49 protein-coding genes, 1 tRNA gene, 1 pseudogene and 2 riboswitches (1 of these 53 running past the window's edge) are annotated in these 52,705 nt (G+C 34.2%); of the genes and pseudogenes, 10 read left to right on the forward strand and 41 right to left on the reverse strand.

The genetic code is table 11. The features are described 5' to 3' along the window. From cshA to ACNDLV_RS04870, 9 genes are all read right to left on the reverse strand, one after another. A protein-coding gene (cshA, locus tag ACNDLV_RS04830) for a degradosome RNA helicase CshA (protein WP_006585887.1) crosses the window boundary here: on the reverse strand, positions 1-868 show its 5' portion. The gene continues 587 nt to the left of window position 1, outside the view; 868 of the gene's 1,455 nt are visible here — the first part of the coding sequence; it begins with the start codon at positions 866-868; its stop codon lies beyond the left edge, outside the window. Positions 869-878: 10 nt separating this feature from the next. Continuing rightward, positions 879-2,246 carry a UDP-N-acetylmuramoyl-tripeptide--D-alanyl-D-alanine ligase gene (locus tag ACNDLV_RS04835; protein ID WP_006585888.1) on the reverse strand — a complete coding sequence of 456 codons (1,368 nt, stop codon included), beginning with the start codon at positions 2,244-2,246 and terminating at the stop codon, positions 879-881. Positions 2,247-2,343: 97 nt separating this feature from the next. Then, on the reverse strand, positions 2,344-2,601 hold the full coding sequence (locus ACNDLV_RS04840; RefSeq protein ID WP_006585238.1) for a type B 50S ribosomal protein L31: 258 nt from the start codon (positions 2,599-2,601) through the stop codon (positions 2,344-2,346). A 126-nt stretch (positions 2,602-2,727) separates the two neighbouring features. Beyond that, a complete protein-coding gene (locus ACNDLV_RS04845; RefSeq protein ID WP_006587642.1) occupies positions 2,728-3,753 on the reverse strand; it encodes a C40 family peptidase in 1,026 nt (341 codons plus the stop codon). Between the two features lie 1,301 nt (positions 3,754-5,054). Further along, on the reverse strand, positions 5,055-5,549 hold the full coding sequence (locus tag ACNDLV_RS04850; RefSeq protein WP_022091078.1) for a DUF4145 domain-containing protein: 495 nt from the start codon (positions 5,547-5,549) through the stop codon (positions 5,055-5,057). Further along, positions 5,542-5,991: an 8-oxo-dGTP diphosphatase gene (locus ACNDLV_RS04855; protein WP_006585891.1), complete on the reverse strand. Its 450-nt coding sequence runs from the start codon at positions 5,989-5,991 to the stop codon at positions 5,542-5,544. The genes ACNDLV_RS04850 and ACNDLV_RS04855 overlap by 8 nt, the downstream gene beginning before the upstream one ends. Positions 5,992-6,064: 73 nt before the next feature. Then, on the reverse strand, positions 6,065-7,300 hold the full coding sequence (locus tag ACNDLV_RS04860; RefSeq protein ID WP_006585892.1) for an ABC transporter permease: 1,236 nt from the start codon (positions 7,298-7,300) through the stop codon (positions 6,065-6,067). Further along, a complete protein-coding gene (locus ACNDLV_RS04865) occupies positions 7,297-8,202 on the reverse strand; it encodes an ABC transporter ATP-binding protein (protein ID WP_006585893.1) in 906 nt (301 codons plus the stop codon). Before ACNDLV_RS04865 ends, ACNDLV_RS04860 begins: the two co-directional genes overlap by 4 nt. Positions 8,203-8,397: 195 nt before the next feature. Further along, entirely contained in the window at positions 8,398-8,526 is a 129-nt protein-coding gene (locus tag ACNDLV_RS04870) for a hypothetical protein (RefSeq protein ID WP_006587641.1), read from the reverse strand. A gap of 135 nt (positions 8,527-8,661) precedes the next feature. Between ACNDLV_RS04870 and ACNDLV_RS04875 the strand changes: the two genes are divergently transcribed. Next, positions 8,662-9,771: an endonuclease/exonuclease/phosphatase family protein gene (locus ACNDLV_RS04875; RefSeq protein ID WP_006585895.1), complete on the forward strand. Its 1,110-nt coding sequence runs from the start codon at positions 8,662-8,664 to the stop codon at positions 9,769-9,771. Between the two features lie 135 nt (positions 9,772-9,906). On the opposite strand, the gene ACNDLV_RS04880 is transcribed toward ACNDLV_RS04875, so the two are convergent. Both ACNDLV_RS04880 and ACNDLV_RS04885 read right to left on the reverse strand, forming a co-directional pair. Then, positions 9,907-12,219, reverse strand: a complete 2,313-nt coding sequence (locus tag ACNDLV_RS04880; RefSeq protein ID WP_006585896.1) for a glycoside hydrolase family 68 protein — start codon at positions 12,217-12,219, stop codon at positions 9,907-9,909. A gap of 194 nt (positions 12,220-12,413) precedes the next feature. Next, positions 12,414-12,560, reverse strand: coding sequence for a hypothetical protein (locus ACNDLV_RS04885; RefSeq protein ID WP_022091079.1), 147 nt, complete (start codon positions 12,558-12,560; stop codon positions 12,414-12,416). 216 nt (positions 12,561-12,776) lie between these two features. Between ACNDLV_RS04885 and ACNDLV_RS04890 the strand changes: the two genes are divergently transcribed. Beyond that, positions 12,777-14,747, forward strand: coding sequence for a YfdI family membrane protein (locus ACNDLV_RS04890; RefSeq protein WP_006585898.1), 1,971 nt, complete (start codon positions 12,777-12,779; stop codon positions 14,745-14,747). A gap of 38 nt (positions 14,748-14,785) precedes the next feature. Continuing rightward, on the forward strand, positions 14,786-15,742 hold the full coding sequence (locus ACNDLV_RS04895; RefSeq protein WP_006587639.1) for a nucleoside hydrolase: 957 nt from the start codon (positions 14,786-14,788) through the stop codon (positions 15,740-15,742). Positions 15,743-15,848: 106 nt separating this feature from the next. Here the strand turns inward: ACNDLV_RS04895 and ACNDLV_RS04900 are convergent, their stop codons facing one another. The 3 genes from ACNDLV_RS04900 to ACNDLV_RS04910 form a co-directional block, all read right to left on the reverse strand. Beyond that, positions 15,849-16,676, reverse strand: a complete 828-nt coding sequence (locus ACNDLV_RS04900; protein WP_006588927.1) for an LPXTG cell wall anchor domain-containing protein — start codon at positions 16,674-16,676, stop codon at positions 15,849-15,851. 153 nt (positions 16,677-16,829) lie between these two features. After that, the gene (locus tag ACNDLV_RS04905) at positions 16,830-18,368 is read right to left on the reverse strand and encodes an SEC10/PgrA surface exclusion domain-containing protein (protein WP_006587638.1); all 1,539 of its coding nucleotides are present in this window, start codon (positions 18,366-18,368) and stop codon (positions 16,830-16,832) included. Between the two features lie 148 nt (positions 18,369-18,516). Next, positions 18,517-18,948, reverse strand: coding sequence for a MerR family transcriptional regulator (locus ACNDLV_RS04910; RefSeq protein ID WP_006585901.1), 432 nt, complete (start codon positions 18,946-18,948; stop codon positions 18,517-18,519). A gap of 169 nt (positions 18,949-19,117) precedes the next feature. On the opposite strand from ACNDLV_RS04910, the gene ACNDLV_RS04915 reads away from it, so the two are divergent. Together ACNDLV_RS04915 and ACNDLV_RS04920 are read left to right on the forward strand one after the other, a co-directional pair. Further along, positions 19,118-20,593 (forward strand): MDR family MFS transporter, encoded by a 1,476-nt coding sequence (locus tag ACNDLV_RS04915; protein WP_006585902.1) that lies wholly within the window; start codon positions 19,118-19,120, stop codon positions 20,591-20,593. Further along, entirely contained in the window at positions 20,593-21,138 is a 546-nt protein-coding gene (locus tag ACNDLV_RS04920; protein ID WP_006585903.1) for a DUF4811 domain-containing protein, read from the forward strand. Before ACNDLV_RS04915 ends, ACNDLV_RS04920 begins: the two co-directional genes overlap by 1 nt. 46 nt (positions 21,139-21,184) lie before the next feature. Here the strand turns inward: ACNDLV_RS04920 and ACNDLV_RS04925 are convergent, their stop codons facing one another. The 5 genes from ACNDLV_RS04925 to guaA form a co-directional block, all read right to left on the reverse strand. Then, the gene (locus ACNDLV_RS04925; protein WP_006585904.1) at positions 21,185-21,646 is read right to left on the reverse strand and encodes a YbaK/EbsC family protein; all 462 of its coding nucleotides are present in this window, start codon (positions 21,644-21,646) and stop codon (positions 21,185-21,187) included. A gap of 61 nt (positions 21,647-21,707) precedes the next feature. Continuing rightward, on the reverse strand, positions 21,708-21,950 hold the full coding sequence (locus ACNDLV_RS04930) for a hypothetical protein (RefSeq protein WP_006585905.1): 243 nt from the start codon (positions 21,948-21,950) through the stop codon (positions 21,708-21,710). Between the two features lie 19 nt (positions 21,951-21,969). Continuing rightward, positions 21,970-22,599: a L,D-transpeptidase gene (locus ACNDLV_RS04935; RefSeq protein ID WP_006587636.1), complete on the reverse strand. Its 630-nt coding sequence runs from the start codon at positions 22,597-22,599 to the stop codon at positions 21,970-21,972. Positions 22,600-22,644: 45 nt separating this feature from the next. Beyond that, on the reverse strand, positions 22,645-23,394 hold the full coding sequence (locus ACNDLV_RS04940) for a DUF4931 domain-containing protein (protein ID WP_048588268.1): 750 nt from the start codon (positions 23,392-23,394) through the stop codon (positions 22,645-22,647). Between the two features lie 110 nt (positions 23,395-23,504). Further along, a complete protein-coding gene (gene guaA / locus ACNDLV_RS04945; protein ID WP_006585908.1) occupies positions 23,505-25,055 on the reverse strand; it encodes a glutamine-hydrolyzing GMP synthase in 1,551 nt (516 codons plus the stop codon). A gap of 178 nt (positions 25,056-25,233) precedes the next feature. Then, a riboswitch (purine riboswitch) is annotated at positions 25,234-25,331 on the forward strand. A gap of 60 nt (positions 25,332-25,391) precedes the next feature. Here guaA and ACNDLV_RS04950 point away from each other — a divergent pair. The 3 genes and pseudogenes from ACNDLV_RS04950 to ACNDLV_RS04960 all read left to right on the forward strand — a co-directional run bounded on the left by ACNDLV_RS04950 (position 25,392) and on the right by ACNDLV_RS04960 (position 28,788). Then, a pseudogene (locus tag ACNDLV_RS04950) lies at positions 25,392-25,971 on the forward strand (xanthine phosphoribosyltransferase). Between the two features lie 2 nt (positions 25,972-25,973). After that, the gene (locus tag ACNDLV_RS04955; RefSeq protein ID WP_006585910.1) at positions 25,974-27,257 is read left to right on the forward strand and encodes a nucleobase:cation symporter-2 family protein; all 1,284 of its coding nucleotides are present in this window, start codon (positions 25,974-25,976) and stop codon (positions 27,255-27,257) included. A gap of 106 nt (positions 27,258-27,363) precedes the next feature. Continuing rightward, a complete protein-coding gene (locus tag ACNDLV_RS04960; RefSeq protein ID WP_006587634.1) occupies positions 27,364-28,788 on the forward strand; it encodes a C69 family dipeptidase in 1,425 nt (474 codons plus the stop codon). A 66-nt stretch (positions 28,789-28,854) separates the two neighbouring features. Here ACNDLV_RS04960 and murA read toward each other — a convergent pair whose 3' ends face one another. From murA to ACNDLV_RS04980, 4 genes are all read right to left on the reverse strand, one after another. Then, positions 28,855-30,120 carry a UDP-N-acetylglucosamine 1-carboxyvinyltransferase gene (gene murA, locus ACNDLV_RS04965; protein WP_006585912.1) on the reverse strand — a complete coding sequence of 422 codons (1,266 nt, stop codon included), beginning with the start codon at positions 30,118-30,120 and terminating at the stop codon, positions 28,855-28,857. A gap of 120 nt (positions 30,121-30,240) precedes the next feature. Beyond that, positions 30,241-31,860: a CTP synthase gene (pyrG, locus tag ACNDLV_RS04970; protein WP_022091080.1), complete on the reverse strand. Its 1,620-nt coding sequence runs from the start codon at positions 31,858-31,860 to the stop codon at positions 30,241-30,243. Positions 31,861-32,002: 142 nt separating this feature from the next. Further along, positions 32,003-32,551, reverse strand: a complete 549-nt coding sequence (gene rpoE / locus ACNDLV_RS04975) for a DNA-directed RNA polymerase subunit delta (RefSeq protein ID WP_006585914.1) — start codon at positions 32,549-32,551, stop codon at positions 32,003-32,005. 47 nt (positions 32,552-32,598) lie between these two features. Next, entirely contained in the window at positions 32,599-33,006 is a 408-nt protein-coding gene (locus ACNDLV_RS04980) for a DUF1934 family protein (RefSeq protein WP_022091081.1), read from the reverse strand. A 115-nt stretch (positions 33,007-33,121) separates the two neighbouring features. Between ACNDLV_RS04980 and ACNDLV_RS04985 the strand changes: the two genes are divergently transcribed. Further along, positions 33,122-34,498, forward strand: coding sequence for an HD domain-containing protein (locus ACNDLV_RS04985; protein ID WP_006587630.1), 1,377 nt, complete (start codon positions 33,122-33,124; stop codon positions 34,496-34,498). A gap of 27 nt (positions 34,499-34,525) precedes the next feature. On the opposite strand, the gene ACNDLV_RS04990 is transcribed toward ACNDLV_RS04985, so the two are convergent. From ACNDLV_RS04990 to trpS, 13 genes are all read right to left on the reverse strand, one after another. Continuing rightward, the gene (locus tag ACNDLV_RS04990) at positions 34,526-35,491 is read right to left on the reverse strand and encodes a ribose-phosphate diphosphokinase (RefSeq protein WP_006587629.1); all 966 of its coding nucleotides are present in this window, start codon (positions 35,489-35,491) and stop codon (positions 34,526-34,528) included. 82 nt (positions 35,492-35,573) lie between these two features. Next, the gene (locus ACNDLV_RS04995) at positions 35,574-36,911 is read right to left on the reverse strand and encodes a CitMHS family transporter (RefSeq protein ID WP_006585918.1); all 1,338 of its coding nucleotides are present in this window, start codon (positions 36,909-36,911) and stop codon (positions 35,574-35,576) included. Positions 36,912-36,926: 15 nt separating this feature from the next. After that, positions 36,927-38,312, reverse strand: coding sequence for a bifunctional UDP-N-acetylglucosamine diphosphorylase/glucosamine-1-phosphate N-acetyltransferase GlmU (gene glmU, locus ACNDLV_RS05000; protein ID WP_006585919.1), 1,386 nt, complete (start codon positions 38,310-38,312; stop codon positions 36,927-36,929). A 44-nt stretch (positions 38,313-38,356) separates the two neighbouring features. After that, positions 38,357-39,184 carry a pur operon repressor gene (gene purR, locus ACNDLV_RS05005; RefSeq protein WP_006585920.1) on the reverse strand — a complete coding sequence of 276 codons (828 nt, stop codon included), beginning with the start codon at positions 39,182-39,184 and terminating at the stop codon, positions 38,357-38,359. 124 nt (positions 39,185-39,308) lie between these two features. Beyond that, positions 39,309-39,542, reverse strand: coding sequence for a Veg family protein (locus tag ACNDLV_RS05010; protein ID WP_006585921.1), 234 nt, complete (start codon positions 39,540-39,542; stop codon positions 39,309-39,311). A 69-nt stretch (positions 39,543-39,611) separates the two neighbouring features. After that, the gene (rsmA, locus tag ACNDLV_RS05015) at positions 39,612-40,493 is read right to left on the reverse strand and encodes a 16S rRNA (adenine(1518)-N(6)/adenine(1519)-N(6))-dimethyltransferase RsmA (RefSeq protein ID WP_006585922.1); all 882 of its coding nucleotides are present in this window, start codon (positions 40,491-40,493) and stop codon (positions 39,612-39,614) included. Further along, positions 40,483-41,046: a ribonuclease M5 gene (rnmV, locus tag ACNDLV_RS05020; protein ID WP_006585923.1), complete on the reverse strand. Its 564-nt coding sequence runs from the start codon at positions 41,044-41,046 to the stop codon at positions 40,483-40,485. The genes rsmA and rnmV overlap by 11 nt, the downstream gene beginning before the upstream one ends. Beyond that, a complete protein-coding gene (locus ACNDLV_RS05025) occupies positions 41,033-41,803 on the reverse strand; it encodes a TatD family hydrolase (RefSeq protein WP_006585924.1) in 771 nt (256 codons plus the stop codon). Before ACNDLV_RS05025 ends, rnmV begins: the two co-directional genes overlap by 14 nt. Continuing rightward, positions 41,803-43,791 carry a methionine--tRNA ligase gene (gene metG / locus ACNDLV_RS05030; protein ID WP_006585925.1) on the reverse strand — a complete coding sequence of 663 codons (1,989 nt, stop codon included), beginning with the start codon at positions 43,789-43,791 and terminating at the stop codon, positions 41,803-41,805. Before metG ends, ACNDLV_RS05025 begins: the two co-directional genes overlap by 1 nt. A gap of 90 nt (positions 43,792-43,881) precedes the next feature. Then, positions 43,882-46,566 (reverse strand): magnesium-translocating P-type ATPase, encoded by a 2,685-nt coding sequence (gene mgtA / locus ACNDLV_RS05035; RefSeq protein ID WP_022091082.1) that lies wholly within the window; start codon positions 46,564-46,566, stop codon positions 43,882-43,884. Between the two features lie 71 nt (positions 46,567-46,637). Then, a riboswitch (M-box (ykoK) riboswitch) is annotated at positions 46,638-46,801 on the reverse strand. Between the two features lie 54 nt (positions 46,802-46,855). Next, entirely contained in the window at positions 46,856-47,392 is a 537-nt protein-coding gene (locus tag ACNDLV_RS05040; protein WP_006585927.1) for a hypothetical protein, read from the reverse strand. After that, positions 47,382-47,864, reverse strand: a complete 483-nt coding sequence (locus ACNDLV_RS05045) for a ComE operon protein 2 (RefSeq protein WP_006585928.1) — start codon at positions 47,862-47,864, stop codon at positions 47,382-47,384. Before ACNDLV_RS05045 ends, ACNDLV_RS05040 begins: the two co-directional genes overlap by 11 nt. Before the next feature lie 13 nt (positions 47,865-47,877). Continuing rightward, a complete protein-coding gene (gene trpS, locus ACNDLV_RS05050) occupies positions 47,878-48,900 on the reverse strand; it encodes a tryptophan--tRNA ligase (protein ID WP_006585929.1) in 1,023 nt (340 codons plus the stop codon). Between the two features lie 113 nt (positions 48,901-49,013). Here trpS and ACNDLV_RS05055 point away from each other — a divergent pair. Further along, positions 49,014-49,084, forward strand: a tRNA-Gly gene (locus ACNDLV_RS05055). Positions 49,085-49,118: 34 nt separating this feature from the next. On the opposite strand, the gene ACNDLV_RS05060 is transcribed toward ACNDLV_RS05055, so the two are convergent. The 5 genes from ACNDLV_RS05060 to ACNDLV_RS05080 form a co-directional block, all read right to left on the reverse strand. After that, positions 49,119-49,781: a CPBP family glutamic-type intramembrane protease gene (locus ACNDLV_RS05060; protein ID WP_006587625.1), complete on the reverse strand. Its 663-nt coding sequence runs from the start codon at positions 49,779-49,781 to the stop codon at positions 49,119-49,121. Positions 49,782-49,855: 74 nt separating this feature from the next. Further along, the gene (locus ACNDLV_RS05065) at positions 49,856-50,212 is read right to left on the reverse strand and encodes a hypothetical protein (protein ID WP_022091084.1); all 357 of its coding nucleotides are present in this window, start codon (positions 50,210-50,212) and stop codon (positions 49,856-49,858) included. Continuing rightward, the gene (locus ACNDLV_RS05070; RefSeq protein WP_006585932.1) at positions 50,205-51,515 is read right to left on the reverse strand and encodes a Y-family DNA polymerase; all 1,311 of its coding nucleotides are present in this window, start codon (positions 51,513-51,515) and stop codon (positions 50,205-50,207) included. The genes ACNDLV_RS05065 and ACNDLV_RS05070 overlap by 8 nt, the downstream gene beginning before the upstream one ends. 102 nt (positions 51,516-51,617) lie before the next feature. Beyond that, complete coding sequence (gene greA / locus ACNDLV_RS05075) at positions 51,618-52,079, reverse strand: transcription elongation factor GreA (RefSeq protein ID WP_006585933.1); 462 nt, start codon at positions 52,077-52,079, stop codon at positions 51,618-51,620. Next, positions 52,079-52,651 carry a hypothetical protein gene (locus ACNDLV_RS05080; RefSeq protein WP_006585934.1) on the reverse strand — a complete coding sequence of 191 codons (573 nt, stop codon included), beginning with the start codon at positions 52,649-52,651 and terminating at the stop codon, positions 52,079-52,081. Before ACNDLV_RS05080 ends, greA begins: the two co-directional genes overlap by 1 nt. Between the last annotated feature and the right edge of the window lie 54 nt (positions 52,652-52,705).

Below are 52,705 nucleotides of genomic sequence, written 5' to 3' on the forward strand. Positions count from 1 at the left end.
ATTTTCCATTCTTAAATCGTTTTAATACACTCATTCTTTTGGCTTGTGACAAATCTCCGTGGATACCAGCCGCATTATAGCCACGAGCAACTAAACCTCGAGTTAATTCATCTACTCTTCTTTTAGTTCGTCCAAAAACAACCGCCAAATCAGGAGCTTGAACGTCGATTAAACGACACATAATATCAAATTTTTCTGCTTCTTTTGCCCGAACAAAATATTGATCAATCAAATCAGCAGTTAATTCTTTAGACTTGATTTGAACAATTTCTGGCTCCTTCATAAACTTTTCACCAATTCTCAAAATTGGCTTAGGCATTGTTGCACTGAATAAAAGTGTATGTTCACGATTTTGGGCAAAATCCAAAATGCTTTCAATATCTTGGATAAAGCCCATATCTAGCATTTCATCAGCTTCATCCAAAACAACTGTTTTAATTTTATCTAATTTAACTGTTTTTCTCTTTAAGTGATCTAAAATTCGCCCAGGAGTCCCCACTAAAATAGCGGGAGTTTGCTTCAAAGCACGAATTTGGCGACTAATATCAGCACCACCATAAACAACTTGAACTTTCGCCTTTTCATCACGTCCTAGGCGATATAATTCTTCCTGAGTTTGAATTGCTAATTCTCGAGTTGGCTCAATAACCAAAGCTTGAATAAAATGTTCTTTATTGTTAATTTTTTGCAAAATTGGCAAACCAAAAGCAGCAGTTTTACCAGTTCCCGTTTGAGCTTGCCCGATTACATCTTTGCCAGCTAAAGCTAATGGAATTGTCTTTTCTTGAATTGGAGTTGCCTCTTCAAAACCACTACGTTTAATTGCTTTTAACAAAGCATCATTTAAGCCTAATTCTGTAAATTTCACTAAAACTCTCCTAAAGTAATCTTTCTAAAACTTTATCTAAATGCATGCCGTGAGAAGCTTTGAGCATGACAATATCATTGGAATGAATATCATTTTTAAGATCATCAATCATTCGTTCCATCTTATCTTGTGGATAATAATGTAATGAAGCTGGTGCATATTTATCCTTAATTGCTTCTTCCAAATTCTTCATTTCAGGTCCATACAAGTAAACTTCATTAATTACCAATGGATCAAGTTTTTCAGCAAGAGAAGCATGAAGAGCTGCAGAAGCCGAACCTAATTCAAGCATATCACCTAAAACAGCAATTCTTCTTCCGCCTTCAGGAACTTCTACTTGTCCAAAACTTGTCAAAACCGCCTTAGCTGCTGTGGGATTAGAATTATAGATGTCATCCATAATATCTTCACCAACATCCCCTTTGCGCCACTGCATTCTATTAGCAGTTGGTGTAAAGTTTGATAAACTAGCAGCAATTTCATCATCAGTTTCTCCAAAATGATGTCCAACACAAATCGCAGCCATTGCATTTGAAACATTGTGTTTACCAATCATCGGAATCGAAAATTTTTGCTCTGAGGAACTAGTTACAAAAGATGCATGATGCATATAGCTCTTAAATTCTAACGCATAAATTGTATCTTGATCATTAAATCCAAAAGTAGATTTAGCCTGACTAATCTTTTCTGCTCTTTGTCTTAATAAGGGCTCATCACCATTGTAAATAAACTCACCGTCTTCTTTTAAGAAATCAGTAATTTCCATTTTTGCATCGGCAATTTTATCACGTGAACCAAAAAACTCAATATGAGCTTCCCCAATCATCGTAATCACACAAACATCCGGTTTAACCAATGAACTAAGATGATGCAATTGACCTGCCCGGTCCATCCCCATTTCAAGCACTAAAATTTCAGTAGTTGGCTTCATTTCTAAAATCGTCATTGGCACACCAATTTCATTATTAAAATTGGCTTGAGTCTTATGCACATTAAAACGCTTAGACAAGACAGCTGCAACCATATCTTTAGTTGTTGTCTTACCATTTGAACCAGTAATACCAACAACAGCTGGATTTACCTTATTAAGATAATATTTTGCTAACTCTTGCATTGCTGCTAAAGTATCATCTACTTCAACCACTGGGAAGTTATCAGGCTTATTAGGGTGGCCTTTTTCCCATAAAGTGGCTACTGCACCATTAGCGATGGCAGAATTAATAAAATCATGTCCATCACGTTCCCCCTTTAAAGGTACAAACAATGCATTTTCATTAATTTTTCGAGAATCAAAAGCAACTGAACTAATAACAGGATCACTATTACCTTCAATTGTTGTATCAAGCGCCTTGGCGATTTCCGCAAGTTGCATTTTCATACTAAAAACCTCTAAATTTATAAATATAATGTCTTATAAAGTCGAATTTGCAAGAAAAAAGCAGTCCGGTAAGGACTGCTTAATTGCAAGGATACAATTATTTGTTTTCCTTTGATGAAAGACCGTACTTCTTGTTGAATTTTTCGATTCGGCCATCTGCTTGAGCAAACTTTTGCTTACCAGTGTAGAATGGGTGTGAATCTGATGAAATTTCAACACGTACTAATGGATAAGTCTTACCTTCAAATTCAATTGTTTCTGATGGATTCAAAGTAGAACCTGCTAAGAACTTAGCACCAGTTGCTGAATCCATGAAAACAACTTGTTGATAATCTGGATGAATTCCTTGTTTCATGTTCTCTATTCTCCTTTGCCATAGTCAATCTTGCAGACCATAGATTATATACGACTAAGTTATAGTACCATCAATTGTGGATAAATGCAATTATTATCCCGAATATAGGATTATTTTTCTGAAAATTTAGATGAATGGACGCTTAACACCAGCAATAATTGAACGGTTGTAATCTCTTAAAGTACTAATTCCCACTCTTGGTGGCCAGCTTTCAATAACTTGTCCATTACCAATGTAGAGAGCAACATGCCAAATAGTTCTTGTACCTGGTTCATAGTAAAATACTAAGTCCCCTCTTTGAATATCAGACAAAGGAACAGTCATTAATTTAGGATCGGCCCAAAGAACACGAGAGTTCCATTCATTTCCTGGATGAGCATGTTGAGTTGATGAAATTGATGTTGGATTTAATCCACCAGCATAAAGAGCTTGCAAAACTAAGCCTGAGCAGTCAACTCCATAATCTGGGCTAGATGAAGCTCCAACTATATATGGCTTGCCTAAATACTTATATGCTTGATTAATCATTGCATTAATATGATCTTCTCGACTAGCATTTTTCCCTGCTCCAAGTGGGGCAACGTAACTGTCAATACCATACCAAGTTTCTTTAATAAAGCCAAGTTTTAACCAAGTAGCTAAATCAACAATTCCAGTTGGATTTAATCCGTGACTTGCTTGGAAATTCTTAACGGCATTTACAGTAGCCCAGTTATAGTTAGCATAACCAGCATAAGTTCCTAAGCGACGCATTACAAGCCAAGTCTTCACACCTTCATAGTTGTAACCCAAATTATAACCTGGAGCATAAATAGATGGTTGAATTTGGTTATATTGCACTTGATAGTAGCCAGATTTATTTTGGAAACCAGCGGTAAATTCTGCTGGGATCCACTGTTTATCGCCACCAAGTTTATACATTTCACGGCCGTTAATTGTAGCCTTAGCAAAATAACGCCAACTTGATCCATTGGTTACGTATTGATTTTGATAGTTACCTTGAGAATCAAGTAAGTTAACCCCACCCAATCCTTGGTAGTTTACATAAAGAATACCAGTTGTACGTGAATAATTAGGCAAGTCAGCATCTTTATCTATAGTGACAAACTCTGCGGGAATCCATTGCTTATCACTACCAATTCTATACATCAAGCGACCATTAATCTTACCTTTAGCGTTATAACGCCAACCTGTACCATTTGCTACATGTTGGCTTTGATAGTTACCTTGACTATCTAACAAGGCAACTCCACCTAAACCAGAATAATTTACATCCAAAATACCATTAGCACTTGTAAACTCGGTAAGAGCACTAGTAGTAGTTTCTTTTGAACTACTTTCTGTCTGCTTAGAATCTGTTTTTTGACTACTTGAAGCTTCCGATGGCTTTGCATCGCTAGCTTTAGAACTTGAATTAGATTCTGTTTTAGTAACTTCAACATCTTTTACATCTGTAAATTCTGCGGGAATCCATTGCTTTTGGCTACCTAATCGATACATCGTTCTACCGTTAATAGTTGCTTTGGCAAAATAACGCCAGCCCGTACCATTAGTTAAGTATTGTTTTTGATAATTACCCTGACTATCCAGCAAAGCAACTCCACCTAAACCTTTATAAACAACATGCAATACACCAGATACTGATTTTTCATCACTTGGCGCAGTACTAGTTTGTGAGGTTTGTGGTTTATTTACTGCTGCTGGCTTGTTTTCTGAAGCACTTTTTCCGTTAAGATTTGTAAACTCTGCTGGAATCCATTGTTTTTGACTTCCCAAACGGTACATCTTTCTACCATTGATAGTTGCTTCAGCAAAATAACGCCAACCTGTACCATTTGCTACATATTGATTTTGATAATTACCTTGTCCATCCAATAAGGCAACATTTCCTAATCCCTTATATACAACATACAGTACACCTGAAGTAGCTTTTTCATCACTTGGTGCGGAAACAGTTTGTGAAGTTTGTGAAGTTTGTGGAGCTTGTGGTTTACTTTCAACCTGTGTTGAAGTAGTAGTACTTTGTGAACTACTTTGACCATTTAAACTGGTGAATTCTGCGGGAATCCATTGTTTATCGCTTCCTAAGCGATACATCGTTCTGCCATTGATAGTAGCTTTTTCAAAGTATCTCCAAGTGGTATTCTTACCCAAAACTTGTGCTTGATAATTACCATCGGAATCTAATAATGTTACTCCACCTAAGCCATTATATTTAACTGTAAGTACTCCTGTTTCAGCAACATTATTAGTTGCTGCCATTACCTTTTCACTTTGTGTAAACAAAGCAAAAGAAGCCAAAACGGCAGCGCAAGTTGCCATCTTTTTTAAATTCATTTTCCTTCCCCCAAAAAATAAGTTTTAACTTATTATCTTATATACTTTTTTCATTTGAATTTTGCTCTTATTTTTTTAATTAGTCAAGTTTCTATAATCATTAAACTTTATTTATACTAATTTGGTTGTCCCAATTTAAGCAAAAACAATCCGAAAATAACAATAAGAAGAATTAAGAAGATTTTTTCTATAAAAAAATTCTGCTGGGGCTTAATTTGTCGCTGGTAAGTTTTTAAAACTTTAAAATAATCATAAAAGCATTTCTTTGCCACTTCTTCATTTGCATTTAGCTCATGAACTGCTTTATTACCTGCAGCTTTAATCTCATATAAAGTATTAATGTTTTCACGACTTACACCACTGTGCCGTAACAAATTAATATTCTGATTAAAATTCAAGTCAGGCTTTATTTTCTTTTGCTTAAGCCAGTACTTGGTAAGTCTCTCTGCTTCTGTTCTTAAATCTGCTAAAGCATGCTGATAGTCCCCTTTTTTAGCTAATTGTAAGCTTTTAAGCAAAACTTTTCGTTGATTATTAATAAATTTTGATCCGCTAAGAGTTCGATAATATGTCATCAATTCTGAAAACTCAGGATAACTAACTTTATTCATTTTTATAATTCCATTGTCCATTTTCTAAATACCAATGGTTCTCACTTAATTTATCATTTTCAAAAATTTCTAGCATACTGGCAAAACCATCAGCCAATTGGTATTTTTTCAAATCTTGTCGTTCAATCCAGAAAACTTTCCCTTCTCGACTTGACCGCAAAACACCTGAGAACTGATTAGTTTTGTATAAAAAGACAATCGTTCTAATATCATCATCGAAAAATTGCTTAATACCACACATTTCTAGATTTTGGATATCTAGCCCTGTTTCTTCTTTTATTTCACGAATTGTAGAAGCGATAATTGATTCACCACGTTCAACATGACCACCTGGAAATGTTATACCTGGCCAATCCTTTTTCACCCTATTTTCCACCAAAATTTTACTACCATCATACACCATACACATGTTAGTTAAGATAACTCTTTCACTGCGATCCATCTTTTCACCTTCTTAATTTTATTAAGTATAGTTTAACAAAAAAGACTTAGTGAGATTCACTAAGTCCTTACTTCTATCCTTTTAAACGTTTAATTTTCTTCAGAATGTTGCCATCATCAGTTTGTAAAATAAGCTTCGGGTAAGCCTTTCTGACAAAGTAAATTGCCAACGCTAAGGTCAGAATTGAGACAATTGTTGCAATAACCAATTCTGGAGTACCAGCTACTCTTTCAGCAACTCTACCCGGCAAAATAAATCCTGAAAGAAGTGGTAAACAGCTTACTACTTGTGCAAATATACTATCCCCTTTACTTAAACTTGGAGCTGCAATTAAGGCAATAATTACAATATAAATTATTGGAGCTAAAATCTTTTGTAAGTCTTCCACTCTATTAGCTAAAGCTCCACAAAAGGCTGCTAAAACAATTGATAAAATAACTGATAACAACAATAACACTAAATTCCAGCTAATAAGATTTGATACTACTTGGGAAATTAATTCATGATTACTCTTGAAGAAGCCAGCAAACATTTCGATTTTAGGTCCAACTATAATTGCTAGCCCTAAAAGGGCAACATAAGCTAATACATGAACCAAGAACACTCCCAAGACCCCTAAGACTTTTCCAACAAAGTAATCACCACCACGCATACTGGAGAAGATGATTTCCATAATCTTAGAACCTTTTTCAGTAGCAATTTCTTGAGCCATAGTTGAAATATAAGTAAGTAAAATAAAATAAGTAATCCAGATAAAGACATTGGCGGCAATTGATTTAGCTGATTTAGCCGTTAAATCTGCTCGAGTAGCCTTTTTCTCCGAACCATTGTGTCCACTTATTTTTTCACTAATTTTAACACTTTGACTTAAAGTTTTAAGTTGTTTAGTAGTCAAGCCGGCTGCTTGAACATTGAGATTTTGTTGCAACTTTTGCAAACTTTCCATCAAACTAGACTTATCATTACTATCCATCGCTTCTTTACCAAGCCATGAAGCGGTAATTTGCCCTGAACTTGAAACATTTACTTTAACATATCCCTTAATATCTTCATCTGCTAAAGCTTTCTTAGCTGCAGATTCAGATTTCACTTCGAAGTTACTAAGATCTTTGACAGCTGGAGCATAATTTTTACTAATAACAATAGCATTATCAATCTTGTTATCACTGCCGCTTAATTTTTGAGTTGCAAAAATAACAGCAAAAATAATGCCCATAAAAATAACTGGAGCAAGGACTGACAAAATAAAGGTAATTCCTTTGGTCTGTCTAATAAAAGTTTCTTTTGTAACTAACCAAATCTTTTTCATTTTGTCGCCTCCATCTTAAATATTTGATCCAAAGTTGGTGCTTCTTGACTAAAAGTTGGAATATATTCCCCCTGAGTTAGTAGTTTGAAAATTTCAGAGCCATATTTTTCATCCACTAGCTTAATTGACCAAATGCCATCATGGCGTTGCATGTATGATTCACATCCCGGCAAACTAGCAACTTGTTCTTTATTTAAGCCCGCTTTTTTAATATATAAATATTCTTTAGGATAACTATCCCTAATTTCTTGAATAGTACCATTTAAGACAAGCTGTCCTTGATTAAGCATCACAACTTTATCGCAAAGACGTTCAACATTATCCATATTGTGATCAGAAAAAATTACAGTAGCGCCACGCTTAGCCTGCTCTAAAATAATTTCTTTCATTAAATCAACATTTACAGGATCAAGGCCACTAAAAGGCTCATCCAAAATCAAAATCTGTGGCTGATGAATCATTGTCGCAATCATTTGAACTTTTTGTTGATTTCCTTTAGATAAAGACTTAATCTTGTCACTCATCTTACCAACAACCTGCAATTTATCCATCCATTTCGGCAAAGCCACTTTAATATCGTTATTGCTCATACCTTTAAGACTAGCTAAATATCGTACCTGTTCTAGAACCGTTAATTTAGGCATTAAGCTTCGTTCTTCAGGTAAATAGCCGACAATATTGTAGTCTTCATTTGAAAAATTCTTACCGTTAAGTGTGATTTTTCCCTCATAATTTAAAAAATGCAAAATTGAGTGAAAGAGCGTTGTCTTACCAGAGCCATTTTTCCCAATTAAACCAGTAATTTGACCTGGCTTACAATCAAAGCTAATCCCCTTTAAGACTTCCTTAGTTCGGTAGCTTTTCTTAACATTATCAATCACTAAATGAGTTTGCTGAACCATATTTTCCCCTTCCTTCTATATTCATCTCCCATAATTAAGTAAACGTAGTGTGAAAAAAGCGAGATAATAGCTTTCCCCTAACTCACCGTCAACTCTTTAATTTAAGTCTACCAATAATAAGGTTATAAGTGTTAATGATATCCCTTAATAAAATAGACAGTTTCTACTCATAGAAACTGCCTGTTTTAAATATATTTACTTTTTCTTTTTACTATCTGAAATCAATTCACTTATTGATTTACCCTTCCCATTAATACGAACATCACATGCATCTTCTGCTGTTATTGATGGCTTTTTATTGGGTATTTTCTTTGCATCTATCATATTTTTTCTCCCTTCATTTACTTCTCCAAATATTATTTTATCACTAATATTAGAGTAATCGCTGTTCTTAACTAGTTGTAGATACTTTTTTCTGAAACACTTTATAGGTATAATAGCTCCAATAAGGAGAATACTATGAAAAAAGGAATTAAATATACTTTTCGAGTTATTTTGGCAATTTTAGGTATTATTTTTATTACTTTAATCGGCTACGCAATTTATATGCAAGCTAATTATTATCGCATTCCTGATCACCAAATAATTCACATAAAAAACAATCAATCTTCAGTGTTATCCACAGGGAAAACTTATACTGTAACCACCTACAATGTAGGTTTCGGAGCTTATAATCCTAAGTACAGTTTTTTCATGGACACAGGTGAAATGAAAAATGGTACTAAAACACGCGGAAAATATGGAACTGCAGTCTCTAAAGCTAGTGAATTAGCTGATACTAAAGGCGCAATTGCCACAATCAAAAAGCAAAATCCCGACTTTGCCTTTTTCCAAGAAATTGATACCAACTCAACTCGTTCTTTTGGTGTAAATCAAGTTAAAATGGCAGAAAGTACTTTTAACAATATGGGCAGTAGCTTTGCCCAGAATTTTCACAGTGCTTATATTGCCTTGCCACTGAATAATCCACACGGTTTTGCAAGAAGCGGAATTTTAGCTTTAAGCAAATACCACATTACTAGTAGCGAGCGCCGACAATACTTTGTCAGTTCAAATCTAATCGAAAAGTTTGTTGATTTAGACCGCTGCTTCAATGTTATGCGCTTGCCAGTCAAAAATGGCAAGGAGCTTGTTTTAATTAATAGTCATATGTCAGCTTATGATAAAGGTGGCTTATCTAAGAAAAAGCAACTCGCCTTGCTCAATCAAGTCATGAAAGCTGAAATCAAAAAAGGTAATTATGTCATCTGTGGTGGTGACTTTAATCATGCATTTGGTGCAAAATATGTTGCTCACTTTAAGTCACAGCAAAAGCAGCATGATTGGCTAGCTGTCTTGAGTCAAAAGGACCTTGCAAGTAGTGGAATGAAGATGGTTACAGCTAAAAATGCGGACGAAGTACCTACTTGTCGAGGAAGTGATATTCCATACAAAAAAGGCGTAACTTATACTACCATCGTTGATGGGTTCTTAGTTTCACCTAATGTGAAAGCTGTTAGTTACAATATAGATACTCAATTTGCTTATTCGGACCACAATCCAGTTAAATTGAGCTTTAGTTTGAAGTAAAAAATAGTAGCATACTACTGCAGAGCGTCGTAGCGTTATTAAGCACTTCATTTTTAATAAATGGTACTATTTTGTTAACCAGATAATAAAAACACATGCTTTCTATAACAGAAAAAGCATGTGTTTATTTATATATTAATCGTTCTTTCTCTTGAAGCCTAAAGCCATACCTGCGCTAGCAAGTAACATACCTAAAGCTGACAAAATGTTAGTAACAACATTACCAGTTTGTGGAAGAAGTGATGATTTAGTAGGAGTTGGATTATTGTAGCGGTCCACTCTTCTTGGAGTTTCGGGTGTCTTTGGTGTTTCTGGTGTATCATCTTGGAACAATGGATCACCAGGCATACCATATTTACTCTTTGGTGTGCTTGGAATTTCTGGATATTCAGGCACAGAAGGAACATCATAATTAGATTTGTAACCAATCTCATCCCAGTTAACCACTTTATCACGTTCGCCTGGAAGTGCTGCAGTTTCTTCTGTACCCATCATTGCAGGATTTTCGCTACCATCATCCCAAATCCAGTCACCTTGGTTAGTCATCTTAGCTAAGATTGTTGTAGTATTATCATCATTTACTTGCAAAATAAAACTTGGTGCCCAAGTTGATTCATATTCATCTCCAGCTACATGACTACGATTAGTAATGTATGAAGTAATGAGCAACCAATTTGAATGTCCTTCAACTGGTACTGCATAGTATGAATAAGTTGCTGTACGCCAGTTTGCAGGAACTGATGCTGTTAGCACAACACCAGATTCATTTAGTGGCACATACTTTCCATTTAAGCTATCAGAAACATATCCAACCATGGCAACATTGTCTCCAACTGCATCATTTGCTGCCATCCAGGCATGATCATTAGATCCCCTATTTAATCTAGTTGCTGCAAATAAATAATACTTGCCATTCAATTTCACAACATCTGGACGTTCAATTTCATCACTTACCATTGTTGCAGTAAGAAGTGGACTGTATACTTCTGCAACTTGTGGATTGGTTTCGTCATCAGTTAATCTCAAAATACCAATTGCTGCATTTGCCCAACTAGCTCTTGACTTGATATCACGGTTTTCCAATACATCTAACAATGACTTAATATTAAATGCATCATCACCACCGTAATTACTCCAATTGTAAATTTGATCTAATCCTTGATAGCCTTCTGTACCAGTACTTGCCTCAAATACTAAGTATCGATGCCCATCTTCACCTTCAATAACGTGAGCATCACGCATAGCAATGTTATCAGCACCTTTATTGGTTTCAATCCATTGCTTGTAAGTTTGATAGTGATAACCATCACCTTCAAATACAACGTGATCATTTGCTAACTTTTCAATCTTTACCTCACCATTATTATCTGAAAGCAGCAATGTTACACTGGCTAATTTTTGATGATTAGTACCTTGTGAACCATCTACCTGAGTATAGAATAATTGAATTGAGCCATCAGTATTAACTACAGCTGAACCTGACCATTGTTGAAGTAGAGGGCTAGCATTGTAGCCAAATATTGGGCCAGCATTCTTCCAATTTGCCAAGTTATTATCACCATATTTGTTATAAAGTAAATAAATATGGTTGTCATTAGCTTCTGGTACACCCATCATTGCCACAACTAATTGATATCCATTCCAATTAGCCACATAACCAGTTTTTACATCTTGTACTGGCCATGAATCCCAGACATCAAGATGTTCCAATTTACCGGTTTGAGCATCAATAGTATATGCTGCAGGCATATTTTGAATTTCTTTTGCATTAAAGTAAGGAATTGCATATCGTCCATCTTTAGAAATGAGTGCATCAGCTATCTTCTTAAAATCACTATAAGTCATTTGAGCGTTGCCAGCTGCATTCTTTCTAGTGTAATCTACTTTGTTTAAAGCTTCCTTTTGATAATCACTCAAAGTCTTTGGATCAATGCCAGCTGCCTTAACTGCAGCAGCTGCTTCTGGCTTCAAACCATCAGCATCGTAAGTTGACTTATCCCCAGCGGTAATTTCTCTTGTGGCTGGAGCAAACTCACCATTATTGGTATCACCTGAAGCAGATTTTGTAGAATCAGAATTGGTCTTAGCTGTATCACTATCTTTATCACTAGTTTGAGTACTGCTTGTTACTGATGAAGTTGATGCAGCAGCACTTTTATCCAATGCAGCCATAGTTGTCAATGCAATTTTGGATTGAGCCAAAACTTTTTGAGCACTAGCTGCTTCTTCAGCAGTTTCAGCATTTGCAACTGCTGATTGTGCCTTTTCAACATTATCTTGAACAGCAGCAGTATTATCTACTGTTGTATTTGAAGTGGTATTTTTGTCATTATTATCATTAGCTTTGTCTGCAGCTTTAACAACACTATTGTTCATGGAAACAGACAATACTGTTGTAGCTGCAAAAGTGGCCAACCCTAAAGCGGCTTTTTTCATCTTTTTAACCATTTTAATCCTCCAACGAAAGTAAACATTCTCTATCACAAAATTCTACAATTTGAAATATATTTATCTACTATTTACACTTTTTTACATAAAAAATAATTATAGTTTATAAACATATGTTTATGCAATTACATAAAAAATAAAGACTTTTATATTCGAAGTTGAATTACAAATAGATTTAAAGATTATATATTGATTTAATCTTTTCCTTCTTCGCCTATACCAAATGATGCCAAAATTGCATCAATTCCTATGACTAAATATCCCCCAAAATTTATTTTTCTTTTTTTAGATTTGGAAAATTTATTTTTATATTCTTTCCTTGAAATTCTTTTGTTATCCATCTTTTGTCCTTCTTTTGTATATACTATCCCCTACTGTTATATATTATATCACTTGCTATTTTTATATTAGATATCGCATAAATGAATTGCATAAGAAATAAAATCATTAACATCTTTTCCCCTTACCAACTTTTTATTAAATTCAGTAATTTCAGCTGACAAAACAAAACTTTTTACTTAAATTGATAGTAAAGCCAAGATTTCAGGAGTAGTATCGTGAGAAAATTCAAAGTATTTAATTTTTTTGTCTATTTGCTGACTTTTTGCCTAGCCATAGGTATATTTTCCAATATAGCTAATTATGCAGGGTTAGCTATTAGTTTATTAGCTATTTTTATTGGACTTATTAGCTATTTTTTCAATACATATATTGAAAAGCTGTCTTTTCATACTGTTAACATAATCATTACTATAAGTTTGATTACTATGATAATTATTCAATTAGCAGTTTTGAAATTTCTTCCAGTATCGATTTATCATGATCCATACCGTGTATTAAGTCAGGCAGATCAGCTAGCAGCTGGCAATTTCCACTGGACTACCACCTACTTTTGGCGCTATCCCAACAATGTTCCAATCACTTATTTTCTTTATCTTTGGTTAAATTTAACCAAGACTTTATTTTCGACCAATTTAGCTCTTTGGATTTTAAGTTTTTTAATTCTAAATAGCTTTATATTACTTACGTTAAAACTAGCTTGGCAGCTCAGTAAGCGGAAAAGTTTAATAATTGGATTAACAGCTTTCTTCGTACTTACCCCTTTTTCTTACACCTATTATCTACAAGTTTTTTATACAGACTTACCGAATTTTTTATTATTATTGCTAATTTTTGACTACCTATTTAAATGGGATAGCTTTAATAAGTCCCAACAAGTTATAACTAGCATAAGCATCTTTTTATTAGCTTGTATCGCATACTTATTAAAACCTAATATTATTATTCTTATCCCTGCCATATTAATACTATGGTTGCTTTTGCTAATTAAAAAGCAGTTAAAAAAGCAATTACTTATCCCCTCAACTATAATCATACTAGGACTTACATTAGGGTTGACCGCTACCAATGGAATCTATCAATTAAGCAATTTTAAAGAAAACAAAAGCTTTGAGTTTCCAAAAACCAGTTGGATTGCAATGGGATTAAACGAAAAGTATCGTGGCACTTATGCTAGCGAAGATGTAACAAAAGAAGTCAAATTAAAAAATGAAGCACAACGCCAAACTTATGATAAAGCCTTAATTGCGGCACGAATTAAAAAATTAGGATTTAGCGGATTAATAAAATTATGGATTCAAAAACTGGCTATTTTACTAAATGTAGGCGATATTCAAAATTGGTATAATGGTGGCTACCGTAACGCTCCAGGTTGGTATCAAAAACATGCGCAATTTTTTGCAAAAGTATCAATAATAACTTATTCAGCTAGTTGCATCAGTATATTTGCAGCAGTCATAGCACGTCTATTCAGATATAAATTAAATCTAAAAAAATATAAAGATCAAATCTTGTTACTAAGCATATTAACAATTCTAGGCTATCTCGCCTTCCATACCTTGCTTTGGGAAAGTGAACCTCGTTATGGACAAGTGATTTTACCCATGTTGTTTATATTGCTAACATTACCAATAAAAAAGAAGCATCATCAATCTAAGCAAGTAGGCATTATTGCTCTTTGTCTTGCGATTATTACTCCAATTTTCTTTAGCTATTACTATGCTAAAACTAATAAAAATGACCAAATTATCGCAGCACAAAGGAGTCAGCTATCCGTCCAATATCATGCGAAATCTAGCACCATCCAATCCCTTCTCAAACAAAGAGTTCGTTTAAACGCTGAAGCCAATTATTTTTCTGTTCAAATCCACAAACAAACTGAATTAAAAGTCTACCTAAAAAACTTATCTACTAATTCTTACTATGCACTTAAACACAAAGATGATATTTTTTACTTAAATAGAAAAATCAAGGCTGGAAATTATGAAATAATTGCTGTTAATCCTGCTCCAACTAAACAAGCAGTAAATATCATAAAAACTTACAATTATTATTTAGCCCCTTATCCTTTATATATTGATGGAAAAAAAGACTTCCATAGTTCATTTATTTATACTTTTGTTTATGATTATAAAAACGGAAATTATGATTGGTTAAAACTCAATAAAGAAAAAAGATTTGGAAAATAGTATTATTATACTAGATGTTTTTTAGAAAGGACTTCACCATGAAAAAAGTAATTTTATCCCTTGATACTGGAATTGATGATGCAATGGCACTTGCCTACACAATTGCCAAAGATGAGCTTGATTTAATCGGTGTCGTTGGCACTTACGGTAATGTTTATACTGAACAAGGGGCCAAAAATGCTCTGGCTTTATTAGAAATGTTAGGTAAGACCGATATCCCTGTTTACTTAGGAAATGACCATGCAATTGACCAAGATCACTTCGACCGTATGGAAGTTAGTGCTGACATCCACGGCGAAAATGGAATTGGTCAAGTGATCATTCCAGCAGCAACACGCCAAGTTGAAACAACTAGTGGGATTGACTTTATCATTGAATCCACCCAAAAATATGGCAAAGACTTGCTAGTAATTGCTACTGGTCCTATGACTGACTTGGCTTTAGTTTTACAAAAATACCCTGCTTTCAAAGATGAAATTGGTCAGGTTGTCATCATGGGTGGGGCTCTCACAGTTCGCGGTAATGTTAGCCCATATGCCGAAGCTAACATCAACCAAGATCCACTTGCTGCGAAAATCTTATTTGAAAGTGGTACGCCAGTAATCATGATAGGGCTAGATGTCACAATGAAAACACCAATTGGCCTAACTGACACACAGAAATGGCGTGACACACAAACTTTTGTCGGTGAAAAATATGCTGATATTGTCGATTACTACATTCACATTTATGATAAATATTCTCCATATTTACATGGTGGTAGTCTTCACGATCCAGCGGCAGTATGTGCAGCAATTCATCCTGAGTGGTTTACCTTCTTACCTATGCACTTAACTTGTGAAACTGAAGGTCCTAGCCGCGGTAGAACCATTGGTAGACTAGAAGATTTGCGCAAAGAAAAACCTAACGTTAAAGTCGCAATTGATATAGAAGCTGACAAGGTTAGCCACGATATTTGTAGTAGCTTAGAAAATTGGTTTAAAGAATCCAAATAATAGTTAATTTCTTAAATCATCTATAATAAAAAAGCGTTGATATCCTCGGTGTTATAAACCTCGATATATCAACGCTTTTACTTCACATGAAAATAATTTTTATAACTTAAATTTTTCTTTGTTTAAAGTTAACCATTACTCCCCAAAGACTTAATAGCACGCCTAAACTTGTTAAAATCCATGAATCATTACCAGTTTGAGGCAAAGTTTTATTGGATTCAACTCTAGTCTTTTCAGGCATCATAGTCCTATTCTTAATTTTACTAATTACTTGTTCAGGCATCTGTTGCTTATTAATAAATTCAGCACTATTATTTTCAATCTTTTGTGGCTCTAGCAACGCCTTTAGAGCGGATAATGCTGCTTTAGCAGAAGCTAATTCTTTCTTAGCTTCTGCTAATTTATTTTGAGCTAGCTCATCATTATTTGCAGATATCGTTAGAAGATTTATTGATTCTTCATAAACTTTGTTGGCTTTTTCTAATTCATCTTGTACTTGTGCAAGATTATCTTGTGCTTTCTTTAAATTCTCCGGTGCTTGTTGATACGAAAGTAAATCAGCAGTATCTAATTCTAATTTCTGCTTAGCTTCATTTAAAATGGAAGTTTTTTCTTCTAAAGTCTTTTTAGCTATATCATTATTTGTTTGTTTTTGCTTTAAATCAGTATTTAGTGAAATTAATTCATTATTTACTTCATCTAAATTACTTTTTGCAGTTTGTAAATCAGCTAATTTTTGTTTATTATCAGCTGAAGCTTCTGCTAATTGATTTTCTAAATTAGTTATTATTTCTTCTTTACTCTTAATATTAGATTGGAGTTTTTCGATTGTATTTTTAATATTATTCTCTTGCTCAATGTATTGGGCAAGACTAGATTGAATGTTCTTTATAGTATTAGCTTTATCATTAACAGCTTGTTGAGCCTTGTTCACTACTTGTTGATCTGCATTGAGCTTATTATTTAGTTGTTCAGCATTTGCCTTAGCAGCTTCATAACTTGTTTGCTTAGTAACTTCTTCTGCTTCTAAATTAGCTAATTCTGATGCGACATCTGTTGGCTCATTATAAGTTTGGCCTGTCTTTTTTTATTGTGCGAATTCTCCATCTTCACTAGGTTCAACAATGTCATTAAAGTGGAATATTCCGAATTTATCAATCGAAATTGCAGCATCTTCTGACTTATATATGCGAAGACTTAAAACATCTGTCATATGTCCATAGCCTTGGTCATTATCATCGAATACCCACATTGCAATTGCTTGACGAATCCCCATCTTTAAATCAGCTAAAGACACTCTAGTTCCTTTCAAATCTGAAGAATTAGTGGTCATAGCGATACTTTCTCCCTCAGTCCAAAAGCCAAATTCTTTAGGTATTTTATCCTGAATAATATTCTCAAGATGGCCAAAGCCTTGATTGGCATCATTATAAGCTTTTATAGTAGCCAATTCCACTTCAATGCTTGCATCTGACACGAGAATCGGTTTTTCACCCAAACTTATACGAAGTGGATTTAATAAAGAAGCTGCATAAAGTGACATTTGCTTAATCGCTTCTTTATCAATCAAGCCATTATTAATAGTGTAATATGTATTTTCATCTGCTTTGGTTGGTTTGTACCCTTGGAAATTGGCTTCATAGTATTTTTTAGCCACTTCAGCTAAATCGGGGTATGAAGACCAAAATCCCCAATTATCTCGATTTTCTTCTTTATACTTTTTTACTAAATTAATAAAGTCGGTGCCATAAATAAGCTTATCTTGATTTTCTTCAGTTGATTTAAGCGTTGCTATTTTCTGCTTAAGTTGATTCAGACTATTTTCATTTGCTGTTAAATCCTCATTAGCCTTATTTGCCATTTCTTGACTATTCTTTAATTGTTCATTAGCTTGATCCAATTGCGCTTGCTTTTGAGTTAGTTCTGCTTTCCCTTGTTTTAATTGCTCATTACTATTATCAATAGCAACACGAGTTTTTATTAATTTGTTATTTTCTTCATCTAAAGAACTTTGGGCTTGTGTCAAGTTCTTATTTGCCTGATCTAAGTCTGTTTGTATTTTACCAACATTTGTGTTATCTACTATTTTTTGGGTATTATCAACTTTTACTTGTGCATCTTTAACCTTTTGCTCTTGATTAGTAACCTTTGATTGTGCTTCATTTAAAGAATCCAAAGCTAAATCAGCTGTCTTTTTAGCTTCGTCTACTTGTGACTGAGCTTGGTCAATTGCCACTTTATCTTCATCAACTGCCTTTTGAGCCTGCTTTTCACCAATTTCCTTATTATTTACTTTATTTTGAGCTTCCTTAACTAAATTTTCGGCTTTAGTTTGATTTTCCTTTGCTTTCTTGAGGGTATCAAAAGCTTGATCTTTTTTCTGCTCGGCTAAAACTTTGTTTCGACTTGCTGAATTCGCCTCCAATTGAGCGTCATTTACATTACTTTCAGCTTTAGTAACTCTTTGCTCAGTACTTTCAAGCGAGCTAGTGCTATTATTATTAATTTGCTTAGTATTTTCTTTATTATCAGCTTTTACTTGATGACTATTAGTTGTTAACGCAATTGTTGTTGTTGCTAATAAAGCAGCTGTGCCCACTACTGTATCTTTAAATTTATTATTCATTGCTTTTCCTCCCATAGAATAACTCTATATTTTTATTCTATACTCTTCTTTTCCTAATTCCATTTAATATATAAGTGCTCATCAAAAATACCATAGCAATTATTACAATGATAATAATTACTATGGTATTAATTTATTGTTTGCTATTTCATCTTAATTCATATCTAACGCCATTTTTATCAACAACACCAAAAAGCTCTTTACCCTCACATTTAGCGCCTAGGTCAATTTCACCATATGAATGCTCTTTATCAGTAACATTAATTGTAAAGTTACCACCTTGATTAAAAATAAAATCTCGGAATACTTTCTTCTTTTGTTCATCTTCAATGGTCTTTTCATATGCTTTTGTTAATGTGTAGCCTTCATCCAAAAACTCTTTTATTTGCGCACACCTACCAACCATAAAAAAACTATACCTTCTAACGCCTTTTTCATTATCTGCAATTGGTTTGATATAGCCTTTTTCTTCCCAATAACGTAGTTGCCGCTGACTTACTCCAATACCATCACTAAGATCACCAATACTCAATTGAATTTTATTGATAATTCCCAGCATATTTTTATGTGCGCTAATCATATAATCACCATCTTTTCATATCTGCAATTTATTATATCCTAATTTTAAAATATATTTTTGCTTTTGTAAAATTATTTGACATTAATATCAAAATATCTTACAATCTTTATCGCTAAATAATTTGACATATAAGTTATAATTTTTATCAAACTATGAAAAGAGGCTAATTATGATATCAACTGATATTAACGGTAATAAATACAATCGAACTTTACTAATGACCGTTTTAATCACTGGTTCGTTTGTCACAATTTTGACAGCCACACTTTTAGCCACTGCTTATCCATCGATGATGAAATCATTCAATATTGATGCAAGTACTGTTCAATGGCTAACAACAGGCTTTACTTTAGTTAACGGAATTATGATTCCGGTTAGTGCATATTTAATCAATAAATTATCCACGAAACTTATGTATATTAGTGCTTTGATTGTTTATCTTATCGGGACAATTTTAGCTTACTGGTCGCCTAATTTTCAGGTGCTACTTGCTGGTAGATTGATTCAAGCCGTGGGTGCTGGTGTTTCAATGCCAATGATGCAATCCATTATCTTAATGATCTATCCACCTGAAAAACGTGGTGCTGCTATGGGAACAATGGGATTAGCCATCGGTATGGCACCTGCAATCGGGCCAACATTATCCGGTTATATTGTTGATCATTTTACTTGGCGTGACTTATTTGGAATGATTATTCCTATCATTTCTATTGTTATTATTGCTGCTTTCTTCTTAATGAAGGATGTCCTACCTAATACTAATCCTAAACTTGATTTTTGGTCTGTCATAACTTCCATTGCAGGTTTTGGTATTATGCTTTATGGTTTTGCGGAAGTAGGATCCAAAGGTTGGGGAGATACATCTGTTATTGCTTCATTAATTATTGGTGCTGTAATCGTTGCTATTTTTGCTATTCGCCAATTTAAGCTTGATGAGCCATTCTTAAACCTTAATGTTTTCAAAACAGGTCAATATACTTTAGGCACACTTATCAGTAGTTTATCTTACATGGGAATGCTTGCCGCTGAGATGATTTTGCCATTATATATCCAAAATGTTTTAGGCAAAACTGCTCTTCAATCTGGTTTAATTTTACTTCCAGGTGCTATTGCTATGGGAGTTATGTCACCAATCACTGGTAGATTATTCGATAAATATGGTGCTAAACAAATTGTTATTACTGGTACTATTTTACTAATTTTTGGCTCTAGTGCTTTCTTATTCATCGGTCCTAACACTCCTACCATCTATATCACTGTCTTCTATGCCGTCAGAATGTTTGGGATTGCAATGATGATGATGACAGTAACAACTGCTGGTATGAATGCTTTGCCACTTGACTTAATGACACATGGTACTGCAGTTAACAATACCGTTCGTCAAGTTGCAGGATCAATTGGAACAGCTATTTTGACATCCGTTTTAACTAACGTAGCAAGTTCTAATACACCAGCCAAAAGTTTACTTAGTCAAAACCCATTAGCTTATAAGGATCAAGCTATCAATGCAGTTGTTTTAGGCTATAAATCCGCATTTATCGTTGCAATTATCTTTGCTATTTTAATTTTATTTGCAGCTGTCTTTCTACAAAAAGGTAACAGCGCTAGATCTGAAGAAATAACTGATGGTAAGGAGGCAAAGTAATGGCTATTTTATTTTTGATTATTGGTTTAGTAATTTATTTCATTTTCAATGTAATTCCTATTACTAAATTTCATTATCTTATTGCTTACTTAGGGCTAGCCTTAGCTTTAGTAAGTGGTATTGGTATCATGGCTAATGAAAATGTTCATTTTGGGATGAGTGAAAAAACCACTACTAAAGTACAAACAATTAAGCCAACCACTAGTGTGGGGCAAGTCAACTTACTAGTATATAAGCAAGTCGGCAGTCAGGGGCCAAAAATTTACGTCTACAATAGCCAAAAACAACATACACAAGCGAATATTAAAACTAGTAGCTCAGTTAAAACCGGTTATCAAGCAGCTAAGTTAGTTACAAAAGAAACTCGCTATGAATTTAAAAATAAATTTTATAAGTTGCTCTTTGGCTTTTTAGGTAAAGAAAATGAACTAAAGAAGCGGACTAATATCTTCGAAATTCCAAGTTCCTGGAAAGTTTTATCAACTAAGGAAGTTGCCAATTTGAAGAAGCAAATGATTGCACAAGCTCAAGCTCAGAACAAATAATTTAAATAAGATAAAAAGACTAGGAAATAAAATTTCTTAGTCTTTTTTACATCCAAATCAAATTTCTTTGTTGTTTTACTAAACATTTGACTAAATCTTCAACATCTAAAATTAATGTTTCAATGTTACTCCCTGCATGAATCCCTACATTGCCAAGACTTTTAACTTCTTCACTTATGATAATTGAATATTTATTTGAAAAATCTAATGGACTAACCAAGCCTGCTTTAGTTTTTAAAGCTATTAAATCTTCCTTACTAGCAAAATTCAACTTACTTCGACTAGTTCTTACAAGCTTAGCTAAAGCACTAATATTAACTCTTTCTTCAGCCTTGCATACCAACAAGAAAAAAGTTTGATTCTTTTCATCTTTAAAGACTAAACTCTTGAGCAATTCGCAATCCAAGGCTAAATCAAGCGCATCCTCCATCTTCCAAACAGGAACGTGTTCAATCAATCGATAATTTATTTTCAACTTATTTAACAAAGTTTCAATATCTTTTTTCATTTTTATATTCCCTGTTTTTCAATTATCAAAAAGGATTCAAAGCACTTAAACTTTGAATACTTTATTTTTCTAATTTCCAAAAACGCACACCAAATAAAACTACATTCAATAAGACAAAAATAATAAAAAATTCGCGCCATCCCACAAGATGTAATTGTTTAAAGAACAGACAGATGAAATTATAAAGTAAAATACCCGCAATAAATAAGCGATTTGCCTTAACTAAATGATTTAACCAGAAATAATTTTCTAGCCAGCATTCAAACTGGTAATGCTTGGCAAGTAACAGTTTTATTAGCTTCACTAATCTATCCCCACTAAAATTAGCTATTGGTAATTACGACTTTTGTTCCTTCTTTAATATTTTCATAGAACCATTTAGCATCCGAAACAGATAATCTAATACATCCATGAGAATTGGCTTTTTTACCTAATTTTTCAGCTTCAGATTCAACATAATGCCCCTGAGAATCAGTTGGAACAGTATGGAACAGATAAATCCCGTGGTCCTTCCAAGAAACCCAGTATTTTGCACCTTCGCCACTTCCTTGGTTATAGAAAAAATCCCCACGTTCTGCTTGAATATAAAAAGTTCCTTCAGGCGTTGCACGGTCACCACCAGAACCAGTAGAACAATACATAGTGTACAAAACCTTTGAACCATTCATCAAATAAGTTCTTTGTTTCGCTTTGGAAACTTTTATCCACATTTTTGGATAATCAGTAACATTAGGGTAGGGTTTATTTTCAGATGGCTTTTGCCAGTCAATTTTTATTTCTTTTGTCTTTTTTTCTTTATGTTTTGTTACTTTCAATGATGATGAGTTAACTTCTTTAGTCTTTGCTTGATCTAACACTGCTGTATTTGCTAGAGCTATTGCTAAAACTATTGCTACTAAAGAAGCCAGTGAAGTTTTATTAAGCTTAATCACAATCAACTCCTCGAAAATCAATCAATTCATTATTATTGTAACATTTTTTGTTCGTATTTCTAATTATTAACTATAGTTCAAAAAATCTGCCTTAATTCTTTCTAAATTAGCTTCACTATTTCTCTGTGATTGTCGATAGCCAACATAATATGGTGGTGTCACAAATCTAGGAACTAACTTACAAATTATTTTTTCATCAATATAATAAAAGAACAAGTTATATGATTTACATCTTCCTCGATAGAAAGCCTCACTCATACAAAAACTAACTAAGTCTTTAATATTATCTGCAAATAAGTCTAACTTATCCATATTAGAAATAATTACATTGAATTCTGTATATCCCATAATTGGTTGTAATGACATATTTACTTCAAAGTTTTGGTCCTTTTTTATTGATAATCCAATAAAATTTTCTGGATAAACTTCAGAATAAATATCTGCTTTTTTAAAACCCACAATTTGTAAATGAGGATGGCTTAAACTACCACCTGACAAGGGCCCAAAATTTTTAAACATCGCCACACTTCGATATTGCTTAGAAGCACTTAATTTTAACCATTTATCTACTGCGTAACGAATTAAAGACCGATTATATTCATAAGAATAGCTAGCAATATCTCCCAAATGTTCATTTGATTCTATGATTAAAGTTAAATAAGTATCCTGCAGTGTTTGATATTTATTCTCTAGCCAGATAAATTGATTTTGCTTTTCAATAATTCCTGTTAAATTTTCAATATCACAAAAGGGACAACAGTCACTATTAGATGGCTTTCCCTTGGCTATTTGGGTATTAAAGACTAATGGAGTCACTTACATTTCGCATCCTTAATTTATATTTATAATTGTATATTCTTAATTTTATATACCTATTTTTAGAGATTGTAAATAAAAACTCGTTAGCCTTGCTAACGAGTTATATTTTATTCCCATTCAATTGTTGCAGGTGGCTTAGAAGTTATATCATAAACTACCCGGTTAACGTGATCAACTTCATCAACCATTCTAGTTGATACTTTTTGTAAGACATCCCATGGTAATTTTGAAAAGTCAGCAGTCATACCATCAATTGAGCTAACTGCACGAATACCAATAGTGTAATCGTAAGTTCGACCATCACCCATTACACCAACTGAGCGAATTCCTGGTAAAACAGTAAAGTATTGCCAAACTTCTTCTTCAAGACCAGCATTTTTGATTTCTTCACGTAAAATCGCATCAGTTTCACGGACAATCTCAAGTTTTTCTTCAGTAATTTCACCAATCACTCTGATTCCAAGACCTGGTCCTGGGAATGGTTGACGCCAAACAAGTTCATGAGGAATACCTAATTTTTCCCCAAGTTCACGAACTTCATCTTTGAATAACTTCCTTAGTGGTTCAACTAATTCAAAGCCCAAGTCTTTTGGTAAGCCTCCAACATTATGATGTGACTTAATAGTTTGCGCAGTCTTAGTACCACTTTCAATTACATCTGTGTAAAGAGTACCTTGTGCCAAGAACTTTACACCATCAAGTTTCTTAGCTTCCTCATTGAAGACTTCAATAAATTCCTTACCAATAATTTTCCGTTTTTGTTCTGGCTCAGTAACACCCTTCAATTTATCTAAGAAACGCTTTTGAGCATCAACCTTAATAATGTTAACACCTAAGTCACGATTTAAGGCTTCCATAACTTGCTTGGCTTCATCTTTTCTAAGCAAGCCATGATCAACAAAAATCGCAGTCAATTGATTGCCAATTGCTTTATGAAGTAAAGTAGCAGTAACACTAGAATCTACCCCACCAGATAAACCTAAAATTACTTTACCATCACCAACTTGCTTGCGAATGCGTTCGACTTCTAAATCAATAAAGTCGTCCATCGTCCAGTTATTACGCGCTCCGCAGACACCAAAGGCAAAGTTCTTCAAAATATCTAATCCATATTCTGAATTACGTACTTCTGCATGGAACTGAATTCCATAAAACTTCTTAGCGACATTAGCCATTGCGCTGATTGGACAATTAGGACTAGATGCTAAAGTTTCAAAGCCATCTGGTACACTTGTTACCAAATCACCATGACTCATCCAAACAGTTTGTTTCGCAGGTAATTTGTCAAATAATTTTGTAGCATCTGCAACATTTATATCTGCTCGACCATATTCAGAGTGGTCAGCTTTTTCAACTTTTCCACCCAAATCATGAGCCATTAACTGCATCCCATAACAAATTCCTAAAATTGGGATACCCAGTTCAAAAATTGCTGGGTCAACTTTTAAACTACCTTCATCATAAACACTATTTGGTCCACCAGAGAAAATAATTCCCTTGGGATTCATTTCTTTAATTTTTTCAATGGATAAGTCATTTGGCAATAATTCTGAATAAATACCAAAGTCACGTAATCGGCGGGTAATTAGCTGATTATATTGGCTACCAAAGTCTAAAACAATGATTTTATCAAAGTCAGTTAAATTTTTTACAGACACCCTACTTCTCCTTTTTTGAACTTATAAATTAAACTGACTATACTAATAATTTTTAATTTGGTCAACCAAAAAGCTAATATTATTTTGACCATTTTAATAAATTATCTGTATTTTAACCACTTAAATACAAAAATATAATGACTTTTGATTGTACTAAATATTTTTCTTTGATAGAATACAAACGAATAATAATTTAATCTATATATCGTTGCAATATGGGCAACAGTTTCTACCTGAAACCTTAAATTTCAGACTATAGATAATGAGCACATTAGAGGCCTCTTTTCCATAGTCATGGTAGAAGAGGCCTTTTTTATGCAACAGAGAGGAGTTCTCGTGAAGTTATTAGAAGAGCGTATTAAGAAAGATGGACAAGTTCTTGAGGGGGATGTACTAAAAATCAACTCATTCCTAAATCATCAAGTAGATCCTAAATTAATGATGGAAATCGGCCAAGAATTTGCTCGTTTATTTAAAGACAGTGACATTACAAAAGTTTTAACATGTGAAGCTTCTGGAATTGCACCAAGCATTATGGCTGCATACACTTTAAATGTTCCTATGGTCTTTGCTCGCAAGAAAAAGCCATCTACTCTTAATGATGCTGTCTACTTAGCAGATGTGTTTTCCTACACTAAAAAAAGTTAATAACAAGATTTGTGTTGAAAAGAAATTCCTTAGTTCAACTGATAAAGTCCTAATTCTTGATGACTTTGTTGCCCACGGTGAAGCTGTTAAGGGAATGGTTTCAATTGTCCAACAAGCCGGTGCAAAAATTGTCGGTGTTGGTGCCGTTGTTGCTAAAGATTTCCAAGGTGGTAGCGACTGGATTAAAAAGCAAGGTTTACGTTTTGAAGCTCTAGCTAATATTGCTAGTTTTGAAGGCGGAGAAGTTCACTTTGTAGGAGAAGAATAACCATGAAAGAAGTATCTCATAAAAAAGCAGCTGTCTTAGGCTTGCAACATTTACTTGCAATGTATTCAGGAGCTGTCGCAGTTCCTTTACTAATTGGAACAGCTTTAAAGTTCAACTCTACCCAAATGACCTATCTAGTTTCAATTGATATTTTTATGTGTGGACTGGCAACCTTACTACAACTTTTCCGAAATCGCTATTTAGGAATTGGCTTACCTGTTGTTTTAGGATGTGCGATTCAAGCAGTTGCACCACTTCAAATGATTGGACAAAAATTTACCATCAATACCATGTACGGTGCAATTATCGTAGCCGGTATTTTCGTATTTTGTATTGCTGGCTGGTTTTCGAAAATCAAAAAGCTCTTTCCACCTGTTGTCACCGGTAGTCTAATTACCGTCATTGGTTTAACCTTAATTCCAGTTGCCTTCCAAAATATGGGTGGAGGGACTGCTACTGCCAAAGATTTCGGTGATAGTAAGCACTTAATTACTGCTTTTGCAACAATTTTAGTAATTATTTTAGTTGAATTGCTAGCTAAAGGCTTTTTAAAATCAATTGCTGTCTTAATTGGGTTAATTGTTGGAACTGTTTTAGCATCTTTTATGGGAATGGTATCACTTACTCCTGTTTTACAGGCTTCTTGGTTTCACTTACCGCAATTTTTCTATTTTGGTAAACCAGAATTTGAATGGTCATCTTGCGTAACCATGATAATCATTGCACTAGTATCTATGGTTGAATCAACTGGAGTTTTCTTTGCTACTAGTGACTTACTCAAAAAAGAAGTTAATGAAGATGATCTTAAACGCGGTTATCGTGCAGAAGGATTAGCACAAATCTTTGGAGGTATTTTTAACACCTTCCCTTATACCACTTTTTCTCAAAACGTTGGGTTACTACAATTATCTGGTATCAAAACTCGTCGTCCGATTTTCTGGGCAGCTGGTCTTTTGATGGGACTAGGATTACTCCCTAAAATTGGTGCGATTGTAACTATTATTCCGACTTCTGTTTTAGGTGGAGCAATGCTAGTAATGTTCACCATGATTGCAGTTCAAGGAATTAAAATGCTTCTTAAAGTTGATTTAGGTGATAATCGCAACATCCTAGTTATTGCCCTATCAATTGGTTTGGGTGTAGGTGTAACTTCTTATCCAGGAATTTTTCAGCACTTACCACAAACCGTTCAGCTATTCTTAGGTAACGGTATTGTTGTTGCCAGCCTTAGCGCAACTCTTTTGAATCTAATTTTCAAAGGTAAAGATGGATTAAATTCCAAATAATAACTATACATTTTTTAAAGCTTGAGTATTTAACTCAAGCTTTTCTTTTATCCTAGAGCTTTTTCTCCTACAATGGAATTAAGTTAAAAAAAAGAAGGAAATGCATATGAAAGAACAAACTGAATGTACCACTATTCTAGTTGGTAAAAAAGCAAGTATTGATGGCTCAACCATGATTGCTCGAAGTGAAGATGGTGGTAGAACTATTATTCCAGAAAGTTTTAAAGTCGTTAACCCAGAGCAGCAACCTAAGCATTACCAAAGCGTCATTAGTAAGCAAGTAATCGATGATGAAGATTTAGCATTAACACCACTTCGTTACACAAGCGCTCCTGATGCTTCTGGCAAAAATGGCATTTGGGCTGCAGCTGGTATTAACGCTGAAAACATTGCCATGACTGCTACTGAAACAATTACTACTAACTCAAGAATCCAAGGGATTGATCCACTTTTGACCACTGAAGAAGGCGGATTAGGTGAAGAAGATTTCGTCACTTTAACCCTACCTTACATCCATTCCGCTAGAGATGGAGTTAAGCGGGTTGGTTACTTACTTGAAAAATATGGCACATATGAAATGAACGGTATGGCCTTTTCTGATAAGGATGAAATTTGGTACCTTGAAACTATTGGTGGCCATCACTGGGCTGCTCGTCGCATACCTGATGATGCCTATGTAATTGCACCTAATCGTTTAAATATCGATGAATTTAAGTTTGATAACCCAGATTTTGTATGTTCAAGTGATTTAAAGGATTTAATCGAAAGTTATAACTTAAATCCTGACTTTGAAGGTTACAATTTACGTCATATTTTTGGTTCATCTACTATTAAAGATGCCCACTACAATAACCCACGTGCTTGGTATATCCACAACTTCTTTAATCCAGAATTTGGTGGTAAGCCAAGTGATCAAGACCAACCATTTATTTGCCATGCTAACCGTAAAATTAGTTTAGAAGACATTAAATGGGCCGAAAGTTCTCACTACCAAGACACACCTTATGATGCATATGGCGATCAAGGAACTACTGAACAAAAGAAAACTTTCCGTCCAATTGGTATTAACCGTAATTTTGAAACTCACGTCTTGCAAATTAGAAACAACGTCCCTGCTGAAATTGCTGGTGTTCAATGGTTAGCCTTTGGACCTAATACCTTTAATACTTTTGTGCCTTTCTACACCAATATCACTACCACTCCAGCTAGCTGGCAAACAACTGCAAAATTTGATTTAACTAAAATTTTCTGGTTAAACAAGTTAGCTGCTCAATTAGGTGATACTAATTATCGAGTATATGGTGAATTAGAAGCTGACTTTGAACAAAAGAGTTTAGCTGCTTGCCATAAGATTCAACATGACACTGACCTTGCAGTTAAAGGTTTAACCGGCAAAGACTTACAAACTAAGCTTGAAGCTGCAAATGATAAAATGGCAGAAGTTGTTTACAATAATACAGTAGAATTACTTGGTCAAATGGTCGATGAAGGCCATGGTTTAATGACCTTGAAGTACGACTTACTTGATTAAGATTACTTGCAAATACTAAAAAAGAGCCCACTAATATGTGAGCTCTTTTCTATGCTATTAAAAATATTATGCATCTTGAATAGTTACATCAGCACCTAGCTTACGTAACTTTTCTTCAACGCGATCATATCCTCTTAAAATATTATCTGCATTGTCAATTACAGTTTCACCATCAGCCATTAAACCGGCAATCATGAGTGAAGCTCCAGCGCGAATTTCATCAGCGTGTACACGCGTTCCATGTAATTCATTAGTTGGATGAACTAAGATAATGTTATCCTCAACCTTAATATTGGCACCCATTTTTTGTAATTCTGGAATGTGTCTAGTCCGCTTAGGATAAATATTATCAATAACTACACCTTCACCCGTCTTAGCAGTTAAAAGAAGAGGCGTAATAGGTTGTTGCAAATCTGTGGCAAAGCCAGGATATGGATCAGTTCTCACTTGTATCATCTTTAAATCGCCAGCTGGATATACATAAAGTGAATCCTCATCAGCGTCAATAACTACACCCATTTCTTCTACTTTAGCTAAATATGAATCTAGGTGTTCTTCGATAATATTGTGAATTCGAATGCCATTTCCAATACATGCAGCTAGAGAAATATATGTCCCTGCTTCAATACGATCTGGAATTATCGTATGTGGAATTTTAGCTTCAATGCGCCGAACTCCATCTATTCTAATAGTTTCAGTACCTGCACCACGAATAACAGCACCCATATTATTTAAAAAAGTGGCCAAATCAATAATTTCAGGTTCTTTCGCTGCATTATTAATTACAGTCTGACCTTGTGCGGTTACACTGGCCATAATGATATTCATCGTAGCGCCCACTGATGGCATCGCTAAGTTAATTTGATTGCCATGAAGCCCTTCTTCTGGTGCTTTAATGATAATTTGGTCATTTTCATTTTTAACAATAGCACCTAAAGCTTCAAAGCCTTTAATATGTTGATCAATTGGGCGTGGACCAATGTCATCGCCACCTGGAAAGCCTACTACTGCCTTGCCAAATCTTCCAAGTAAAGCACCCATAAAGTAATATGAGGCTCTTAAACTCTTAATCTTACCTGCGGGAAGTGGACTCATCTTAATTTCTGTTGGATCAATAAATAAAGTGGTTTCTTTAAAATCGCACTTAACATCCATTTCTTTCAATAAGTCCATTAAATTATCTACATCTGCGATACGCGGTACACATTCTAGAGTTACTGGGGTATGTGACAAGATTGCTGCTGGAATAAGAGCTACAGTTGAATTCTTTGCTCCACCAATCCAAACTTCACCTGTTAGTGGCTTTCCGCCATGAATAATCATCTGCTTCATTGGGGAAAACAATCCTTTTCTTTTTGTCAATGTATCATTGTAAATGTTATAAGAAAAACGATTAAAAAACAAGAGGAATGTGTTAAACCTCTTGTTTTTTAAGAATTTTGTATTTTACAATTAAAACTTATCTTCTTCCAAGCCACTAGCTGCGCCAATAAACGCCTTGAAAAGGCCCTCTGGTTTATGAGGACGAGATAAGAATTCTGGGTGGTATTGTGCCGCAATAAAGAATTTTTTATCAGGGATTTCAACGATTTCAACTAAATGATTATCTGGAGAAACTCCACTAAAGATCATACCATGCTTTTCAAACTCTTCACGGTACTTATTATTAAATTCGTAACGGTGACGGTGACGGTCTTGAATTACTTCTTGTTCATCATATGCTTTATAAGTCTTAGTACCCTTCTTGAGGCGAGCAGGATATAGACCTAAACGCAAAGTACCACCAATTGTATCTTGGCCTTCTTGATCAGCCATTAAATCAATAATATTATTCTTAGTTTCAGGATCTGCTTCTGTTGTATTAGCATCTTTATAGCCTAAAACATCACGAGCAAATTCCACAGTTGCCATTTGCATTCCAAGACAGATTCCAAGGAAAGGAATATCATTTTCACGTGCATACTTGATAGCTGTAATCATTCCTTCAAGCCCACGTAAACCAAATCCACCTGGCACAATTAATCCATCAGAATCTTTCATAAAGTCAGCAATATTATCTTCAGTAATATCTTCTGCTTGAACTTTATTGATTTCGATTTCACTATTGTAAAGGTAACCTGCATGTTTTAAAGCTTCTGTAACTGAAATATAAGCATCTTCTAGTTCTACATATTTACCCACTAAAGTAATCTTAGTCTTGTATTTAAGGCTAGTAGAACGCTTTTCTAGCTTAACCCATTCTTCCATATCAGCTTCACTCTTAGGAGAAGTTAATTTGAAGTGATCACAAACCAGTTGATCCATACCTTGCTTTTGGAAGTTCAAAGGTATGTCAAATAATGATGGTGCATCAATTGATTCCATAATTGCTTCAACTGGGACATCTGTAAAGTTAGCAATCTTATTTTTAAGTTCTTGTCCTACTTCTTTTTCAGCACGCAAAACCAACATATTAGGTTGAATACCAATACTTCTTAAAGTAGCAACTGAGTGTTGAGTTGGCTTAGTTTTCATTTCATGAGCAGCATGAAGATATGGTACTAAAGTTACGTGAATATACATAACATTATCAGCACCAACTTCACGTTTCATTTGACGAATTGCTTCCATGAATGGTGTTGATTCAATATCACCAACTGTACCACCAATTTCTGAAATAACTACATCAGAATCAGTTGTTTGACCAGCTCTCATGATTTTTTCTTTAATCATGTTAGTGATATGTGGAATTACTTGAACAGTAGCACCTTGGTAATCGCCCCGACGTTCTTTTTTCAAAACTTCAGAATAAATCTTACCAGTTGTTACATTCGAATACTTGCTAGTCCGCACATCAACAAATCTTTCATAGTGACCTAAATCCAAATCAGCTTCAGTACCATCATCAGTAACAAAAACTTCACCATGTTGATATGGATTCATAGTACCTGGATCAATGTTGATATATGGATCGAATTTTTGCATAGTGACTTTCAAGCCACGATTTTTCAATAAACGTCCTAAAGACGAAGCGACAATACCCTTACCTAATGAAGAAACAACACCACCGGTTACGAATACATATTTAGTCATCAAGTAGCTCTCCTTATAAAACTTTAAGTAAAAAACAAAAAAGCTCCCTTCTACGAAGGGGGCTAATAAATATCATTAGTAAGTGCCCATTAAGGGGCCCAGATAAAATAATAAAGACTTACTGGCAAAGAGTCAAGTCTAATTACTCATCATCTTCGTCATCTTCATCATCTAATTCTGATAATTGACCTTCAATACCATCTGGTAATTCATCATCGTCATCTGCATCATCAAAATCATCGTCATCTGTAGCATCAAAGTCATCTGCATTATCGTCATCTTCTGTATCCAAATCATCATCTTCTGGATCATCAGAATCGTAGTCGATAATATCATCATCATCACTGCTTGCAATAAATGCATTAACTTTTCTATGATGCTTTTTACGTGGTTCGTCATCTTCATCTTCAGGGTGGTTAACTTCTTCATCAACAGATTCATATGGGAACCATGAACGAAGTGCCCATACATTATCCCCCATTGAGATAAATTCACCATCAGTATTCATATCAGTATAAAATTGTGGTAAACGTTCACGAATTTCTTCGTCACTAGTACCTAAGTATTCTTGAACAGCATTTACAATATCGGCAAAGGCCATGCGCTTGCCGTGGTCTTCTAGAATAGCACGTGCTACTTCAATTAATGAAAGTTCTTCGCGTTTCTTACCTTCAAAATCAGCTAAACCCACAGTTAAACGTCCTCTCTTTATAGCATCTTTTCTATTTTACGCATCTCTTAAGAAAAAATCAATGTGACTGCATAGTTACCTATTAAGTATAGCCCACTAAACAGGTCATATTCAACTTGAACTTTGGTTCTACCACCATATTTAGTAACTTTTAGAAATTTAGTTTCACTAATTAAGTCCATTTGGCGATTATTTACTACATATTTGCAACCACGCTTTTCCCCTAGTTCCAACTTAATTAATGAATAATTACTTGGAACTACTCCACGATTAATTATAAGCGTTTGCTTTTGTTTTTTTAGTAAAATCTTAACAGGAATTTGGTTATCCTCTAAATACTTTAAGCGCCAACCATCTTTCAGCTCCTCAACTTGTGCTTTTGCAATCTTTTGGAAGCTTTCCGAATCTTGTTCTTGAGTAATTGTACTTTTAAATTTTAAGTCTACTTCTTTCAAAATACCCCTCAATCTCTGATAATTCACATCTCAAACGTTTTCTTTGCTATAATTTTAACTGTATACATTTTACCGAATTTTTCTTCAAAAATTAAATAAAATGAAGGGAAGATATATGTTTTTTCAAAGTAAAAAATTACCCCACCCCGTCGAATTGCGTGATCCTGTCCATGGGTACATTCATATCGAAGATAAAGTTATTTTAGATTTAATTAATTCTAAAGAATTTCAACGCTTACGACGTATTAAACAACTTGGTCCAACAAGTTATGTTTTTCCAGGAGCGAATCATACTCGTTTTGAACATAACTTGGGCGTTTATGAATTAACTCGTCGAATTTGCGAGATATTCAGTAAACAATACCCATCTACCAAACCAAACGACGGTCTATGGAATGAAAACGAAAATCTAGTAGCAGAATGTGCTGCATTATTACATGATATTGGACACGGCCCATATTCTCATACTTTTGAACATCTTTTTGGAACTAACCATGAAAAGATAGGTACTCAAATTATTACTGATAAGTCTACTGAAATTAATCAAATTTTATCAAAAGTAGCACCTACTTTTCCAGAAGCTGTTGCCAGTGTTATAGCTAAAACATATCCTAATCCTCAAGTAGTTAAAATGATATCAAGTCAAGCTGACGCTGACCGAATGGATTATCTTCAAAGAGATGCCTACTTTACCGGCGTGACATATGGTAGTTTCGATATTGAACGCTTATTACGCGTTATTCGCCCATATTCTGGAGGAATTTGTTTTACTAATAATGGAATGCATGCAGTTGAAGACTACATTGTTAGTCGTTATCAAATGTATCAACAAGTATATTTCCATCGAATAAATCGTTCCCTAGAGGTTGTTTTGAACAAATTACTAGAAAGAGCAAAATACGTTTATAAAAACAGTAATTTGTTAGTTACACCAAGTTTACAAAAGTTTTTAGATAATAATTGGACTTTAAAAGATTATCTAAACCTTGATGATGGTGTAATGGAAACCAATTTTTCTATTTGGCGAGAATCAGGCGATGAAATTTTAGCAGATTTAGCAAGTCGATATCTATTCAGAAAACCTTTTGCTAGCTGTAGTGTTGACCAAGAGACCCGTAATCTAGTACCAAAATTAAAAAATTATATCAAAGAAGCTGGATTTGATCCTAATTACTATACTGCTTTGACTAGTGCTTTCGATGAACCGTATGATGCATATAAACCAAGTGGAAAAAACGCTCATAGTCAAATTGAAATAATGCAAGATGACGGAACTTTAATTGAACTATCTGAATTGAGCCCATTAGTAAAAGCACTCAACGGAACTATTCAGGGAAGCGAAAATTTCTTTTTTCCGAAAGTTATGCTATCACAAAATGATGAACCGCAAATTTTTGATCCGCTTTACCAAGAATTTCAAAAATACGTAAAAAATGGTGCCCTTCGATATCAGAGAAAGCCAACTAGAAAAAATAATCTTAATAATCAATAAAAAAAAGACGGCTAACACCGTCCTTTTTTAATTTTCACGATAACGAGTATTAAATAATGGACTAACAGGTTGATGCTGTTCAATTAACTTGATTGCATCACCCATAAGTGGCCCAACTGAAACTAATTGCAATTTATCAATTTTCTTTTCTTCAGGTTGATTAATTGAATCTGTTAAAACTAAATTTTTAATTTTAGAATTGTTAAGACGATCAATTGCTGGACCAGAAAGAACTGCATGCGTTGCACTAGCATATACTTCTGTAGCACCTGCATCAATTAAAGCTTGTGCTGCTAATGTAATAGTACCTGCTGTATCAATCATATCATCAATGATAATTGCTCGTTTTCCACTAACATCACCAATAATATTCATAACTTCTGCAACATTAGCTTTTGGTCGACGTTTATCTACAATGGCAATTGGAGCTTTCAAAAATTCAGCTAATTTTCTTGCACGGGTAACACCACCATGATCTGGTGAAACAACAACTGCACCTTTTTCCAAATGATTAGACAAGAAATAATCGGCTAATAAAGGGGCCCCCATTAAATTGTCAACTGGAATATCAAAGAATCCTTGAATTTGTGGTGCATGTAAATCAAGTGACAAAATTCTCGTCGCACCTGCTGCTTCAAGCATATTAGCAACTAATTTAGCAGTAATTGGTTCACGAGCACGAGTTTTTCTATCTTGTCTTGCATAGCCATAGTATGGCAATACAATATTAATTGCTCGAGCACTTGCTCGCTTAACAGCATCAATCATAATTAAAAGTTCCATCAAATTGTCATTAACTGGAGCGCTTGTTGACTGAATTAGGTAAACATCCTTACCACGAACGGATTCATCAATATTAATTTGAATTTCTCCATCGCTAAAGCGTTGTACACTAGACTTAGCAAGGGGTACCCCTATTCTATCAGCAATCTTTTGAGCTAATGGGGTATTTGAGTTGAGCGCAAAAAGTTTAATATCGTCTTTGTAAGACATTTTAATCCTCCATAAAATAACACTATCATCTTCTATTTTAGCAAAATAAAAGACAAGCTCAAAGGAAAGCTTGTCTTTTTTATTAAAGAATTGGTAAATACCCCAAAATAAGCCCAATTGCCATAAAGCAAATAAATATTCCGATACACCAACGGAAAATATAACTTTGATATTCACCTAAAGTAATTTCAGTTTTATCCATTAACAAGTAAATAAATGGAACTAATGGGCTGAGGAAGTGGAAAGCTTGCCCCATTAAAGAAGCAAAGCCAATTTGTAAATTGCTGAATCCATATGCTTTGGCTGTAGCCGCAAGCGGTGGCAATACTCCATAGTAAAAGGCATCATTGTTCAACAAATAAGTCCCAGGAGCTGAAATAAAGGCAATGATAATCGCAAAGTACTTACCAAGAGAACTTGGAATCATTTGAGTTAATACAACAGCAATTGCATGTGACATTCCAGAAACGTATTCACCTTTGGCATTTACTGGACCATTTAAGACTCCCATTAAGACTCCAGCACCTAAAACCATAATGACTACACTAATCATTTCAGGAGCCAATAAACTAATCACATGTCTTTGCATCTTATTCTTTGGATAATTTATTGCTAAAGCAATTGCCACTCCAAATCCAAATAAAATTGCACTATCAGCTTTGCCTAATACTAAAGCGACTACTAAGGCAATTGTCAAAATCAAATTAAACCAAATTAACCTTGGCCTTTTTAGACCTTCTTCTTCATCTTCAGATTCATAATGCTCTACAACATGTTCTACATTTTCTTGGACACCCAACCGTTTACGTTCCTTTTTTCCTAAATAATAAGCTACTCCAATAGTATAAATGATTGAAATAATCATCCCTGGTAAAAGTGGTGGCAAAATTTGATTAGCATCAAGGTGCATTACTGTCATTACTCTCGCAGTAGGTCCACCCCATGGAATCAAATTCATTACTCCATTAGTTAAAATAATTAACGTTGCGAGATAGATCTTTTTGATTTTTAAGCGATTAAAAATTGGAATCATAGCGGTACATACAATCATAACCGTAGTTGTTCCATCACCATCTAGTGAAACGAAAGCAGACAAAATAGCTGTTCCAACTAAAACTTTTAGAGGGTCACCTTTTACCCATTTGACAACTTTATCAACCATTGGATCAAATAATCCTGTTAGTAACATGATTCCAAAATATAAAATTGCAAAAGTCATCATTGCAAAGGTTGAGGCAACTGATTTAATCCCTGCCATTGCATATGTTAATGTATCAAAGAAGCCATATCCTGCTAAAACCCCAAATAAAATTGGGACAATCACTAAACTCGTAAAAGCGCTTAACTTCTTAGCCATAATTAAAGCCATGAAAGTGACTATCATGGCTAAACCAAGAAACGCCATCAATGTGGTGTTCATATTTAATTCTCCTTATTATTGCCAGTCTTTATCCTGAGCAAGTGGCAATTTATGCCAATAATCTTCTTTATTTACTTGGCGACCCCGAGCAATTGCCATTTCATAGCGATTAACATCTTTAGTAATTGTTGAATCAGCCGCAATAAATGAGTGATCAGCAACAGTAATTGGATTAATAATTGTTGAACCCGCGCCAATAAAGGCATGATCCCCAATTGTTGAATGGAATTTCTTAACGCCATCGTAATTTGAAAAGATTACCCCACAGCCTACATTGATATCCTTACCTAAAGTAGCATCACCAATATAAGTTAAATGCCCCACTTTAGTGTTTTCACCAATTGTAGCCTTCTTAATTTCAACAAAGTTACCTATATGAGCGCCTGACATTATTTCAGCTTTTGGTCGAAGATGTGAATTTGGTCCAATATCAGTATTATCATGCATAATTGCTTCTTGAATTGTTGAAGATGTAACAGTTACATTATTTCCGATTTCAGAATCAACAATTCTTGAACCACTAGTAATTACACATTCACTACCAATAGTTGTTTTTCCTTTAATAACAACGTTTCCCTCGATAATAGTATCATTACCAATTTTAACATCGCTATCAATATAAGCAGTCGCAGGATCAATGAAAGTTACACCATTACGCATATGTTCTTCATTAATTCTCTTTTGCATAATTTTTGAAGCGTTCGCAAGCGCAATTCGATCATTAACACCCAAACTTTGGCTAAAGTCAGGCATCTTGTAGGCACCAACTCTTTCACCACTATTACGCAAAATTTCTAAAACATCTGTTAAATAATATTCACCTTGAGCGTTATCGTTAGTAACTTTCTTTAATGCAGCGAAAAGTTTCTTATTATCAAAACAAAATACGCCTGTATTAATTTCTTTAACTTTAAGTTCTTCAGGCTTTCCGTCTTTTTGCTCAACTATTCGCAAAACATTGCCCTGTTCATCACGAATAATGCGTCCATATCCAAATGGATTAGGTGCTTCAGCAGTTAATACTGTTGCTGCATTTTCTTTTTCTTGATGATAATTGAATAAGTTTTCAAAAGTTTCCGTTGTAAATAATGGCGTATCTCCAGTAACTACTAAAGTTGCACCATTTTCGTTTTCTAAGATAGGGGCAGCAGTAAGAACAGCGTGACCTGTACCAAGTTGCTTTTCTTGAAAGGCAAAATCACTCTTACCCGCTAAAACTTCTTTTACATCTTCTGCTCCAGTACCTACTATTGTCACAATCTTTTCAGGTTTCATACCATTAGCAGCTTCAACGACATGTTCAACCATCGTTTTACCACAAACTTTATGCAAAACCTTATAAAGCTTTGACTTCATTCTGGTACCTTTACCAGCAGCTAAAACAACTACAAATTTTTTCATAAACTTAATCCCTTTCGCATACTTATAGGGTCTAGTATACCATTTTAGAAGCGATTAAAATCAGTTTTCTCTAAGAAATTACCAAGAGATGTTTTAATAACTCTCTTCTCAGTATCAATCTCATCAATTTTTACTAAAGAGAGATAATCATCAACCATCTTATCGGCATGAGTAGTTTCACAAAGCACACAAATTCCACCAACTGTAGAATCGAATTCACGAACTAAGCCTTCCATACCAGTTAAAGTGCCTCCGCCCTTCATAAAATCATCAATGATTAAGACATTTGAACCTTTTGGCAAAACCTTAGTTGGCAATTCCATTTTGGCAACACGAGAAGATGAAGAAGATAAGTAGTTAACAGATACAGTTGCACCTTCAGTAACTTTACCTCTCTTGCGGGCCGTTACAAACGGAACATTCAAAAATCTAGATACTGCTTCAGCTAAAGGTATCCCTTTAGTTTCAATAGTCATAACTGCAGTAATATTTTTATAAGCATAATGTGTTGCAACCATTTCACCAATTCTTTGCATATCGCTAGGTGAGCCTAAAACATCAGACAAATATACAAAACCACCTGGCAAAATTCGTTCGGTATCTTCAATTCTGTCAGCTAATTCCTTTAAATATGCTTCAGAATGTTTCTTACCCAAAAATGGAATATAACGTACTCCTCCAGCTGCACCAGCAACAGTTTCTAGTACACCGTCTTCATTAGCAGCTAAAGTATGCTTGAGAATTGATAAATCTTCTGAAATTGATGATTTGGCAGAGCCATAACGCTTAGCAAAAAAAGGCAATGAAATAAGCGTATGCGGACGAGCCAAAAGATATTTGGTCATATCAACCAGTCTTTCTGAACGTTTCATGGTTATTCCTTTCTAATGTTTGTAAATAATCAATTTATAATATACATTAATGACAACAAAAAATCACTAGTGTTTTATAAAAAACACCAGTGATTGTTCGTAAAAAACAATTTTTTATTATATACTATTCAAATTTTAATTCAATATTTTTAGTTAACAAATCTGTATAACTGTATGATACTCTTTCAAAACTATTTTGGTTTTGATCAAGATCAACTACAAATACAGCAGGAAAGGTGCTTTTCAAGATACCTTTTCTTTTAGTTACCTTTTTTCTACCCGCTTGGGCTACAACAGTTAGATTCTCACCTACATGTGAATCTAATGACTTCTTGATTGATACGATTGATGTTGGCACTAGAAAACACTCCTTTGTGAAACATAGTGTATCACAAATTTGTGATTTTTTCAACAAAGTAGTCAATTATTAAGCTTTCAATGCTTTAGCTAAGCTAATAAATTGACCAATTGTCAATTCCTCTGGTCGAGCCTTCTCAGGTAAATCTAGCATTTGTAATAAGTTTTTACGTTCTTCACCATTTTTTACTAAAGACTTCAAATTATTATTCAATGTCTTTCTTCTTTGTGAAAAACACATCTTTACCACATGTTCAAAATTTTCAGTGTCACCAACATCAACTTTTTTTGCAAGTGGTTTAAGAACAACAACTGCTGAATCAACTTTTGGCTGTGGATTAAAGTTTGTATGATCTACCATCACAGCCATTTTCACAGCCATTTGTGTTTGAACGAAGATAGTTAAAGGGCCATACTCCTTATTACCACTACTTGCACATAGCCTTTCAGCTACTTCTTTTTGCATCATCAAAGTCAGACTTTCAAAAGCTAAATCGCTTTTAGCTAAAGCAAAAATAATAGGAGTTGTAATGTAATATGGTAAATTAGCCACAACTTTAATTGGCTTATTCAAATCAAAGAAGTCGCCAATATCTTCCTTAAAATCCGCTTTTAAAATATCTTTCATTACCAGTTTAAATACATCATCTAAGTGCTTATTTTCAACTTTTTGAGGCAATTCATTATGCAAAATTTCTGGTAAATCTTGATCAATTTCATAAGCCAAAACTTTAGCGCCTCTCAAAAGCATTTGCTCTGTCAAAGAACCAATTCCAGGTCCAATTTCTAAAACTTGATCATCACTTTTAATTTCTGCAGCATCTAAAATATCATTAATTTTATTCAAACTAATTAAAAAGTTCTGTCCCAAATTTTTCTTTGCAAATCCTAAATAACGATTCATTATCGCTTTAGTTCTAACAGGATCACAAATTGGTAAATTATTTGCCATTTTCAACCTCACTTACTGTTTGTTTTAATTCAGAAAAGCCAATGCCAAACATAACCAAACGCTTATAAAATTGCTTACCATTTGCATAGCCAATGCCCAATTTAATTCCAACAGCTTCTCGTAATTTACGTGAACGCAGACTGGTAGCTAAACCCAAACTACGATATTCATCAAAAGTTAAATCACTAGTTTTTGCACCTTCATGCAGCTCAACTAAAGCTCGCTCAAGTGCCTCTTTAGTTGCATGTTCAACACCCAAACTTCCACTAAACTCGGGTTCTGCTTCTTTTCTTGTTATAAAAGCTTGTTTAGCAGTTGGAACTGCACATGTCACAATCTTTCTGATTCGTTCTCCATTAAAGTCAGGATCAGTAAAAACAATTATCTCTCGCTTTTGTGCCACCTTTTTTATTAAGGCCAAGGTTTCAGTACTTACTGCCGATCCATTAGTTTCTATCGTTTCTATTCCAGGGAAAAATTGTTTTAATCGAGCAGTATCATCTTTTCCTTCAACGACTACAACTGCATCAAAGTTCTTTTTATTTAATTGCATAAGCTGTCACCGTATTCCGATAAGTAGCTTCAGCTACTTGCTCTAAACTAACTTCTTTCAATTCACTGATTGCCTTAGCAACATAATAAACATAAGCAGGTTCATTTTGCTTACCACGGTATGGCTTAGGAGTTAAATAAGGCGCATCTGTTTCAACGACTAAACGATCAAGTGGCACTAATTTCACACTTGCATGAACATCTTGGGCTTTCGTAAATGACGCCACTCCTGAAAATGAAAAAGTTACATTATCTAATTCTAAAAATTTTTTAGTCCACTTAGGGCCACCATTATAACTATGTAAAACTGCTCCATATTCAAGATTGCTATTGCTCAAAATTTCATAACAATCCTTAAAAGCATCCCTAGTATGAATATTGACCGGCAATTTCAAATCATGCGCAATTTCAATTTGTCTTTGAAAAACTGTTTTTTGAACATCACGTGGTGATTCATCCCAGTAATAATCAAGTCCAATTTCACCTAAAGCTACCACTTTTGGTTGCTTTAATTGCTGAATTAGTAAATCTTCCCATTCTTGACAGTAGTCTTTAGCAACATCAGGGCAATAGCCAACAATCGCATAGACATTGTCATATTTATTAGCCAAATCTAATGCGCGCTTATTATATTCTAAATCTTGTCCAACACAAGCCATTTTCGTCACATGTAAATCTTGTGCCCTTTGCAAATAAACTGCTTCTTTGCCCCTAAAGGGGGTGTCATTCAAATGAGTGTGTGCGTCAAAAATCTCCATTAACCTAATAATGCCCCTAAGTCGTGTTCTTCACCAACAATTGCCAGTTTAACCTTCTTACCCTTTTCACTTGATAAGAGCATTCCTTGGCTTTCCATCCCCATCATCTTCCGAGGTTTAAGGTTAGTAACAGCTAAGATCTTTTTGCCTACTAATTCTTCAAAGTCTGGGTAGAATTTGCGCATCCCTGACAAGATTTGACGCTTTTCATCACCAAAGTCCATTTGGAACTTAAGCAATTTACTTGATCCTTCAACTGCTTCTACGCTCAAGACTTGTCCAACTTTAATTTCTACTTTATCAAAGTCATCAATTGAAATGTAATTTTTTTCTGCTTCCATTTCTTTGGCTTTCTTTTCACTTCTAGTTTGCTTCTTACTTACTGCCTTAGCCATTTCTGCCTTAATGTATGCAACTTCTTCATCCTTTTTTCTTCTAGGGAAAATTGGTGCTGGCTTGTCAGTAACTTTAATATTCCAAGCAAATTCTCCAAATTTAAGAGCCTTTTGATCAGCCTCTTCGAAGTTCAAACCTAATTGTTCAAAAATCTGGGCTGGACTTTCAGTCATAATTGGGCTAATCATAATAGCAATTAAGCGTAAACTTTCAGCTAAGTTAGCCATTACCCGAGCTAATTCTTCAGTCTTGCCTTCTTTGTTCAATACCCAAGGAGTAGTTTCATCAATGTATTTATTAGCACGGCCCACAAATTTCCAAATGGCATCAAGTGCTTGTGAGAAGTGAAGCGCGTCCATTTGCTTTTGATACTCAGCAATTGTTTCATCAGCAAATTTAGCTAAATTATTACCTAAATCATCTTGACTACCTGGCTTAGACACAAGTCCAGCTTGATATTGGTTAATCATTGAAACAGTTCTATTCAATAAATTACCTAAGTCATTAGCCAAATCGAAGTTAACTCTTTCCACGAAGTCTTCTGGTGAGAAACTACCATCACTACCGAATGGAATTGCTCGCATTAAGTAGTAACGCAAAGCATCTAAGCCAAAACGGTCAACAATTGATTCTGGATAAACAGCGTTACCCTTCGACTTACTCATCTTGTCCTTGTAAATCAAAACCCAGCCATGACCAAAAATTTGCTTTGGAAGTGGTAAATCAAGTGCCATCAACATAATTGGCCAGTAAATAGTGTGGAAACGTACAATTTCCTTACCAACTAAATGAACATCAGCTGGCCAGAACTTCTTGAACAAGCTATCGTCATCGCTACCATAACCCAAAGCAGTAATATAGTTTGATAAAGCATCAATCCAAACATAGACCACGTGCTTAGGGTCACTAGGTACAGGAATTCCCCAGTCAATCGTAGTTCTAGTAACTGATAAGTCTTCAAGACCTGGTTTGATAAAGTTATTAACCATTTCCTTTTCACGTGAGTGTGGCAAGATAAATTCAGGATGGTCTTGGTAGTACTTAAGTAAGCGGTCTGCGTATTTACTCATTCTAAAGAAGTATGATGGTTCTTTAACAAGTTGTACTTTGTGACCTGATGGGGCAATTCCGCCAATTACTTTACCATTATCATCTTTAAAGACTTCTTTTAATTGTGATTCAGTAAAGTATTCTTCATCTTCAACGCTGTACCAACCAGTGTATTCACCTAAGTAAATATCACCTTGTTTTAGTAGCTTTTCAAAAATCGCTTGAACAGCTTTCACATGTTCTGGATCACTAGTCCTAATAAATTTATCGTAAGAAATATCAAGCTTTTTCCAAAGTTCTTTGTATTGCTTGGCCATTCCATCCACATATTCTTGTGGCTTAATGCCAGCTTTTTCTGCTTTTTGTTCAATCTTTAAACCATGTTCATCAGTTCCAGTTAAAAAGAAAGTTTCATAGCCTTGGCTGCGCTTGTAACGAGCCATACTATCAGCTGCAATTGTAGTGTAAGCATTACCGATAGTTAACCGACCTGATGGATAATAAATTGGAGTAGTAATATAAAAAGTTTTTTTGTCAGCCATAAATTGTCTCTCTTTCAAGTTTATATTTCAATAATACACCATACAAAAAGGGATTGCTCCCTAAATGAGAATCCCTTATATTGTAACAGATTAAATCAAAAATTTTTCTTTTCTGAGATAAAGTCTCTTAACTAAAGTTGTTAATAAAATATAAAACACTAATAAAACAAATACCATTTCAATAAATGTACCGGGCATTGGGCCAAATTTCAAACTAGTTGCTATGCGTGAATATGGCAAATAGCTTCCGATAACAGCAGCTCCAAAAGTTGCAAGCATAACTGGCGCTGTTGCTCGCTGCTTAATTAATGGCAAACGTTGATCTCTTAAAGCATGGATAACCATTTCTTGTGTCCAAAGAGATTCAATAAACCAGCCAGTATGGAAAACAGCGATGAAAACTGCTTGTCCTGCCATATTCAAACTAGTAAAACTACCTCCTGCCACACTTGGACAAACTACAAAGTAAAGCAAGGCAAAAGTAATAATGTCAAAAACAGATGAAGTTGGTCCAAAGTAAAACATAAATTTAGGTAATTTTTTAGTTGACCAAGTTCTTGGTTGTGAAAGATATTCTGCATCCATCTTATCAAATGGAATTGCCAAGCAACTAGTCCCATACAGCAAGTCCAAAATTAATAACTGCAGTGGTAACATTGGCAAGAATGGTAAGAAACTAGATGCTACTAGAATTGATAAAATATTTCCGAAATTAGAAGAAAGAGTAATCTTAATATATTTCATAGTATTACCAAAAATCTTCCGTCCAATTCTTACTCCATTTTCCAAAATTCTTAGATCCTTATGAAGTAAGATAATGTCAGCACTTTCTTTGGCAATATCAACTGCAGTATCAACGGAAATAGAAACATCTGCTGCCTTCATTGCTGGAGCGTCATTAATTCCATCTCCCATATAACCAACTGTATGTCCATCTTTTTTTAAAATCTCAATGATTTTAGTTTTTAATTCTGGTGACAGTTTTACAAAAATATCACTTTCTTCAACCATCTTGCTTAATTCAGCATCTGTTTTTCCTTCCAACTCATTACCAGAATATATTTTTGAAATATCTAATCCAACCTGCTTCCCTACTGCTCTAGTTACAGCCGCATTATCTCCTGTCAAAATTTTAACAGTAATACCATCTTCTTTGAGATGATGTAATGCTTCTTTTGCAGTTTCTTTTGGTGGATCAAGAAAAGCCAAAAAGCCAACAATTGTTAATTCTGATTCATCTTCTACAGAAAATTCACCAACTGGTGCTGGATTTTTCTTATATCCAAGTAAAATAACACGGAGGCCGTCATTATTCATATCGTTAATATTGGCCAAAACTTTATCTTCTTGTTCTTTGGTTAAAGGCAAACGCTGCCCATTAACTTCAACAAAACTACTTGCCTCCAGCATTTCTTCAGCTGCACCTTTAGTAACAAGTAAATGCTCACCAGCTTGATTTTGAACGACAACACTCATGCGTCGCCGCCTAAAGTCAAACGGAATTTCATCAATTTTTTCATAGTCTTGCTTAATTTTCTTTGTATTAAGTTCATTTTCAGCTGCATCAATAACAGCCTTATCAATTAAGTCTTTCATCCCTGTTTGATAAAAGCTATTCAAATAAGACAATTCTAAAACTTTAGGTTTTTCAATCATATTTAGATCGTAGTGTCGCTCTAAAACTACCTTATCTTGTGTCAAAGTTCCAGTTTTATCAGTACATAAAATATCAGCTGATCCAAAATTTTGAATCGAATTCATCTTTTTGACAATTGTGCCATGTTTAGACATTTCCACTGAACCCTTGACCAAATTACTAGTAACAATAACTGGTAGCATTTCTGGCGTTAATCCTACTGCAGTTGCTATAGCAAAAATCAACGCATCTAACCAATTTCCTTTAGTTAAGCCATTAATCACAAAAACTAACGGTGCAATGACTGCAGTCATTGTAATTAATAACTTAGAAATATCTTTAATTCCAGTATCAAAACTAGTTTGCTTAATTTTAGTTTGAGAAATTTGCCTAGCTAATTTTCCAAAAACAGTTTGGCTCCCTGTCGCAAACACAATCCCTGTCCCAGAACCAGAAACAATTGTTGTTCCTTCATAAACCACATTAGGATAATCAATATATTCATTCAATTGATTTTTAGTAGGCTTTTGGCCAGCAATTTTTTCAACAGGATTAGATTCACCATTTAATGAGCTAGAAGAACAAAATAAATCCTTACTCTTTATTAATTTCATATCAGCTGGAACCATATCCCCTGCTGCCAAATTAATAATATCTCCTGGAACAACTTCACTTGTTGCTAGCTCTTGATCTTTGCCATCTCGACAAATATTGGTAGTAACAGAAACCATTTTTAGCAAAGATTGAACAGCATCATTAGTTTTTACATTTTGAATAAAACTTGTCAGCCCTGATATCAAAACCATAGTAATCATAATAATTACCGTACTTAAATCTTTATCACTAGCTGGAACAAAAATGTAGTTAGTAAATAAAGATAATGTGGCCAAAATGAGTAATACTACCGTAAACGGAGTCATAAAAGCTTCAAATAAGAAGTGAGCTTTAGTATTATGCTCATCTTTAGCAATTTCATTTTTGCCATATTTTGCACGCATTTGTTCCGCTTGGGATGTACTTAATCCTTTATTGGAACTTTTAAATCGCTCAAAAGTGGTGGTCAATTCTTCCGTTGCAACTTCCTGCAATAATTTGCGATTAGTTGCATTACTTACAGTTTTCTTTTTGATTTTAATCATCAAAACCCCTCCTCTTTTTTGAGCAAACAAACAAAAAGAGCCCACCAAAAGGAGGGCTCTCAAAAAGGCTGCGTTATAACCAATCGTTCAGTTTTAACACTACGTGACGTAAGCACATGCTAGCTATCTGGATAGTGCCTTAACTCGACAATACCTGTTTGACCCGTTGGCATCTCTGGATGTTCCTGGGCGATAGCGTGTGTTCACGTAGGAGTCTCACCTAACAGTTCATTTGCTGTATTAAAATTACATGTTGAGTATAAACTCACTCTTTAGAAGGCGTCAAGAATTATCTCTTAAATATAAATTTTTGGTAAAGATATGCACCACCCATAAATATCAAACCAAACATAATAGCTACCGGTAGTGTTAGACTTCTTGGTTTTAGTATTTTTTCTAAATCATTTTGCGATAAATCAACTTGACTTGTAATTCTTTGATTTTGATCAATCAAAGTAAAAATCGCCCGCAATAATTGCTTTATTCCGCGAGTAACTTGCTTTTTATTAGTTGACTTTAATAATTCTGCCTGACTAGTCAATAAATTAGCTTTTATACTAGTGGTAATAACTTTTTGCCATTTTTTACCAATGTATAATTGCACATTATTACTTTTCTTCCCATATTCAAATAAAAGATAAATTTCTTTTGAATCCACCTTCACTGGTCGCCTATTAACTATTTTAATTTTAGCTTCAATATTTTTTTGCTTATACAGCTGATTTTGATTTTGGACTAATTGTCCAATAGTCATTTCATCAGACTTAAAAGCTGTTATGATTGGAAAGCAGATTAATAAAATAAGAATCAGGTGCTTAATTTTCATTTTCAGCAATTTCCTCAACTAAATTTTGAGCGTAGCTAGAATCTAACTTAATTTGATTGACTTCAACACCTGTCTTTTTCAATAGTTCTACTGCCAATGGATTATCATGATAGTCAAAAAAGTAATTTACTTTTTTAATACCAGCTTGAATCAAAGCTTTGGTGCAATTGTAGCAAGGAAAATGAGTTACATATATTTCTGTATCTAAAGTTGAAACGCCATTTTTGGCACATTGAATCAATGTATTCATTTCTGAATGAATCGTACGTATGCAGTGTCCATCCACCATTTGATGCCCCACATCATCACAATGTTCTTGTCCCGTTACCGAACCGTTATATCCTGTACCAATAATTCTTTTATCTTTGACTAGTACACTGCCAACTAAAGCACGATTACAAGTCGAACGTTGACTAATTACTAGTGCTTGCATCATAAAATATTGATTCCATGGGATTCGATTCCGTGACATAAAGCTTTAACTCCTATCTATTCTTGAAATAATTTAATCCAATTGCATCACGAACTTCTTGTAAAGTTTCATTAGCAACTTCATTAGCTTTTCTTGAACCTTCTAAAAGCATTTCATAGACTGCATCTGTATCTTGAGCAAATTTTTCTCTACGTTCTCTAATTGGGGCAAGTTCAGCTTCCAAAACTTCATTCAAGAAACGTTTGATTTTAACATCCCCTAATCCACCTTTTTGATATTGCTCTTTAAGGTCTTGCACCTTTTCTTTATCTGAACAAAATACATCTAAATAAGTGAAAACGGTATTTCCTTCAACTTGTCCAGGATCTTCCACATGAATATGATTTGGATCAGTATACATTGACATTACTTTTTTAGTTAAGGTCTTTGCATCATCAGCTAAATAAATTGCATTACCTAATGATTTACTCATCTTGGCGTTTCCATCAAGACCTGGTAATCTACCTTGCCCCTTAGGTGGGAAGTAACCCTTAGGTTCTTTTAAAATATCTGTATTATATAAACGATTAAAGGTTCTAACAATTTCTCTTGTTTGTTCCATCATCGGTTCTTGATCATCCCCGACAGGAATTACTGTTGCTTTAAAAGCTGTAATATCAGCTGCTTGAGAAACAGGATATGTCAAAAAGCCTGCTGGAATACTTTCGTTAAAGTTCTTTTGCTTGATTTCTGTTTTAACAGTTGGATTTCTTTCTAATCTTGCTACAGTAACTAAATCTAAATAATAAGCAGTCAATTCAAATAAAGCAGGAATTTGTGATTGTACAAAAATAGTTGATTTTTCAGGATCTATACCTACTGCTAGATAATCAAGAGCTACTTCAATTAAGCTATTACGGATTTTTTCAGGATTACGAGCATTATCTGTCATTGCTTGTGTATCAGCAATCATAATGTAGGGATTATATTTACCTTCGTTTTGTAAGATTACCCGATTTTTCAATGAACCTATATAGTGACCTATATGTAACCGCCCGGTTGGCCGATCGCCGGTTAAAAGTACTTCTTTAGTCATATTTTTCTCCTTAAAATTAAAAAGCTTTTTGAAATTAATACCTTCATTTTAACATAGATAATAATTTTCTCTTGGATAAAGAAATTATTCATGATAAACTTAATCATGTACTTGCGGGTATAGTTTAATGGTAAAACACCAGCTTCCCAAGCTGGGGATGCGGGTTCGATTCACGCTATCCGCTTAATAAAAAGGAATTCCTAACGGAATTCCTTTTTTTATATTAATATTACCATCAATAATCCATTAAGTATTGCTAAATAAAGAGGCATAACAATATTCTGACTATACAAATATGCCCAAGCAAAAACCACACCAAAAATCATATCTAGCAAAAATATAGGAGCATTCAGCTGAAAATTTAAAAAACTAAATGCCAAACCTGAAAATACTATACCAAAGATTGCAACTGACCCCACATTATCTCTGAATAAATAATTAAACATGAATCCTTCAGCTAAAAAAACTTGTAAAAATGGTAATACTAAACCTTGAGACAAAATTAAAAACCAAAACATAGAAACTGATTCATGTTTAGCATATGTTAATTGAAATGTATAGGAGTTTAGATAATGAATAACTTGTAAATAAGATATCAGTCCACGTAAAAAGAAAACAAAAAATGATAAGAAAAGAGTTACTTTAATATTATCTAATAAGTTTACTTTATTTACTCTTTCAAAATATCGTTGTTCTCTTTTGAAGCGATACACAAATAACAACAAAGTCATAATAGTTACAATAGCAAATAAAATTAAATCCCAAATATGTAATGGCGAACTATTGGCGCAGAGCTCTTTAGCTCCAACAACCATTAAATATCCCACAATATAGACTGTATATCTAATCAGATTTCCTTGTACAGATTTTGGCGAATTCAAGTGCCACACTCCTATCCTAAACCATATCTTGTTAAATTATAACAAAAATTGGTCTACATTACGCTAATATCTGATTACAGTTCTTTAACAATCTCTAGATAATTTATTTCTGATAAATTAATTATTTGCCGATTAATAACTACTTGATTATCATCCCAAGCTTCAACATGGCCTCTAATTTCAGGTAAAGGAACCCCATCTAAATCAACTGCCTTTACTTGGACTTGAACTATTTTTCCTTCAAGAATGGCGGTAGATAGGATTGCTTTTATTTCTTCTAATTTTAGACTACTTTTTAAAGAATTACTTTCAGATTTTTGGCTTTTAGCTATTTGAGCTGTATGATCACTTAACAAAAAGCCTGTCCATTTTTTCATCCCTCTATCTTGATAATTTTTAAAAAAATCATATATCAGCTTATCGTTACTCATAACTAGATCCACCATTATGACCACCAACTAAATTAGCTCTCTTAATCGAAGTTGCTCCTGGTAAAAGACTGGAAGCTTTAACTAAACTAGCAAGACCATATTTCTCTCTAAGGGAATCAATAATATAATCACAATTTTTGTGTTTCATTTGTGTAGTAGAATCCACAAACAAATCAAGTTGCTGCTCTGTATCTGGTAATAAATCTGAATAAGCAATACTAATCGTCCTAACTGCTTCACCTTTCCAGAATTTTCGAAACAATCCCCTCAACTCTGCAGTTAAAACTAAATTATCATTCGTTGCGATAATCTTTTTACTTGCATTAATTCCAGTTCTTTTTTTATTTTTAAATTTTGAAAAGCCCATATGCAATGAAATATGGCTAGTAAGCAACTTTCTTTTTCTAATTCTAGCAGCTACTTGTTCCGCTATTTCTCTAATTACAATCTCAATTTCACGTTGTTCTAAATAGTCCCGCATCAAAACCTGTGAATTACCTACACTCTTGTGTTCAGGATGATATTTTTGACTAATGATACTCCGATCAACACCCCAACTCATCGCAAAAAGTTGCTCACCAATTATTCCAAATTCAGATTTTAATTTTTCAGGATTACAATGAGCCAACTCATTCATATCATTAATTCCCAATTTTTTAAGCCGTATAGCTGTTGACTTATTAATTCCCCAAACATCTTCTAAATTCTTTATTTGCCAAATTGTATCAGGGACATCAATATAATGCCAAAACGCAATCATTGACCATCTTTTTTTGGCCTCAATATCCATAGCTAATTTGGCAAGAAGCGGATTCTCTCCTATACCACATGTGGTATACAAACCTAGTTTTTCTCTAATTTCTTTTTGAATTCCTCGCCCAACTAAATATGGATCAGTCCCAAACAAGTGCCATGATCTAGTCATATCAATCATACTTTCATCAATAGAGTAGATATGAATATCTTCTTCAGCTGCATATTTTCGAAAAATATTTAACACTTCCATGCTTTTTTGAATATACAAATTCATATGTGGTTCTACTAAAATTAAATCTTTTCTTTGAGATTTAGGTGGCAAATCTCTCGCCCTCATAACATTTGTCAAGCCATATTTTTTCTTAGCTAAAGGAGAAGCAGCCATGATTAAACTAGATTTCTCATCACTATCTGGTTGACGAGAAAGAACAGCTAAAGCTGTTGTCATTGGATTTAATCCCAAACGTAAGCATTCACAACTAGCATAAAAAGACTTATTATCAATCATAAATATTAATCTGTGTGGTTCATATCTATAATCATACATTCGCTTTCTCCTTTGCAAACATAAGTTTGTAAATATAATCTACACAGTTTTATTAAAAAAGCAATCTTTTTATAACAAAAAAGATCAAGTTAAAACTTGATCTTATAAAACATCTTCAATTGTAACTTCATATGAACCTGCAGGTGCCTCGACAGTAACGCAGGTGCCAGCTTCTTTTTTCATGATAGCTGCACCCAATGGAGAATCAAAAGAAATTTTACCAGCTTCTAAATTTGCTTCCAATCTTCCTACAATTTCATACGTATCACTTGTTTCATCATCTTCAAAGCGTAACTTAACTTTTTTGCCCAAATCAACTTTTTTATCATCATTAGGAGTTATGATTTCGGCATATTTTAATTGTTTATCTAAATAGCGAAGTCTACTCTCAAGATGACGCAACTCTTTCTTAGCCTCTGTATATTCACTGTTTTCAGATAAATCGCCTAAGCTTCTTGCTTCTTGAAGTGCCTTAATTTTTATTGGACGCTTCTTCTTTAAATTTGCAATTTCCTCCTCAATCAATTTATAGCCTTGAGGAGTCATTTTTTGAAAATAAACCATTAATTCACCTTAACTAGCCTATTATTAACAACATCATAGTAATATAAGCCATTTGCTTTTTCTACATAATTAGCCACAATATGACCACTAGCTTTTTCAGCTACAGAAATCTGAGTTTCATTTGATGCAGAAGAAATATAAGCTACTAAGTCATTATCAGTAAAACTAGCCGGATATCCCCCACGTTTAAGCCAATCATTCACAGCTGCGCTAGCAAGTGATTCAGTACTATTTGAATTAGTTACTACTTTACCAGAATTCGTTTGATTATTGTTTACTGAACCTTGAGAATTAGTTTTACTTTGACTATTAGTATTACTAGTAGTTTGATTATTAGTCACATTTGCATTAGAAGAAATGGTACTATTTGAACTACTTTGGCTTTCAGTTTCATCTATATTCGTTGAATTTGTTTTTTTAGACTTCTTAGATTTTTTCGCCTTTTTATGATGTTTCTTTACAACTTGACTTTGTTTAGCAGAAGACTGGGTGGATTTCTTTTGTGTACATCCTGTTATAGCTCCTGCAAAAACTAACAATAATGCTATTGAAGTAATTATTTTTTTATACATAATACTACCTCTTTTTCTAAGTCTTATTATAAAGCGAGACTGTAAAATAGTTTG

This window comes from Lactobacillus fornicalis, from assembly GCF_055362665.1.

Bases quoted from the DNA above. Each gene is read 5' to 3' on its own strand.
- ACNDLV_RS04835 (WP_006585888.1), bottom strand. From the start codon at position 2,246: ATGAAAATGCAACTTGCGGAAATCGCCAAGGCGCTTGATACAACAATT.
- ACNDLV_RS04840 (WP_006585238.1), bottom strand. From the start codon at position 2,601: ATGAAACAAGGAATTCATCCAGATTATCAACAAGTTGTTTTCATGGAT.
- ACNDLV_RS04850 (WP_022091078.1), bottom strand. From the start codon at position 5,549: ATGAATAAAGTTAGTTATCCTGAGTTTTCAGAATTGATGACATATTAT.
- ACNDLV_RS04855 (WP_006585891.1), bottom strand. From the start codon at position 5,991: ATGGATCGCAGTGAAAGAGTTATCTTAACTAACATGTGTATGGTGTAT.
- ACNDLV_RS04860 (WP_006585892.1), bottom strand. From the start codon at position 7,300: ATGAAAAAGATTTGGTTAGTTACAAAAGAAACTTTTATTAGACAGACC.
- ACNDLV_RS04865 (WP_006585893.1), bottom strand. From the start codon at position 8,202: ATGGTTCAGCAAACTCATTTAGTGATTGATAATGTTAAGAAAAGCTAC.
- ACNDLV_RS04870 (WP_006587641.1), bottom strand. From the start codon at position 8,526: ATGATAGATGCAAAGAAAATACCCAATAAAAAGCCATCAATAACAGCA.
- ACNDLV_RS04875 (WP_006585895.1), top strand. From the start codon at position 8,662: ATGAAAAAAGGAATTAAATATACTTTTCGAGTTATTTTGGCAATTTTA.
- ACNDLV_RS04880 (WP_006585896.1), bottom strand. From the start codon at position 12,219: ATGGTTAAAAAGATGAAAAAAGCCGCTTTAGGGTTGGCCACTTTTGCA.
- ACNDLV_RS04885 (WP_022091079.1), bottom strand. From the start codon at position 12,560: ATGGATAACAAAAGAATTTCAAGGAAAGAATATAAAAATAAATTTTCC.
- ACNDLV_RS04895 (WP_006587639.1), top strand. From the start codon at position 14,786: ATGAAAAAAGTAATTTTATCCCTTGATACTGGAATTGATGATGCAATG.
- ACNDLV_RS04905 (WP_006587638.1), bottom strand. From the start codon at position 18,368: ATGAATAATAAATTTAAAGATACAGTAGTGGGCACAGCTGCTTTATTA.
- ACNDLV_RS04910 (WP_006585901.1), bottom strand. From the start codon at position 18,948: ATGATTAGCGCACATAAAAATATGCTGGGAATTATCAATAAAATTCAA.
- ACNDLV_RS04915 (WP_006585902.1), top strand. From the start codon at position 19,118: ATGATATCAACTGATATTAACGGTAATAAATACAATCGAACTTTACTA.
- ACNDLV_RS04920 (WP_006585903.1), top strand. From the start codon at position 20,593: ATGGCTATTTTATTTTTGATTATTGGTTTAGTAATTTATTTCATTTTC.
- ACNDLV_RS04925 (WP_006585904.1), bottom strand. From the start codon at position 21,646: ATGAAAAAAGATATTGAAACTTTGTTAAATAAGTTGAAAATAAATTAT.
- ACNDLV_RS04955 (WP_006585910.1), top strand. From the start codon at position 25,974: ATGAAAGAAGTATCTCATAAAAAAGCAGCTGTCTTAGGCTTGCAACAT.
- ACNDLV_RS04960 (WP_006587634.1), top strand. From the start codon at position 27,364: ATGAAAGAACAAACTGAATGTACCACTATTCTAGTTGGTAAAAAAGCA.
- murA (WP_006585912.1), bottom strand. From the start codon at position 30,120: ATGAAGCAGATGATTATTCATGGCGGAAAGCCACTAACAGGTGAAGTT.
- pyrG (WP_022091080.1), bottom strand. From the start codon at position 31,860: ATGACTAAATATGTATTCGTAACCGGTGGTGTTGTTTCTTCATTAGGT.
- ACNDLV_RS04985 (WP_006587630.1), top strand. From the start codon at position 33,122: ATGTTTTTTCAAAGTAAAAAATTACCCCACCCCGTCGAATTGCGTGAT.
- ACNDLV_RS04990 (WP_006587629.1), bottom strand. From the start codon at position 35,491: ATGTCTTACAAAGACGATATTAAACTTTTTGCGCTCAACTCAAATACC.
- ACNDLV_RS04995 (WP_006585918.1), bottom strand. From the start codon at position 36,911: ATGAACACCACATTGATGGCGTTTCTTGGTTTAGCCATGATAGTCACT.
- glmU (WP_006585919.1), bottom strand. From the start codon at position 38,312: ATGAAAAAATTTGTAGTTGTTTTAGCTGCTGGTAAAGGTACCAGAATG.
- purR (WP_006585920.1), bottom strand. From the start codon at position 39,184: ATGAAACGTTCAGAAAGACTGGTTGATATGACCAAATATCTTTTGGCT.
- rsmA (WP_006585922.1), bottom strand. From the start codon at position 40,493: ATGGCAAATAATTTACCAATTTGTGATCCTGTTAGAACTAAAGCGATA.
- rnmV (WP_006585923.1), bottom strand. From the start codon at position 41,046: ATGCAATTAAATAAAAAGAACTTTGATGCAGTTGTAGTCGTTGAAGGA.
- ACNDLV_RS05025 (WP_006585924.1), bottom strand. From the start codon at position 41,803: ATGGAGATTTTTGACGCACACACTCATTTGAATGACACCCCCTTTAGG.
- metG (WP_006585925.1), bottom strand. From the start codon at position 43,791: ATGGCTGACAAAAAAACTTTTTATATTACTACTCCAATTTATTATCCA.
- mgtA (WP_022091082.1), bottom strand. From the start codon at position 46,566: ATGATTAAAATCAAAAAGAAAACTGTAAGTAATGCAACTAATCGCAAA.
- ACNDLV_RS05040 (WP_006585927.1), bottom strand. From the start codon at position 47,392: ATGAAAATTAAGCACCTGATTCTTATTTTATTAATCTGCTTTCCAATC.
- ACNDLV_RS05045 (WP_006585928.1), bottom strand. From the start codon at position 47,864: ATGTCACGGAATCGAATCCCATGGAATCAATATTTTATGATGCAAGCA.
- trpS (WP_006585929.1), bottom strand. From the start codon at position 48,900: ATGACTAAAGAAGTACTTTTAACCGGCGATCGGCCAACCGGGCGGTTA.
- ACNDLV_RS05065 (WP_022091084.1), bottom strand. From the start codon at position 50,212: ATGAGTAACGATAAGCTGATATATGATTTTTTTAAAAATTATCAAGAT.
- ACNDLV_RS05070 (WP_006585932.1), bottom strand. From the start codon at position 51,515: ATGTATGATTATAGATATGAACCACACAGATTAATATTTATGATTGAT.
- greA (WP_006585933.1), bottom strand. From the start codon at position 52,079: ATGGTTTATTTTCAAAAAATGACTCCTCAAGGCTATAAATTGATTGAG.
- ACNDLV_RS05080 (WP_006585934.1), bottom strand. From the start codon at position 52,651: ATGTATAAAAAAATAATTACTTCAATAGCATTATTGTTAGTTTTTGCA.